Origin of the sequence: Pedobacter sp. KBW06 (genome assembly GCF_003852525.1) — a bacterium.
Taxonomy (GTDB): domain Bacteria; phylum Bacteroidota; class Bacteroidia; order Sphingobacteriales; family Sphingobacteriaceae; genus Pedobacter.
Genome location: NZ_QAJL01000009.1, coordinates 115,343 through 173,013, shown reverse-complemented (window position 1 = coordinate 173,013; position 57,671 = coordinate 115,343). Strand labels below are relative to the sequence as shown.

43 protein-coding genes (1 of these 43 cut by a window edge) are annotated in these 57,671 nt (G+C 40.4%); 25 read left to right on the top strand and 18 right to left on the bottom strand.

The window, feature by feature from the left end; genetic code table 11:
* Positions 1-3 precede the first annotated feature (3 nt).
* Both DBR43_RS32720 and DBR43_RS32715 read left to right on the top strand, forming a co-directional pair.
* Positions 4-1,443 (top strand): LptF/LptG family permease, encoded by a 1,440-nt coding sequence (locus tag DBR43_RS32720; RefSeq protein WP_124587561.1) that lies wholly within the window; start codon positions 4-6, stop codon positions 1,441-1,443.
* A gap of 157 nt (positions 1,444-1,600) precedes the next feature.
* Entirely contained in the window at positions 1,601-2,812 is a 1,212-nt protein-coding gene (locus DBR43_RS32715; RefSeq protein WP_124587560.1) for a bifunctional 3,4-dihydroxy-2-butanone-4-phosphate synthase/GTP cyclohydrolase II, read from the top strand.
* Between the two features lie 9 nt (positions 2,813-2,821).
* Here DBR43_RS32715 and DBR43_RS32710 read toward each other — a convergent pair whose 3' ends face one another.
* A complete protein-coding gene (locus DBR43_RS32710) occupies positions 2,822-7,204 on the bottom strand; it encodes a translocation/assembly module TamB domain-containing protein (protein ID WP_233603321.1) in 4,383 nt (1,460 codons plus the stop codon).
* 116 nt (positions 7,205-7,320) lie between these two features.
* On the opposite strand from DBR43_RS32710, the gene tsaD reads away from it, so the two are divergent.
* Complete coding sequence (gene tsaD / locus DBR43_RS32705; RefSeq protein WP_124587558.1) at positions 7,321-8,322, top strand: tRNA (adenosine(37)-N6)-threonylcarbamoyltransferase complex transferase subunit TsaD; 1,002 nt, start codon at positions 7,321-7,323, stop codon at positions 8,320-8,322.
* A gap of 17 nt (positions 8,323-8,339) precedes the next feature.
* Positions 8,340-8,519, top strand: coding sequence for a hypothetical protein (locus DBR43_RS32700; RefSeq protein ID WP_124587557.1), 180 nt, complete (start codon positions 8,340-8,342; stop codon positions 8,517-8,519).
* A 98-nt stretch (positions 8,520-8,617) separates the two neighbouring features.
* Here DBR43_RS32700 and recA read toward each other — a convergent pair whose 3' ends face one another.
* From recA to DBR43_RS32680, 4 genes are all read right to left on the bottom strand, one after another.
* The gene (gene recA / locus DBR43_RS32695; protein WP_074611988.1) at positions 8,618-9,631 is read right to left on the bottom strand and encodes a recombinase RecA; all 1,014 of its coding nucleotides are present in this window, start codon (positions 9,629-9,631) and stop codon (positions 8,618-8,620) included.
* 131 nt (positions 9,632-9,762) lie between these two features.
* Positions 9,763-10,431, bottom strand: a complete 669-nt coding sequence (gene nth / locus DBR43_RS32690; protein ID WP_124587556.1) for an endonuclease III — start codon at positions 10,429-10,431, stop codon at positions 9,763-9,765.
* A gap of 153 nt (positions 10,432-10,584) precedes the next feature.
* Positions 10,585-10,776 (bottom strand): hypothetical protein, encoded by a 192-nt coding sequence (locus tag DBR43_RS32685; RefSeq protein ID WP_074611986.1) that lies wholly within the window; start codon positions 10,774-10,776, stop codon positions 10,585-10,587.
* Positions 10,777-10,877: 101 nt separating this feature from the next.
* On the bottom strand, positions 10,878-11,453 hold the full coding sequence (locus tag DBR43_RS32680) for an RNA polymerase sigma factor (RefSeq protein ID WP_073229645.1): 576 nt from the start codon (positions 11,451-11,453) through the stop codon (positions 10,878-10,880).
* A 258-nt stretch (positions 11,454-11,711) separates the two neighbouring features.
* On the opposite strand from DBR43_RS32680, the gene uvrA reads away from it, so the two are divergent.
* Together uvrA and DBR43_RS32670 are read left to right on the top strand one after the other, a co-directional pair.
* Positions 11,712-14,513 carry an excinuclease ABC subunit UvrA gene (gene uvrA / locus DBR43_RS32675; RefSeq protein ID WP_124587555.1) on the top strand — a complete coding sequence of 934 codons (2,802 nt, stop codon included), beginning with the start codon at positions 11,712-11,714 and terminating at the stop codon, positions 14,511-14,513.
* Positions 14,514-14,566: 53 nt separating this feature from the next.
* The gene (locus tag DBR43_RS32670) at positions 14,567-15,148 is read left to right on the top strand and encodes a lysine transporter LysE (protein WP_233603319.1); all 582 of its coding nucleotides are present in this window, start codon (positions 14,567-14,569) and stop codon (positions 15,146-15,148) included.
* 5 nt (positions 15,149-15,153) lie between these two features.
* On the opposite strand, the gene DBR43_RS32665 is transcribed toward DBR43_RS32670, so the two are convergent.
* The 9 genes from DBR43_RS32665 to DBR43_RS32625 form a co-directional block, all read right to left on the bottom strand.
* Positions 15,154-16,191, bottom strand: a complete 1,038-nt coding sequence (locus DBR43_RS32665) for a DUF2157 domain-containing protein (RefSeq protein WP_124587553.1) — start codon at positions 16,189-16,191, stop codon at positions 15,154-15,156.
* A 110-nt stretch (positions 16,192-16,301) separates the two neighbouring features.
* Positions 16,302-18,527 (bottom strand): cation:proton antiporter, encoded by a 2,226-nt coding sequence (locus tag DBR43_RS32660; protein WP_124587552.1) that lies wholly within the window; start codon positions 18,525-18,527, stop codon positions 16,302-16,304.
* Between the two features lie 59 nt (positions 18,528-18,586).
* Positions 18,587-18,949 carry a hypothetical protein gene (locus tag DBR43_RS32655; RefSeq protein WP_124587551.1) on the bottom strand — a complete coding sequence of 121 codons (363 nt, stop codon included), beginning with the start codon at positions 18,947-18,949 and terminating at the stop codon, positions 18,587-18,589.
* A gap of 59 nt (positions 18,950-19,008) precedes the next feature.
* Positions 19,009-19,944: a bifunctional riboflavin kinase/FAD synthetase gene (locus DBR43_RS32650; protein WP_124587550.1), complete on the bottom strand. Its 936-nt coding sequence runs from the start codon at positions 19,942-19,944 to the stop codon at positions 19,009-19,011.
* A 110-nt stretch (positions 19,945-20,054) separates the two neighbouring features.
* A complete protein-coding gene (locus DBR43_RS32645; protein ID WP_124587549.1) occupies positions 20,055-20,921 on the bottom strand; it encodes a YitT family protein in 867 nt (288 codons plus the stop codon).
* A gap of 5 nt (positions 20,922-20,926) precedes the next feature.
* Positions 20,927-21,676: a tRNA pseudouridine(55) synthase TruB gene (gene truB / locus DBR43_RS32640; RefSeq protein ID WP_124587548.1), complete on the bottom strand. Its 750-nt coding sequence runs from the start codon at positions 21,674-21,676 to the stop codon at positions 20,927-20,929.
* A 72-nt stretch (positions 21,677-21,748) separates the two neighbouring features.
* Entirely contained in the window at positions 21,749-22,543 is a 795-nt protein-coding gene (locus DBR43_RS32635; RefSeq protein WP_124587547.1) for an undecaprenyl-diphosphate phosphatase, read from the bottom strand.
* A gap of 7 nt (positions 22,544-22,550) precedes the next feature.
* A complete protein-coding gene (locus DBR43_RS32630; RefSeq protein WP_124587546.1) occupies positions 22,551-22,775 on the bottom strand; it encodes a DUF3098 domain-containing protein in 225 nt (74 codons plus the stop codon).
* Positions 22,775-23,653: a cell division protein FtsX gene (locus tag DBR43_RS32625; protein WP_124587545.1), complete on the bottom strand. Its 879-nt coding sequence runs from the start codon at positions 23,651-23,653 to the stop codon at positions 22,775-22,777. The genes DBR43_RS32630 and DBR43_RS32625 overlap by 1 nt, the downstream gene beginning before the upstream one ends.
* A gap of 306 nt (positions 23,654-23,959) precedes the next feature.
* Here DBR43_RS32625 and DBR43_RS32620 point away from each other — a divergent pair, with 306 nt between their 5' ends.
* The 6 genes from DBR43_RS32620 (at position 23,960) to DBR43_RS32595 (ending at position 35,298) form a co-directional block, all read left to right on the top strand.
* Complete coding sequence (locus DBR43_RS32620) at positions 23,960-24,370, top strand: hypothetical protein (RefSeq protein ID WP_124587544.1); 411 nt, start codon at positions 23,960-23,962, stop codon at positions 24,368-24,370.
* A gap of 130 nt (positions 24,371-24,500) precedes the next feature.
* A complete protein-coding gene (locus DBR43_RS32615) occupies positions 24,501-25,748 on the top strand; it encodes a voltage-gated chloride channel family protein (RefSeq protein WP_233603317.1) in 1,248 nt (415 codons plus the stop codon).
* Positions 25,749-25,811: 63 nt separating this feature from the next.
* The gene (gene leuS, locus DBR43_RS32610; protein WP_124587542.1) at positions 25,812-28,619 is read left to right on the top strand and encodes a leucine--tRNA ligase; all 2,808 of its coding nucleotides are present in this window, start codon (positions 25,812-25,814) and stop codon (positions 28,617-28,619) included.
* Between the two features lie 262 nt (positions 28,620-28,881).
* The gene (locus DBR43_RS32605) at positions 28,882-30,312 is read left to right on the top strand and encodes an alpha-L-fucosidase (protein WP_124587541.1); all 1,431 of its coding nucleotides are present in this window, start codon (positions 28,882-28,884) and stop codon (positions 30,310-30,312) included.
* Positions 30,313-30,316: 4 nt separating this feature from the next.
* Positions 30,317-32,689, top strand: a complete 2,373-nt coding sequence (locus tag DBR43_RS32600) for a glycoside hydrolase family 3 N-terminal domain-containing protein (protein ID WP_124587540.1) — start codon at positions 30,317-30,319, stop codon at positions 32,687-32,689.
* A gap of 173 nt (positions 32,690-32,862) precedes the next feature.
* A complete protein-coding gene (locus tag DBR43_RS32595) occupies positions 32,863-35,298 on the top strand; it encodes a TonB-dependent receptor domain-containing protein (RefSeq protein WP_233603315.1) in 2,436 nt (811 codons plus the stop codon).
* A 33-nt stretch (positions 35,299-35,331) separates the two neighbouring features.
* Here the strand turns inward: DBR43_RS32595 and DBR43_RS32590 are convergent, their stop codons facing one another.
* Entirely contained in the window at positions 35,332-36,864 is a 1,533-nt protein-coding gene (locus DBR43_RS32590) for an ABC transporter substrate-binding protein (protein ID WP_317126016.1), read from the bottom strand.
* Between the two features lie 144 nt (positions 36,865-37,008).
* Between DBR43_RS32590 and DBR43_RS32585 the strand changes: the two genes are divergently transcribed.
* Positions 37,009-37,464 carry a hypothetical protein gene (locus DBR43_RS32585; RefSeq protein WP_124587537.1) on the top strand — a complete coding sequence of 152 codons (456 nt, stop codon included), beginning with the start codon at positions 37,009-37,011 and terminating at the stop codon, positions 37,462-37,464.
* A 6-nt stretch (positions 37,465-37,470) separates the two neighbouring features.
* Here DBR43_RS32585 and DBR43_RS32580 read toward each other — a convergent pair whose 3' ends face one another.
* The gene (locus DBR43_RS32580; RefSeq protein WP_124587536.1) at positions 37,471-37,992 is read right to left on the bottom strand and encodes an NADPH-dependent FMN reductase; all 522 of its coding nucleotides are present in this window, start codon (positions 37,990-37,992) and stop codon (positions 37,471-37,473) included.
* Between the two features lie 183 nt (positions 37,993-38,175).
* Between DBR43_RS32580 and DBR43_RS32575 the strand changes: the two genes are divergently transcribed.
* From DBR43_RS32575 to DBR43_RS32520, 12 genes are all read left to right on the top strand, one after another.
* Positions 38,176-38,979, top strand: coding sequence for a ParA family protein (locus DBR43_RS32575; RefSeq protein ID WP_124587535.1), 804 nt, complete (start codon positions 38,176-38,178; stop codon positions 38,977-38,979).
* A gap of 10 nt (positions 38,980-38,989) precedes the next feature.
* Positions 38,990-39,910: a ParB/RepB/Spo0J family partition protein gene (locus tag DBR43_RS32570; protein WP_124587534.1), complete on the top strand. Its 921-nt coding sequence runs from the start codon at positions 38,990-38,992 to the stop codon at positions 39,908-39,910.
* On the top strand, positions 39,910-40,539 hold the full coding sequence (locus tag DBR43_RS32565) for a DUF5683 domain-containing protein (RefSeq protein ID WP_124587533.1): 630 nt from the start codon (positions 39,910-39,912) through the stop codon (positions 40,537-40,539). Before DBR43_RS32570 ends, DBR43_RS32565 begins: the two co-directional genes overlap by 1 nt.
* Before the next feature lie 45 nt (positions 40,540-40,584).
* Complete coding sequence (gene dapB / locus DBR43_RS32560; RefSeq protein ID WP_124587532.1) at positions 40,585-41,325, top strand: 4-hydroxy-tetrahydrodipicolinate reductase; 741 nt, start codon at positions 40,585-40,587, stop codon at positions 41,323-41,325.
* A gap of 5 nt (positions 41,326-41,330) precedes the next feature.
* On the top strand, positions 41,331-42,527 hold the full coding sequence (lepB, locus tag DBR43_RS32555) for a signal peptidase I (protein ID WP_124587531.1): 1,197 nt from the start codon (positions 41,331-41,333) through the stop codon (positions 42,525-42,527).
* A 445-nt stretch (positions 42,528-42,972) separates the two neighbouring features.
* Positions 42,973-46,422: a SusC/RagA family TonB-linked outer membrane protein gene (locus tag DBR43_RS32550; RefSeq protein ID WP_124587530.1), complete on the top strand. Its 3,450-nt coding sequence runs from the start codon at positions 42,973-42,975 to the stop codon at positions 46,420-46,422.
* Between the two features lie 17 nt (positions 46,423-46,439).
* Positions 46,440-48,053 (top strand): SusD/RagB family nutrient-binding outer membrane lipoprotein, encoded by a 1,614-nt coding sequence (locus DBR43_RS32545; protein ID WP_124587529.1) that lies wholly within the window; start codon positions 46,440-46,442, stop codon positions 48,051-48,053.
* A gap of 151 nt (positions 48,054-48,204) precedes the next feature.
* Entirely contained in the window at positions 48,205-49,416 is a 1,212-nt protein-coding gene (locus DBR43_RS32540; protein ID WP_233603313.1) for an ROK family protein, read from the top strand.
* 101 nt (positions 49,417-49,517) lie between these two features.
* A complete protein-coding gene (locus tag DBR43_RS32535) occupies positions 49,518-52,832 on the top strand; it encodes a SusC/RagA family TonB-linked outer membrane protein (protein ID WP_199757187.1) in 3,315 nt (1,104 codons plus the stop codon).
* 38 nt (positions 52,833-52,870) lie between these two features.
* Positions 52,871-54,589, top strand: a complete 1,719-nt coding sequence (locus DBR43_RS32530) for a SusD/RagB family nutrient-binding outer membrane lipoprotein (protein WP_124587528.1) — start codon at positions 52,871-52,873, stop codon at positions 54,587-54,589.
* A gap of 65 nt (positions 54,590-54,654) precedes the next feature.
* A complete protein-coding gene (locus DBR43_RS32525) occupies positions 54,655-55,239 on the top strand; it encodes a redoxin domain-containing protein (protein WP_124587527.1) in 585 nt (194 codons plus the stop codon).
* A gap of 20 nt (positions 55,240-55,259) precedes the next feature.
* On the top strand, positions 55,260-56,573 hold the full coding sequence (locus DBR43_RS32520; protein WP_124587526.1) for a cytochrome c: 1,314 nt from the start codon (positions 55,260-55,262) through the stop codon (positions 56,571-56,573).
* Between the two features lie 3 nt (positions 56,574-56,576).
* Here the strand turns inward: DBR43_RS32520 and DBR43_RS32515 are convergent, their stop codons facing one another.
* Both DBR43_RS32515 and bshC read right to left on the bottom strand, forming a co-directional pair.
* Positions 56,577-57,659, bottom strand: coding sequence for an Ldh family oxidoreductase (locus tag DBR43_RS32515; RefSeq protein ID WP_124587525.1), 1,083 nt, complete (start codon positions 57,657-57,659; stop codon positions 56,577-56,579).
* A protein-coding gene (bshC, locus tag DBR43_RS32510; RefSeq protein ID WP_124587524.1) for a bacillithiol biosynthesis cysteine-adding enzyme BshC crosses the window boundary here: on the bottom strand, positions 57,659-57,671 show its final stretch. Its footprint extends 1,580 nt past the window's final position; the window shows 13 of its 1,593 coding nt (coding positions 1,581-1,593); the start codon falls outside the window, past its right edge; the stop codon is at positions 57,659-57,661. Before bshC ends, DBR43_RS32515 begins: the two co-directional genes overlap by 1 nt.

Below are 57,671 nucleotides of genomic sequence, written 5' to 3'. Positions count from 1 at the left end.
ATATTGAAAAAGCTTCATTTACTTCTGCTCAAAGCATTTATTAGGCCCTTCTTCGTCACATTTTTTATTGTGATGTTCATCTTGTTGATGTTTTTCCTGTTTAAATACGTGGATGATTTAATAGGAAAGGGCTTTGAATGGTATGTGATCCTGGAACTGATGTATTATGCATCGGCTGCAAATGTTTCCATGGCCCTTCCACTTTCTATTTTGCTGTCCTCCATTATGACCTTTGGGACATTAGGGGAAAACTATGAGCTCGTGGCCATAAAATCGGCTGGGGTATCGCTCCAAAAGGCGATGATGCCATTGCTGGTGCTGATCTGCTTCATTTCAATTGGTTCTTTTTTATTCTCGGATGTGATGTTGCCAAAGGCCAACCTAAAGTTCGGCTCTCTGCTCTGGGATATCAGAAATAAAAAACTGTCCTTTCTGATTAAAGAAGGGGTATTCAATAACAGTATTCCTGGATACTCGATCAGGGTGGATAAGAAAGGTTCAGACGGCGTATCCCTTGAAGGGGTTATGATCTATGACCATACCAGTAACAATGGAATTGCAAAGATCATTATTGCCAAAGAAGGCAAAATGGCCAGTGATGAGAAAAACCTTCTTTTGAAACTGAAGAATGGAGTCCGGTATGAAGAATCCAGCGGGCAGAATTCCTCTTATAACCCCAGACAGCAGTTCACGCGGATGAGGTTTAAGGAAACAGATCAAAAATTCGATATTTCCAGTTTCAAGATGAACAGGACGGATGAGCAGGGTTTTAGAAACAATACCCAAATGCTCAACCTTAAAGGGCTTGTTAAAAAGGAAGACTCTTTAAGTAAAGAGCTGGATAGTGTGAACAAATTCGCTGCCATGACGGTTTCAAGTTACTTTAAACAGAATAACTATGCGAAAGGTTATACTAAGATTAAAGTCGCAGAAAAAGTGATCAATAAGCCTGTACTGAGCCTTTTGCCTGTGAAACAAAAGATGAGCATCATCCAAAGCGCCTTAGATCAGGCAAATTCTATCAAGCAAACGACGTCGGGAAGAATGGCAGATTATGGCGACAGGGTAAGAAATATCATAAAGGTTCAGATCGAATACCAGAAAAAGTTTACACTCGCCGCATCTTGTCTTCTTTTATTTTTCATTGGGGCCCCATTGGGAGCCATCATTAGAAAAGGAGGGTTGGGCTTGCCCGTAGTCATGGCAATTGTTTTCTTTCTAATCTATCACATTATTGCTACTGTTGCGGAGAAATCAGCCATCACCGGGACGCTTGCGCCATTTTTCGGACCCTGGCTGGCGATCATTATCTTATCTCCCGTAGGGGCATTCCTTACTTATAAAGCTACGGTTGATTCCGCCTTATTTGATGTGAATAACCTGAAGCAAATGATGGTAAACCTATTTAAAAAGAAAAAAAAGAACCTGCCGTCAAAGCTTTAATCAGGTAAGAAGCAGGACTGATATAGACAATTATTCCTTACTTATTTATGATATTTGAACACATGGATTTGAATGGGAAGGTTGTAACTTTGTACTTAATCTTAATAGCTGAACAAGCAGCTGATCCTAGTGTTTGTTTATCGATATATTTCAAAAAATGGAAATCAAACTAAATGCAATAGAAGAAGCTATTGCTGAAATACAAGCTGGTAAAGTAGTTATTGTTGTTGATGATGAAGATAGAGAAAATGAAGGGGACTTCCTGACGGCTGCTGCAAATGCAACACCTGAAGTGATTAACTTTATGGCCACTTATGGCAGAGGGTTAATTTGTGCCGCTTTAACGGAACAGCGCTGTGATGAACTTGGGTTAGAGCTGATGGTAGGAAAGAATACTGCAGCTTATGAAACAAACTTTACCGTTTCTGTTGATTTAATCGGTTATGGATGTACTACCGGAATCTCTGCATCTGACAGGTCTAAAACTATTCAGGCATTGATTAATCCTAACATTGATCCTGCTGAATTGGGCAGACCCGGACATATTTTTCCGCTAAGGTCCAAAGATGGAGGGGTTTTAAGAAGATCCGGACATACGGAAGCTTCTGTAGACTTAGCCAGATTGGCTGGAATGGAACCTGCAGGGGTTTTAGTCGAAATCATGAAAGATGATGGAGAAATGGCGAGGTTGCCTGATTTGATTAAAATTGCAGCTCAGCATCAATTGAAAATTGTTTCTATAAAAGACCTCATTGCTTACAGGTTGAGCAAGGAAAGTCTGATAAAAGAAGAAGTAACCGTTAATCTTCCAACAGATTGGGGAGATTTTAAAATGACGGCTTATACACAGCTGGATACCGGAGCAACCCACCTGGCGATCAGCAAGGGGGAATGGCTTCCGGATGAACCGGTAATGGTCAGGGTACACAGCTCTTGTGTGACCGGTGATATTTTTGGCTCCTGCCGCTGTGATTGCGGACCGCAATTGCATAAAGCAATGGAGATGATCGATAAAGAAGGTAAAGGTCTTATTGTATATATGAACCAGGAAGGCAGAGGTATCGGACTGGTTAATAAGTTACGTTCTTATAATCTTCAGGATGCCGGTTTAGATACCGTTGAAGCCAATATTAAACTGGGCTTTAAAGGTGATGAGAGAGATTATGGAGTGGGTGCCCAGATTTTAAGGGCTCAGGGGATTTCTAAAATGAGATTGATGTCCAACAACCCGACAAAACGTGCCGGTCTGATCGGATACGGGTTGGAGATTTTAGAAAATATCTCTATCGAAATTGAAAGCAATGTTCACAATGAACAATACCTGAGAACCAAACGTGATAAAATGGGACATCAGATCATGAAGGGATAAGAAATAGCCCTATTTCTTAGGGTTATTTTTTTGCTGTTCGTTAAGAATGGCCTCTTTGTTAATTAACTGCCTGGTTTTGGGGATTTCTCCATGCTGGGCTTTTTTCTTTTGATCTCTTTTGTACTGCCCTGTTATTTTCCGGAGGAATTCCCTGAAGCTGTCGAACTGCTGGGTATAAACCAGTCCTAAAGAGGTTACATTGTTATTCTGATTGATGCCGGAAGTCGTAAAGATCGTTTGTTGTGTGGGTGGTTTATTGGATACTTTACCGATCAAAGTTCCATCCTTTTTAATCAATCCAAGAATCTCCACCTCACCTCCGACATTATTTCTTGTAAAGCCTGAAAGCGATAAATCATTCGTACTGCCTCTGTTTACAATTCCTGCATTCAGAATCACGCGGTCGTTAAACAGCCTGAATGAAGCATTGGCTTCCGTTAATGAACGAACATTGAAGTCTACAAAATCCAGGTTTAACGAAGAAAGAACATTATTCAGCTGATTAAATAACAGTTCCGTTGCGGTACTGGTTACGCCGTTGGTTAATTGTTTTCCTAAGTCCTCATTTCCTGTACCCGGCGCAAAGCTTCTTCTGATGATTAAACTCAATGCCTGCAAATTCAGGTTATTGGAATCGTTGAAGTAGGCCTGCATTTCTTCCTTGATTGCAGGATTCGATGGGAAGAAGATGTCCAGTTTAATATCAGGCTTTAACAATAGCCCTGAGAGTCCCATTTCCACTTCGGTTAGTACCCGCTCATCTTTACTGCTGCCTGGATCTCTATTGGCTGCAGTATAAAGATCTCTCAGACTCGTTCTAAGCGCGTATATCGCCTTTAATTGTATTTGGGCAGCAGTAGGGTTGCCTGTCCAGCGGATGGTGCCACCCTGTCTGATATTGAATTTCTTGTTGATTACCTCCTGTGCGGTGAAATCGAAACTGCCATTTTCAATGATGTAATCTCCCGACATGTCGAAATCGCCCAGGCTATTGATTTTTAAGGTGAGGTCAGTTGCATTTCCTCTTCCACTAAGGTTTCCTAAACTGGTGAAAATATTGGCCACGCTGTTAGCGTCTACATCCAGTTTCAGGTTCATGGTAAGTCCGTCGAAACTGGTTTGCTTTTTCACTGTTTTAGTCGTGTCTTTACTTACGAATGTGATGAAGTCCTTACTTGAGACCGTTTCAGAACTATTTAGCGGAAGGTTAAATACGGTTCCTTTCTCTGTTTTTGCATCAATATCAATGAACATACGGTTTGTAGGCCCTTTGAATATAAATGTTCCGGTTCCGTAGGCCTGCCCGTAGTAAACCGGGTTGTCCTTCTCGGTCGTGTTGAGTGCCATGAAATTTTTGGCCTTCACAATGACATCAATTGTTGGATTGTCAATATCATTCAGGTCAACAGTTCCGTTTGCCACTGCCTGGTTGTTGTCTACGTCAACTAACTTAAGGTCATGGATTCTAATGACACTATTGTCAATCACCACCTGATCATTGAGGGTATAAGCGGTCTGAAGGTAGTTGATGGTCATTTTACCTTTGTCAAATGCGACTTCTCCATTGATTTCCGGTTTTTCAAAAGGCCCCTTGACGGTCAGGTCTGCCGAGATATTTCCCTTTAATTTGGAGACAAGTTTTTTCACGAAAGGCTCCAGAACAGCCAGTTCTGTTTCATCCAGTTTCACGTGGACGTCTAATTCTTTTTTCTCCAGATCAAGGCTTCCTCTCGCTCTCAGTGTTTCCTTGTCATGCGCGACGATGGTGGTGTAGATGTTGGCCACATTGTTGGCTTTATGGTAGGAAGAGGTATCGGTTAAACTTCCAATGTAAGTGTTGTTGAAGCTGAGGGAATCTATCGTAATGTTATCAGAAATTCTGGGTGATTTTAGTACCTGATAAAGCTTTGTTTCTCCATTCAGGTGTCCGGATAATTTGACGCCAAGGCCTTTTACAAAAGGATTTAAGGTTTCCAGGTCAAATTTTTCAAAGCCAACAAGAATCAGGTCGTCCGGGTCTTTGGAAAGAATCCCATCGATCTTGAGGAGCTGATGGCCGTTACTCAGGTCGAAGTTGCTGATCTGTGTCTTGCCCTCATGAAAGCTAATGCTTACTTTTTCCTGAATTTTCCAGTCTTCATTATTGATTTTCAGAATGGATGGAAGGATGGTGATCCGTCCTACAGTGTCAGTAGCAAATTCAACAAGACCATTTAAATCGAGTGAGTTGGCATCATCAGAATTCGCAAGCTTAACGTTTAACGTCAGGCTGTCATTCCTTAGAATATTTGAAATGTTGACATTTTTGATATATAAACTATCATTGATGTCTACACGGTCTGAGGTGATGATGGCCTGAAGCTGGTTGAGGGAAGTGTTTTCATCGACAATAATGTTGTTGACTACAATTCCATCATACTTGAGTTTTTTTACAAAACCGTTTACAGTAGCCGTCTTCTTTTGGGAGTCAAAATTCCCAATGAAAATGGCCTGGTCTTCAATCTCCAGCCCTGGAACAAGGAGCTGGGCTACAGGCTCAAACTTTTTAATTTTTAAATTAAACTGGAAAATCTGCTCCTTATAGTTGATGATTTCCGCCTTTAGTGAAGGAATATAGGTCTTGGCGAGTGCCTTGAAGTAAGAAGGCAATGTATTCAGGTCATACTGGCCTTTTATACTGGCATCCAAGATGTCTGAATTGATCGTTAAACTTCTGTCTCTCCCGATGCCGCTGGCATTCAGCTGTATGGAATCAATATGGTAAATTCCTTTTACGTTGTTCAGTTGTACGTGTTGTACCAACAGGTTTCCCTGAATGTTATCCAGATTGGTTCCCGAGAAATTCGTACTGAACACGGCATCTACCTGAAGGGAATCTTTGTATAATTTAAGTGCCCTCAGTCTTGCTTTCTTTATGTCGGCCTTAAAGTTGAATTCGGGAAGCTTGCCATTTAGATTTACTCCGCCATCAAAGTTGAGCTTCAGATTTTTATCGTCTATTTTTAAACTCCCGTCAAAATACTTTTTTTCAAAAGTTCCATCAATGTTAACATTTGTATATCTGTAATTGTTGAAATCAATATAGTCAATATTACCATTTAGCTTTTCGTAAAGGCTTTTGATTTCTGTGCCACGGCCTTTCACATTTAAAGAGGCGGTAATTCTTCCGAGCGTTTTTTCGTCAATCAGGTTACCCAGGTTGAAGTCGTATGTCTTTACATTTCCGGAATAAGAAGGGACCCCTTTCTTATCGATTTTCATGTTTACATCGGAAACCACGCGCCCCAGCTGGGTTTTGAATTCTCCATAGGCAATAAAGTCATTTTGGAAGCCAGTAAAGGAGCCGTTAAAATTTACATTTCCAAATTTGGAAACAACCTCAGGTATGGTCTTTGCTTTTTTTCCGGTAATGCTTGTTAATAATTGGTCAAGGTCTTTCTTATTGGTTCCCGCCATCTCAATCTTGAGGTCCATGAAAGTTTCTTTTAAAACCGGCAGTCCTTTGAGGATGAAGTCTCCTTTGATATGGGTTGCTTTTCCAGCTTTTATGGCTAATTTTTTTGCCCTGAGGTTATTTACCAGACCAGTGATTTGTCCGTCAACATCCAGGTTCAAATTCATTTGATCCAGTTCGGATGTAAAGAATGAAACATCGCGGGAAGCGATATGGCTATCTTTAAAATTGGCCTTCATTCTTATTTTATTCACATAATCATTAAAATCCCTGAACTTATTGAAGCTCATTTTGAAATAATCCTTAAGCCTGCTATGGTTTGTTTCCAATAGCAATCTTTGAAGTTCAATTTTGTTGGTGTCGACGGTGGTAAAGGCGGTTAAGTTTTTAAGGTAAAAACCACTTTTTTCTTTAAAGGTCAGGTTCTTGATGTCTGCCTGAATGATGTGATCAGTAGTGTTGAGTTTCTCGAAGATTCCATTAAGATTACTCAGGTGAACGTCCTCAAAATTTACCCCCTTCATGACCGTGTCAATTTTAAGGTTTTTATATTTGAAATTGATATTGTTCAGAATGACGCGGTCAAAGGTAAGTTTATAAGGTTTTTTCTTCTTCTTTACCGTTGGTTTTCCTGAATCAAAGTAATCAATAATGAAATCGAGATTGGTTGATTCGTCTTTATAAGATTTTAGGAAAAAGGTTCCGTCGTTGAGCTGAACGGTATTCACGTCGATAATCCTCTTCTCCAGCGAGAGCTGATTGATGTCTACCAGAAGTTTGGGAGTATTTAAAAGCGTATCCTTCTGCTGGTCGAGGACGAGCAGATTTTCCAGAACCACAGATTTGAAAGGTTTGATGTATATTCCGGTTAAGGAGATGGTGGTATTGAGTTCTTTAGATAAATATGCTGCCGCTTTTTTTGCTACAAAAGTCTGCACAGGCTTGAATTGAAGCGCGAATAACAGGATCGCAACTAGTAATAACACTGATGCAACAAACCAAAGAAGTATTTTTAATAGTTTTTTAATAGTTTTGTAGCTTAATTATAATCATTGTGCCAGTAATACTCGCTATTGAATCTTCTTGTGATGAAACTTCGGTTGCTATCTGTAACAACGGCAAAATTACTGCCAATGTTATTGCAAACCAAACAATTCATGAAAATTATGGTGGTGTAATTCCTGAACTAGCTTCAAGGGTACATCAACAAAATATAGTGCCTGTTATACAGCAGGCCTTAATAGACGCTAATGTAGACAAAAAGGAGCTAAATGCAGTTGCTTTTACCCGGGGACCGGGCTTATTAGGTTCTTTGTTGGTTGGGGTCTCCTTTGCAAAATCTTTTGCCCTGGCACTGGATCTGCCATTGATATCTGTAAATCATATGCACGCGCATATTTTGGCTCATTTTATTGATGAACCGAAGCCTGCTTTCCCTTTTTTATGCCTGACAGTTTCCGGTGGTCATACGCAGATTGTCCTGGTCAGGGATTACTTTGATATGGAGATCGTTGGAGAAACACTGGATGATGCAGCGGGAGAGGCTTTCGACAAAACGGCCAAAATCCTCAATCTTCCTTATCCGGGTGGTCCGTTGATCGATAAACATGCGAAACTGGGAAATCCATTGGCATTTAAATTTCCGGAACCTCAGATCAAAGATTTGAATTATAGTTTTAGCGGATTAAAGACTTCAATACTGTATTTCATCAGAAAGCAAGAAAAGGAAAATCCTGACTTTATATCGGAACATTTGAATGATATTTGTGCCTCTGTTCAATATAGTATTGTGCATATTCTGCTCAATAAGTTGAGAAAGGCGGCAAAAGCCTACGGAATTAAGGAGATTGCCATTGCCGGTGGAGTTTCGGCCAATAGTGGCCTGAGAGCGGCATTGCAGGAAAGGGCAGAGGAATCTGGCTGGAATGTATATATCCCTGCTTTTGAATACTGTACGGATAATGCAGCAATGATTGCCATTGCGGGATATCAGAAGTATTTAAACGGAGATTTTGTAGAACAGGATGTTGCTCCGATATCCAGGATGAATTTTTAATATAATAACAGCGAATTATGAGTGCAACGAGTTTTATTTTTTTCGGTTTAATGCTGATTCCTTTTATCGTTTTTATCGTTTGGTTGATCAAACAGGATAAGAAACGAAATTATCTTGGGTTAGCAGTATTGCTTGCTGCGATTATCGTTGCAGTTATTGTGGCTATCTATGTAGATGCAAAATATATGAAGATGTAATCGCACAAAATTTAAGCATGTCAACTATTTATTAGCCCGCTGTTTTTAGGACATGACAATATAAGGAAAAGGCCTTTTCCTTATATTAAGAATAAGAATTAAGCTCTTTCTTCTAATTTTTCGCCGGTTACTTCAGCTCTGATTTTAGCTTCAATTTCTTCAGAAAGTTCCGGGTTATCCAATAACAATTGTTTAACGGCATCTCTTCCCTGACCAAGTTTGGTCTCTCCATAAGAGAACCACGAACCTGCTTTTTTGATGATATTGAAATCTACACCTAAATCGATGATCTCTCCGGTTTTAGAAATACCTTCACCAAACATGATGTCGAATTCTGCAATTCGGAATGGAGGGGCAACTTTATTCTTTACGATTTTTACTTTTACTCTGTTTCCTGAAACTTCATCAGAATCTTTAATCTGAGAGGTTCTACGGATATCTAAACGTACGGAAGCATAGAATTTCAAAGCATTTCCACCGGTAGTTGTTTCAGGGTTTCCAAACATCACACCAATCTTTTCACGTAACTGGTTGATGAAGATACAGCAGCATCCTGTTTTAGCAATGGTTCCTGTTAATTTACGAAGGGCTTGTGACATTAAGCGGGCTTGTAATCCCATTTTGGAATCGCCCATCTCACCTTCAATCTCTGCTTTAGGAACAAGTGCGGCAACGGAGTCAATAACAATCACGTCTATCGCTCCCGATCTGATCAGGTTATCTGCAATTTCCAGTGCCTGTTCTCCATTATCTGGTTGAGAGATTAATAAGTTATCTACATCAACACCCAGTTTTTTTGCATAATTTTTATCGAAAGCATGCTCCGCATCTATGAATGCTGCAATTCCACCCTGTTTTTGTGCTTCTGCAATAATATGAGTGGCTAAAGTCGTTTTACCGGAGGATTCAGGACCGTAGATCTCTATCACCCTTCCTTTTGGAACACCACCAATGCCTAAGGCAATATCTAAACTAATTGATCCTGTAGAAATCGATTCAATAGGCTCTACAGCATTGTCACCTAATTTCATTACGGTACCTTTACCATACGATTTCTCTAACTTATCTAAAGTAAGTTGTAATGCTTTTAATTTGTCTGCGTTTACGCTCATATTATTAAATTCTGGGAGTAAGATAAAATATTACCGTTGGAAGAATCAATAACTTCTACTTACATGCTAATTATATTAGCAAATATAACTAATGTTTATTCTAATGCAAGAAATAAAAGTATTTTTTTTGACTAGCCCTGTTTTTCGCTAATTATTTTAGTTATTTTGTTGTTTTGTTGAAAATATTTACAAATATTGGTTATTTCACAAATGTTGCATTTTGGCGATCTGGCCAGGCACACATAGCGGCCGTGAAGGATCAGCCAATGGTGTGCCACATGAATCGTCTCTTCCGGAAGGTTCTTTACCAATTCTTTCTCGACTGCCAAAGGTGTCTTTCCGGAGGATAAACCAATTCTTCTGGAGACCCGGAACACATGGGTATCCACTGCCATTGCCGGAGCATTGTAAATCACTGATGCGATCACATTTGCTGTCTTTCGTCCAACACCTGGCATCTTTTGCAGCTGGTCAATATCGGAAGGCACCTCGTTGTTGAAGTCGTTCAATAACATCTTCGCCATTCCAACCAGGTGCTTCGCTTTATTATTGGGATAGCTTACGCTTTTGATATAATCAAAAACAATATCGGGCGTAACATCAGCCAGTGCTTTTGCATTTGGAAAACGTTGAAACAAGGCCGGAGTGACCTGGTTAATGCGCTTGTCCGTGCACTGTGCGGACAGGATCACTGCGACCAGTAATTGATATGGATTATTATAATGTAATTCTGTTTCAGCGTCAGGCTGTTTTGCAGAAAAGTGGGCAACAAAAAGTTTGTATCTGTCTTTTTTGAGCATAGGCAAATATAAAGAGAAGAACTAACACAAGGTTAAAAAAAACGGCAGGAAAAAAAGAAAAGAAGTGCTAAAGTTCAAATGATCAGAAGTTAACCGGAAAAAAAGGGCATAAAAAAGCTGCCCTTTGGGGGCAGCTTCAATTCGTTTTTTAAATTACTTCGCTCTGGAGTAAGCTAAAATTTTCTCGATGGTTTCATCGGAAGGATTTCTTGTTAAGCGGTCCAGTTGCGGCCTGATGTGGTCATAGAACATCATATCGAGTTCTATAACTGCATCAACTGCAGGTTTTTCCTGCTTTGGCTGTGTGCAATTTAGTCTGTTAAGTGAAGTAGAGGTTTCCATCATAAGCAATAAAAAAGTATATGTTTACTAATGTAAACGTTATTGTTATAAATTTATTTTAACCTAAACTACAATTTTTTGTGGACATTTTATCCAACTAAAAATCAGGAGATTTCCTTCACTTTCATCATCTTACGAAGATTACTTAAGGCGTAACGCATTCTTCCCAATGCCGTGTTTATACTCACATCGGTCAGGTCTGCGATTTCTTTAAAACTGAGGTCCGCATAATGACGCATGATTAAAACTTCCTTCTGGTCGTCGGGCAATAAATGAATCATTGCACGAAGGTCAAAATGCGTTTGTTCTCTCAGCATTTTTTCTTCTGCACTTTCTTCATGGATCTGAAGGAGGTTAAAGATGTCTGTTCCGTCAGCACTGGTAATGACCGGGGCCCGTTTCTCACGTCTGAAATAATCGATTACAAGATTGTGCGCAATCCGCATCACCCAGGGTAAAAATTTACCTTCTTCATTGTAGCGCCCAGACCTGAGCGTATTGATGACTTTTATAAATGCATCCTGGAAAATATCCTCTGCGAGGTATTGATCCTTTACTAATAAATAGATAGATGTGTATATTTTCGACTTATGTCTTCTCAAAAGTTCTTCCAAAACCGATTCATCACCGGTAAGATATAACTTCACCAAGTCTTGGTCACTATATAATTCTAATTTCATAGGAGTATCCGTACTAAAAAGTTCCCTGCTAATTGCTATAAAATACTTAGTAGATGTTTTTTTCGATATATTTCTCCTGTTAGTTAGTGGTTTAGTTTGTCTGTTGAATCTCCAAAAGAAGCATTTTTTTATTACAATACAATATAAAAAGTGTTAAAAAAAATTAAAACTGCGCTGAGAGCCTTATTTTTGCATCCTCCCAAAAACGGTAATATTGCATTTTTTGGGTTATATTAGCACTATTCTATCCAGAAGTCAATGAATAACGAAATCAATAAAGATCCACATAGACATATAATCATAAAAGGTGCCAGAGTCCATAATCTGAAGAATATAGATGTCGCAATTCCGAAAAATAAACTGGTAGTCATTACCGGAATGTCTGGATCCGGCAAATCTTCTTTAGCTTTTGATACTTTATATGCAGAAGGTCAGCGACGCTATGTAGAGAGTTTGTCGTCCTATGCGAGACAGTTTATGGGAAGAATGAATAAACCGGATGTAGATTATATCAAAGGAATTGCACCGGCGATTGCCATAGAACAAAAAGTAATTACCTCTAATCCGAGATCTACCGTAGGAACCTCTACCGAGATTTATGATTATCTGAAGCTTCTATTCTCCAGAATAGGAAAAACCTATTCTCCTGTATCCGGAAAGATTGTTAAGAAGGATACGGTAAGTACTGTGGTGGATTTCATTTCGGAACTTGAACCAGAGAGTGTGGTAACGATATTCTGTCCTTTATTTCCTCATAACAACAGGTCTATCAAAGAAGAACTGGCGGTTTTACTTCAGAAAGGATTTCTTCGGATTTTCTATAAGGAAGAAATTCTGAAAATTGAAAATATTCTGGAAGATGAGTCCTTTGTTGACTTTGAACTGGCCGATTCGGATACCGTAAGGATTTTAATCGACAGAATTGTAGTGAACAATGAGGAGGAAACACTGAGCCGCATTGCGGATTCTGTACAAACGGCATTTTTTGAGGGTAAGGGTGACCTCTATGTTGAACAGGAAGGGAAATCAACTCATTTCTGTGATCGTTTTGAATTGGATGACATCCGATTTGATGAACCTACTCCAAACTTTTTCAGCTTTAATAATCCTTATGGAGCATGTAAAAGATGCGAAGGATATGGAAATGTGATTGGAATAGATGAAGATCTTGTCGTTCCTGATAAGAGTAAAAGCTTATATGATAACGCCATCGCGCCATGGCGTGGGGAAAAAATGCGGGAATGGTTAAATAAGCTCATCAAAAATGCAGATAAGTTTAATTTCCCTATTCACCGGCCATATAACGAACTGACAGAGAAAGAACAAAGACTGATCTGGACAGGGAATAAATATTTCGAAGGCTTAGATGCTTTTTTCAAAGAATTGGAAGAGCAGACCTTCAAGATTCAATATCGGGTGATGTTGTCCAGGTACAGAGGAAAAACCATTTGTCCGGATTGTAAAGGCTCCAGACTTCGCAAAGATGCTTCTTATGTGAAGATCAATGACAAATCAATTATAGATGTGGTATTGATGCCACTGGCGACAATCCTGGATTTCTTTGAGCACCTGAAACTTTCTCCAAATGATGAAAAGATTGCGAAAAGATTGCTTGCGGAGATTGTCAACCGGGTGCTGTACCTTAATAATGTAGGATTGGGATACCTGACGTTAAACAGGCTTTCTAATACTTTATCCGGTGGGGAATCACAGAGAATTAATCTGGCAACTTCATTAGGAAGCAGTCTTGTAGGTTCTGTATATGTACTGGATGAGCCGAGTATTGGTTTACACCCAAGGGATACCAATAAACTGATCGAGGTATTGCTTTCGCTTCGTAATGTAGGAAATACTGTGCTTGTCGTGGAGCATGAAGAAGAGATGATGAAGGCTGCTGATCATATTATTGATATTGGTCCGGAGGCTGGAACACATGGGGGTAACCTGGTATTCAGTGGTACTTATGATCAGATCATAAAAGACAAAAAAAGCCTTACCGGCCGTTATCTTTCCGGATCGGAAAAGATAGCGATACCAACCAAAAGAAGGGGATGGAAAGACCATGTACTCATCAAAGGGGCAAGGGAGAATAACCTTAAAAATATTGACGTGAAATTCCCTTTGGGTGTATTCACTGTGGTAAGTGGTGTTTCAGGAAGTGGAAAAACCAGTTTAATCAAGAAGATTCTTTATCCCGCTTTGCAAAAGGCGATAGGAAACTATGCCGGAGAACAAACCGGGGCTTACGACGGAATTTATGGGAACTACGATTTGGTAAGCCAGGTAGAGATGGTAGATCAAAATCCGATAGGACGGTCGTCGAGGTCTAATCCTGTGACTTATGTGAAGGCCTGGGATGATGTGAGGGCGCTCTTCTCGGCTTTGCCAAGTGCAAAGGCTGCCGGACTAAAGCCAGCTGCATTTTCGTTCAACGTAGAAGGCGGACGATGCGATGTTTGTCAGGGTGAGGGAGAAGTGAAAATCGAAATGCAGTTTATGGCGGACATTTACCTGCCATGTGAAGCATGCGGAGGCCGAAGATTTAAGCAGCAGGTACTTGATATCACCTATCAGGATAAGAATGTAGCCGATATTTTGGATTTAACCATCGATGAGGCGGTTGAGTTCTTTAAGGGCGAGCCTAAAATTATGGCTAAGCTTCAGCCATTGGTAGATGTTGGTCTGGGCTATGTACATCTTGGCCAGTCTTCCAATACTTTGTCGGGCGGAGAAGCACAACGGATCAAGCTGGCTTCGTTTCTGATTAAGGGGAATAATGCCAATAAAACGATGTTCATTTTTGATGAGCCTACTACAGGTTTACATTTCCACGATATCAAAAAGTTACTAATAGCGCTGAATACGCTGATTGAGCAAGGAAATACGATTCTGGTGATTGAGCACAATATGGACATGATAAAATCTGCCGACTGGATCATCGATATCGGTCCCGAAGGTGGAGATAAAGGCGGTAATGTCGTTTTTGAAGGAACACCGGAAGACCTGGTTTCCTCAAATTCTTCTTATACTGCGAAGTATTTAACTGCACACATGAAATAATTGTATCTTCGCAAATGCTTTTTTTAACACTCTTTTTAGGGGTAATACTAAATATGGTGGGATATATCCCTCCGGGAAATATTAACCTTACTGTGGTTCAGATTACCATCACCAGGGGAATCAGGCAGGCGCTATATTTTATAGGCGCCTTCTCGGCAATTGAGATACTTTTCACTTTTGGCGTGATGCGCTTTGTGCAATGGCTTTCCAGTGAGATCAAATTGGGAGACATCATTGATGTGATCATGGTACTGATGTTTGGGGTTTTAGGTTTCATCACCTGGAGGTCCAGGAAAGAAATGCCAAAAGCAGATTATTCTAAAAAGGACAGCATCAGATATGGAATGCTTTTGGGGGTAATTAATCCCATGCAAATCCCTTACTGGTTATTTGTAGGTACTTATCTGATTTCTCATGAGTGGATAGATATCGGCTACCTTTCCCTGACGATTTTTAGTATAGGTTCAGGTATCGGGGCAGCGGTTGCATTATACGGTTTTGCGCGTTTTGCACAGTATATACAGGAAAAATTTGCGCTGAGCAGTTATCTGGTGAATAAAGGGATTGCACTCTTGTTTTTTGCTTTGTCAGGCTATCACATCTGTAAAATCGTTTACATCCATTTTATTAAGTAGGCGGGTTATTTCTTTAGGAACTCTATATTCCAGATCTTTTCTGCCCTTCGTCCGATAATCCAGAAGGAGGCTGCAAGGACGCAGAAGAAAAGTGCTTTATGCCAGTTGTCCCAGAAATACTCGAAATAACGGGTGTAAAGGTTGATGAAAAGAAAAGTGATCCCGAACTCCCGTGCAATGTCGTCCCTGTATTTTAAGCCGGCAAAGATGCTGATGATGCAGGCCAGTGCAGAGATAATAGCCCAGTAGAACAAACTGATTTGTCTTACGCCGTACCATGCTTCCAAGGTGCCGAAATTCCCAAATACCGAAAGCAGCCAGAGCGATACAAATAAATACGCCATTCCACTGATATAGGTTACGGGGAAAAAGTGATCCACCTTTTTATGTCTTTTCATAAAGAAAGACAATCCGGTGAGGACTGCTCCAAAGCAGACAAAGCGTAAAGGATAATTCATCCCTGCGAAATACCAGTTCCATCTCGACAGATAGCCCGTTTCTGTTCCAAACCAGGCACCCAGCGAAATTAAAGCGAAGACCCAAATCAGCCTTGACTTGAAGGCATAAGCCAGAATTCCGTAGATGACGACAGCGAGGAGCAGGAGCAAAGAAAAATGACCAGTACTGGTGCCGATAGCCTTACCCAGATAAGCGATGGCGTTTGCGGTGAGCATCACTGCTGTAAAGATCAATGCTTCATTACTGAAGACCTGATGTGATTTGGTTTGCTTTCTTTTAAAGCTCAGGTAAAAGAGGTAAGTTGCTGCAGACATCGAAAGAATGCTGATCACTCCGTCGGAAGTATCATAAAGACGTTCCAGGTATTTTAGAATGGTATCATCTATGAGTAAGGCGCCAAGAGAAATTACACCACAGGCCATGGCGATCCAGAAAGAGTATTGAGCCAACCTTCGCCAGTCGAAATTTTTAGTCTCATAGCTCCCGCGTAAACGTTGAACATCTGCTTCGGTAAGCAATTTTTCTTCCTGCCAATGCTCGAGCATTTCGTCTAAAAATTCACTTTTTTCCGAATCTATCTTCATTTTTCTTTGGCTGGTGGCGTTTGGTATATGTTTGTTTGGAGATAAAACCCTGCCAACAAGCTTGTCGGCAGGGTTCAGTTACAATGCTAAGATTAGATATTTTTCTGGAATTATTTCAATAGATCAGGTACTTTTTTACTATTGCCCACGATCCATACCACATCTTCGTTCTCAAAAATGAGGTTGGAGTCTGGATTCAGGATGCGTTCTCCCCTTCGTTCAATCCCTACTACGAGACCCTGAGTTTTTTCCCGGATTCCGGAACTGCGGATGCTTTGTAAATAAACCGGAGAACTGCTGTTGATGACGATTTTTTGAAGTGTCATGTCTTTTTTAGGGAAGTTGGATTCTTCGGGAATTTCCTCCTTGGCACCTTCAAATAACTCCTTAATTGCAGCCAGCTGATTGTCTGTACCGATCACCAATACCTTGTCGTTCGGATACAGTCTTTCATCCCTGCCCGGAGTAGGAATCATGATTTTTCCACGTTCAATCAGGGCAATATTTACGCCATACTTTTCTCTTACCGAGAGCTCAATCAGTGTTTTTCCAACAAGGGAAGATTCCGGTGCGACTACCAGTTCAGCAAGGTGAGTGTCCCATGGAAGTATTTCCGGCTGGGCATTCTGAGCTTCACGGGCGTTAAGGTTAAGCAGGAAGCGGCTTTCCATCTTGTTATAAAAACCCTGAAGTTTTCTGGAGAAGATGAACATTCCCACAATCATCAGGACAATGGCGATGACAACTGCTATCCAGTTACTGTAAAATTGATAAATGAGGAAGCCAACAAAGAAAAGTGCCAGGGAAATTCTTAAAACTTCCAGCGCAACCAATGGTCCACGGGTATATTTCTTATTTAACCATAAATGAGAATACGCCTTCTTTTCTATTTTTCTAATGGCCAATGCCCATAAGAAAGGAGTCATGAAAATCAGGGTCAGAATTAAGCTGATGATAATTCCATTATTCCCGTTGATGATATTTTTCGTCATAAAGGGCTGCAGGTATCTGGAACCCAGAAAAACAATAGCAATAATGATCACTGAGTGGATGATCGTATTGAAGGTATAGGATTTCAATAGAATCTTCCAGTCGCTAAGCGTTGTAATGCCCGCTGTACTGGAACTGTATCTGTTGATGGCCTCAACCCATCGTTTTGGTAAAGTACGCTCCAGGAAGAGGTAAAAGGGCTCTGAGGCCTTAATCAAATATGGAGTGGTAAAGGTGGTGATGGCAGATACGGCTACCGCAATCGGGTAGAGGAAATCGCTGGTTACTTTTAGCGTTAAACCGAGTGTTGCAATGATAAAAGAAAACTCTCCGATTTGTGCCAGACTTAAACCTGTCTGAACAGATGTTTTTAAGGGCTGTCCAGACAATAATGCACCCATTCCGGAACTTAGGAATTTACCTAAGACGGTTGCGATGGTGATGACCAGGATAGGAATGGCATAATCGATTAAAATGCTCGGATTGATCATCATTCCGACTGAAACAAAGAAGATGGCTGCAAAGAGGTCCTTGACAGATTTGGTCAGATGCTCGATCCGTTCAGCCTGAGTAGTCTCCGCCAGGATGGAACCCATGATAAAGGCGCCTAAAGCCGGGGAAAATCCAACTTTTACAGCCAGCAATACCATTAGCAGGCATAAAGCGATGGATACGATCAGCATGGTCTCATCATTCATGAGTTTTTTTGTCGCCTTTAAGAAGGTTGGTACCAGAAATATTCCCCCAATGAACCATAAAACGAGAAAGAAACAAAGCTTAAGAATGGAAATCAGCATATCGGCACCCGCAAACTGCTGGCTCACCGCGAGGGTGGAAAGCAATACCAGCAATAAGATGGCTACGAGATCTTCAACGATGAGTACGCCGAAAACCAGTCCGGCAAACTTTTTATGCTTTACACCAAGCTCTTCAAAGGCTCTGATGATAATCGTTGTGGAGGAAACGGAGAGGATTCCGCCCAGGAAAATACTATCCATTGTAGACCAGCCCATGGCTAAACCGGCAACAAAGCCGATAATGAGCATAAATACGACCTCTACAATTGCGGTGATGGAGGCTGAGCCTCCTACTTTAACAAGTTTTTTGAAACTGAATTCCAGACCCAGGCTGAACAGTAAGAAGATTACGCCAATTTCTGCCCAGATATGGATACTGGCATTGTCTGTTACCGTTGGGAGAAATTTAATATGAGGACCAACAAGTAGCCCGGCAAGGATATAGCCTAAAACTAATGGTTGTTTTATTTTTTTAAATAGTAATGTGGTGATTGCCCCGGCGGCAAGTATTAAACCTAAATCAGTGATTAATACGGGTAAATGTATCATAGAAAATGCGTTTTTTTAAAGTTATAAAATTGTATTCATCGGATTTCGATTATTTATAACTACCAGAAAACGTGTTTTGGATACAGGAAGTCGAATATATAGGCATATCCGAAGTTTTCGAATATCTGATAATATCGGATCAGTAGAAGTGGAACGTATGGTGCTCTTTCGGGGCCACGCAGAAAGAACCAGGGGTTACTCCCCTGTTTGTTCGTCGCATGACTGATGAAAGTCAGGTCTTCTAAAAAGGCTTTTTTTAAAGAAGTGCGGTCTTTCGAAGGAGGATTGAAATAAAGCTTTTTAGTATTGAAATTGGATTTACTGACATAGGGGCTAACCGTATCTGCCACCTTTCCCTGTACATTTTGTAAGGAAATTACCTGACTGAAAAAGAAAAGAATAGCAGATAATAGAAACCTCATTGAGGTAAATATAACAAAAAAATGCCTTTTTTTAGAGAAAAAAGGCATTTAAATGTGGTTTAGCCTATTTTGCTGAAATAGCTGAGGGTATCCTCTTTGTCTTTTTGCAGCTGAATTTTCAGTGCTTCCAATCCGGTAAATTTAACGTCATGCCGTAGAAATTCAAGGAAGGTCATGGTGATGTACTGACCATAGATTTCTTTATTGAAATCAAAGATGTTGACCTCAATATTTCTGGTCATGCCATTGATTGTTGGCCTTTGTCCGATATAAGCCATCCCCTTGTACGATTCTGTTCCCATATCCACCGTAACGGCATAGATACCATCTGAAGGAATCAGCTTATAGGTTTCCTCTAAAAAGATATTTGCGGTAGGAAATCCAATCGTTCTTCCGATTTTATCTCCTTTGATCACTCTCCCGTGTAAAGAAAAATGATAGCCCAGATAGCTGGCCGCTAAAGCAACTTCTCCATTGAGTAATGCTTTCCGGATTTTGGTGGAGCTGACAGCCACATCATCGACATCCTGTTTGGCGATTTCCTCGATTTGGTAGTCAAACTGTTTGGCATACATTTCCAGTTCCTGCATTCCTCCTTTGCGGTCTTTCCCAAAGCGGTGGTCGTACCCAACGATCAGTTGTTTAATGCCGATTGTGTCTACCAGGATATTTTTTATATATTCAGCGGGGCTGAGGTTAGAAAAATCCCTGGTAAATGGGGTAATAATCAAATGATCGACGCCCAGTTCCGCCAGAATTTCTATTTTCTCTGCAATGGTATTGATCAGTTTCAGGTCTTGGTTCTCAGGATCGATGATCATCCTTGGATGGGGAAAAAAAGTGAGGATCACACTTTCTCCTCCGGTCGATTTTGCTAACTCACAAAGCCTTTTAATGATCTTCTGATGTCCGAAATGAACCCCGTCAAAGGTTCCTATGGTAGCAACGGCATTGTCTAGTTTTTTAAACTCAGAAAAATGGTGATATGTTTTCATTAGAAAATCAATATTTCGTAAATATACCCAGACCATTTCCCCATTTAGATGAGCAATTGATTTGAGCTGTTAATTCTTTTAGCGTTAACCTTATCAGTTTTAAAATTTGACTAATGCAAGGACTGGCGTTTTAATACCACCCCACCTTTTATGTCTGCAATTTGTTGCTGGACTACAAAAGCATCAGGATCAATATTTCTGATCTCAGTTTGTAGTTTCCCCATTTCCAGCTTGGTCAATACTGTATATAAAATGTCAATATCTTTCTTTACCCCATAACCACCTTCTCCCTTGTAAATGGTGACACCGCGTTTCATCGTTTCGATGATGTATTCCTTTATTTCTGCGTTCTTGTCAGATATGATCGTTACCCCGGTGTATTGCTCCAGTCCATTCACCACAAAATCTATGGTATTGGAAGCGGATAGATAGGTTAGAATCGCATACATCGCAGTTTCTACTCCAAGAAAAATGGCAGCAAAAGAGAAGATAATGATATTTAATATCAGGATGATATTCCCTACTGTAAGCATGCTTTTTCTACTGATATACAGCGCAAGTACTTCCGTTCCGTCAATAACACAGCCGCCACGCATGGCCAGGCCAATGCCTCCGCCAAGGAAAAAACCACCAAAAAAGGCAATCAATAAGGGAACGTCGGTAACCGGTTTGAAAGGCAATACGATTAAGAATACAGCAAGCGCTAAAATAGCAATGGCGGTCTTAATGGCAAAACCTTTACCAATCTGTCTAAAGCCAAGTATAATAAACGGAATATTGATCAGGATGATCAAATAGGATAGTTTTAATCCGGTCAGACTACTGATCAGTAGTGAAATGCCCGTAACGCCCCCATCTATAAAATGATTTGGAATTAAAAAGCTTTTCAAACCAAAACAGGCCGAAACAATGCCACATGTAATCAAAAGGAAGTCTTTTACCGACCTTGCATTTTTGCTTTTGAAGTGGCTTTGCATATGAATTAAGATTGAGGGTCCGTCGGGTTTGCCAGTTCTCTTTTATTGCGAAGATAGCTGACTAAGTCTGTTACTTCAAATGCATTTTCAAGAAGAAAACTTCCACTTCGGGTACGGGTTAATTTCGACAGGTATGCGCCATTGTTTAAGTGTTTTCCAAAGTCTGAAATTAGGGACCTGATATAAGTTCCTTTGCTGCAAACGATCCTGAAATCTACTTCAGGAAGTGCAATTCTGGTAATTTCAAAGCAGGGCACTGATACAAACCTTAAGCGTAGTTCTGTTTCTTCTCCACGACGCGCTTTAACATATAAACGCTCTCCGTTTACTTTTACTGCAGAATGTGCTGGTGGATATTGCTGGATGTCACCTGTAAAAGGTGCAGTAGCCGCGTAGATGGCTTCTTCTGTAATACCATCCAGAGGATATTCCTGATCAACAACAGTTTCCATATCGAAGGAAGGGGTTGAAGCACCGAGGATCATGGTTCCTGTATATTCTTTTTCTTCTGCCTGAAAAGTGTCAATTTGCTTGGTCAGCTTACCTGTGCAGAGGATCAGAAGGCCGGTAGCCAAAGGATCTAAAGTCCCCGCATGTCCCACTTTAAGTTTCAGTGGTTTTAGGGAGTTTCTAATTTTTCCTACTACATCAAAACTGGTCCATTTATAGGGCTTATTGATGAGTAATAATTCGCCTTCAGCAAAATTAAAGTCCGGAAAGGTTTTCGTATTTAATATGTTTTCACTCTCTGTCATTTCAGTACACGCTTTTTAATACGTTTTCTTTGTAAGATTTAATGGGAACCGGGGAAATTAATGGTTTTTGTGCTAGGATACGTGCAGCGGAATATTTGAAAAATATAAAGCAAGGATCACCACACCTATAATGATTCTATACCAGCCAAAAACACGAAAGCCATGCTTGGATAAGAATCCGATAAATGATTTGATCGCAATAATTGCAACGATAAAGGCAATCAGGTTACCGAAAAGAAGGAGTTTCACATTCTCTGCATTTAGTAAATGATATCCTTTAAGCAACTTATACCCTGTTGCTGCACACATTGTAGGTACAGCGAGAAAGAAAGAGAATTCAGCAGCAGCATGTCTGCTTAACTTCTGCTGCATCCCTCCGATAATCGTAGCGGCACTTCTGCTTAATCCTGGAAATACAACTGCCAGAACCTGGAAACAGCCAATCTTGAAAGCAGACATATTGCTGATTTCTGCTTCATGATGAACTTCGGGCTTCGTGAATACTTTATCAATAAATAGTAGAATAATACCTCCCACTAATAAAATAACAGCTATAAATATGGGATTGCCCAATTTTTCATCAATGAAATCATTTAACAATTTTCCGAAAACGAGGGCTGGAATTACTGCAATAATCAATTTTACATAAAATTGCCATTTACTGAAGTCGAAAAACTTTTTCCAGTAAAGGACAACAACCGCAAGGATTGCACCTAGCTGAATTGCGATTTCAAACAATTTAACGAACTCATCTTTTCCAATCCCCATGATCGCACTTGCAATAACCATATGGCCGGTTGATGAAACCGGTAGAAATTCAGTTATTCCCTCAATTATAGCGAGAATAAAGGCTTGTAAATAATTCATTAAAGCTTTATTTTTTTAGAATAGCATAAACACCAAATCCGAATCCAAAGAGAACGGTCATTGGTGCCAATAAGGTTTTTCTGAAATCGTAAATGTCTGTTGTACCCATCATCAGGATAAAACCAAGTACGACGATCGCAATGCTAATCAATAGCAATTGATAGTTCTTTTTAGTAAATACTAATTCCGATTTGCTTTCCTGATTTACAGGAGTGTTTTTTTTCTCTATCATTATCTGTAAAGGTCGTAAATTTTTAGACGTAAATATTTGCTGACAGCAAAGGAGGTACTGATGGCTGTAATAAAGATTCCTACACCTACCAAACCCAGTAAAACGATGCCAAATTCAGTGTAATTTCTTAAGATGACGATTTCAGGAATCTCTCTTTGTGCATAGTATAAGATCGCCAAAAGGATTAAGATGGCAATAAAGGCAGCGATCAGGCCATGTAATGCTGCAAGCAAAATGAAAGGCTTGCGGATAAAGTTCCGGGTAGCACCTACCAGCTGCATGCTCTTGATTAGGAAGCGTTGCGAGTAAATAGCGAGGCGGATAGTGTTGTTAATCAGTGCAATAGAAATGATCAATAAAATTGCTGCAAAAGCTAAAATGATCAGGCCAATGGTATTAATGTTCTTATTCACCATGTCGATTAAAGAACTCTGATAAATGACTTCTTTTACTACCGGGTTTTTACTGATATTGGCTTTAAGGGCGTCTATACTTTTATTATTGGCGTAATCCGCTTTTAGATAAACATCGATGGTTGAAAGTAAGGGGTTATAACCTAAGAAGTTTACGAAATCCTCACCGAGGTCTGTCGTCAGGTTTCTCGCCGCCATTTCCTTGTTCACATATTGTGTGGTCTTGATGGAAGGGGTGGCATTCAGCTCTTTTTGAAAAGCCAACACATCTGCTTCCTTCGCGCCTTCATCTACAATAATGTTTAACACAATATTTTCTTTAACATAGTTAGAAAGATTTTTAGCGTGTACTAATATCAGGCCCAACATGCCCAACATCAGTAGTACCAATGCTATGCTGAAAATAGTAGAAATATAAATGGTTTTTGTCTTCTTAGAAGCATCGCTAACTTCAAATTCTTCCATGTATTTGTTTTTATGTTTTGCGAAAATAAAAAAATATAAGCAACTAATTTAAAATTATAGCCCTTTATCCTTTTTTAATCTTTAAAGCTACAACGCATTATCGTTAAAAATAGTTTGTTGGAGATGTTTTAAGGCTAATTTATCAGGCTGGATAGTCTTGTTTTTGTAAGTGTTGTGTAACATTTTTGTACCAAAAGGAGATTTTGGGCGTTATTTTTGAATGAAAGCGCAGGTGTTCAGGGGGGAGGTATAGTGAGTTTTGGGAACGGGCGCGCACAAAAACCTAATAAAAAACAAAATTCACCTATGAAAAAACAAGTTACTTTAGTTGCGATGGTCTTATTAATCATCGCAGGAACCGGATGTAAGAAAGAAACAGGAGCAGCAAGACCATTAAAAAAGAAAATAGAAGGAAAATGGCAGGTAGCAAGAGAAGAAGTGACCATTGCAGGCAGTGCTATGGTTCCTTATACAGGCGTTGCAGAAGATTTTTTTGAATTTAGAAATGATGAAAATGATCAGTTAGATGTGAGCCTGAGAGGAAAGCGTACTTTGGGGACCTATGGTGTGTTGGCCACCGACGATTTCAATATTTCTTTATCAGGAGAAGTATTGAATTGTACCACGAATACCATTACTGATAATAAATTTGAATTTACAGCAACAGTAAACGGCGCTAACCCAAAGCAAACCAGGAAATATTTTCTGACTAGATAATCCATCTAAAAAGGCTGTTCAAATGTTTCCATAACATTATGGACAGCCTTTTTTATATTTGCCTTCAGCCTGTGCGGCTTTAATCGTTTCAGGCTTTTTTATGGGAGAAAAAGATCTTAATTCTAATTTTTTGACGACTATACCTGCGTTTCTCAACAGAAATTCAATATGGCATTATCTCCTGAAATGGACGATTCTTAGTCTATTGGTTGGCTTAGCTGCAGGTACATTATCTGCACTGTTCCTGACTTTATTGAACCTGGCCACAGATTTTAGGGAGACTCATTCTTACCTGCTTTATTTTCTTCCACTTGCCGGACTGCTGGTTGGTTTACTGTACCACCATCGCGGAAAAGATGTGGAACGGGGAAATAACCTCATATTCGATACGATTCATAACCCCAAAGATATTGTTCCCTTTAAAATGACTCCCTTTGTTTTATTAGGCACCATCATTACCCACTTATTTGGGGGATCGGCTGGCAGAGAGGGAACGGCTTTACAAATGGCTGCATCAACGGCCGATCAATTGTATAAACCTTTTCAGCTGAGCCCTGATGACCGTAGCATTTTACTAATTGCAGGGCTGAGTGCAGGCTTTGCGTCTGTTTTTGGAACACCATGGGCAGGGGCAGTGTTTGGAATTGAGGTGTTGTTGCTCGGTAAAATTCCTCAGAAGGCCTTATTTCCGGCGCTCTCAGCAGCCTTTATGGGTGCCTATGTAACGGAAATATGGGGAGTAGGGCATACACATTATCAAATTAACAGTATACCTTCAGTTTCATTGATGGATGTGGTCTATAGCATCTTGTCGGGGCTTGCTTTTAGCATTGCTGCGATTTTATTTGTCAGACTTACACATTTGTTTTCTGCCATCTTCAAGAAACTAAAATACCCGCCCTTACGCCCGTTTATCGGCGGCTTAATCGTACTTTTTCTTGTGCTTTTATTGGGAACACACCAATATATCGGATTAGGGATTCCGGTAATTGTCGATGCTTTCAGTCAGGCCTCCGGGACAGAGGATTTTGCTTTGAAAATTTTATTTACAGCAATTACCCTGGGAGCGGGCTTTAAAGGAGGAGAAGTGACGCCATTGTTTTTTATTGGTGCAACATTGGGAAGTGCATTGTCTGTTTTTCTGCCTTTGCCGATAGGTTTACTTGCGGGAATGGGTTTTGTTGCGGTATTTGCCGGAGCAGCAAAAACACCTCTCGCCTGTTGCATAATGGCTTTTGAGTTGTTCGGTATTTCCTGCTGGGTTTACGTAAGCATTGCCTGTGTGGTTGCTTTCCTGATCTCCGGTCATCATAGCATTTATAATGCCCCTGAAAACAAATCGCCACGCCATTTTTTGTTCGGTAAATTAGGTATTTAAGAAAGGGTTTCTGATCCAACCTTTATTTCCTTATTTTCGCGCTATATATAAGGCATAGCTGTAATGGATTATCAATTTAAAGAAATAGAACAAAAGTGGCAAGAGTTTTGGGCTCAAAATCAAACGTTTAAAGCAGAAGAACAATCTTCTAAACCTAAGTTTTACGTACTGGATATGTTTCCTTACCCATCTGGAGCAGGTTTACATGTTGGTCACCCACTAGGTTATATTGCTTCCGATATATTTACCAGATATAAAAGATTAAAAGGATATAATGTATTGCATCCAATGGGATACGACTCATTTGGTTTGCCTGCAGAGCAATATGCGATACAAACAGGACAACATCCGGCCCTTACTACAGAGGTAAACATCAATACTTACAGAAGACAATTAGATCAGATCGGTTTCTCATTCGACTGGTCTAAGGAAGTAAGAACCAGTGATCCTGAATATTATAAATGGACACAATGGATCTTTATGCAGCTTTTCAATTCCTGGTATAATTTGGAAACGGATCGTGCAGAAGACATCACCAGCTTGTTGGAAAAGTTTAATGCTTCCGGAAGTGCGGATGTAAAAGCCGTTTGTGATGAAGATACCAAATCTTTCCTGCCGACCGACTGGGCAACAATGACCCAGGAAGAAAAACAGGAAGAGTTATTAAAATACCGCTTAACCTATTTAAGAGAAAGTACCGTCAACTGGTGCCCTGCATTGGGAACAGTATTGGCGAACGATGAGGTGAAAGATGGCTACTCGGAACGTGGTGGTCATCCGGTAGAGCAAAAGAAAATGATGCAATGGAGCATGCGGATTTCTGCTTATGCAGAACGACTGTTGCAGGGCTTAAATACCATAGACTGGCCAGAGCCGGTAAAAGAAATGCAGCGCAACTGGATCGGCAAAAGTGTTGGCGCCAGCGTTCGTTTCAAGATTGAGCCTTCTGAAAAGATAGCTTCGCTTAGTCAGGATTATATTGAAGTTTTCACCACCCGTGTGGATACGATATTCGGCGTTTCTTACCTCGTGCTTGCTCCTGAACATGAGCTGGTAATCGGTTTGACTACTCCTGAACAATTGGATGAAGTGAATCATTACATTGCTCAAACAAAGAAGAAATCTGAACTCGACCGCATGGCGGATGTGAAAGCTGTTTCTGGTGCTTTCACTGGAAGTTATGTGATTAATCCGGTGAGTGGAGAACGAATTCAATTGTGGATCGCTGATTATGTATTGGCAGGGTATGGAACTGGTGCAGTAATGGGAGTTCCTAGCGGTGATCAGCGCGACTGGTTATTTGCAACTAATTTTAAATTACCGATCGTACAGATCCTGGATAGTCAAAAAGACATCGATACCCAGGCGGATTCAACGAAAGAGGGTAAATACATTAATTCCGGGTTCATTAACGGAATGAACTACGCCGAAGCAACACAGACTTTAAATGCCTGGCTGGAAGAACAGGAAGTAGGCAAGGCGAAAGTGAATTACCGCATGCGGGATGCTATTTTTGGACGCCAGCGTTATTGGGGAGAGCCAATTCCGGTTTATTTTAAAGACGGGTTGCCATACCTGATCAACGAAGAGGAATTGCCTTTAATGCTTCCTGAAATTGATAAATACCTGCCTACCGAAAGTGGCGAACCACCATTGGGAAGAGCTGAAGACTGGAGCTATGATGATCAATATGAGTATGAATTGAGTACTATGCCGGGTTGGGCAGGATCGAGCTGGTATTGGTATCGTTATATGGATGCAAAAAACAAATCCGCTTTCGCTTCCAAAGAGGCTATTGAGTACTGGAAAGATGTTGATTTATATATCGGTGGGGCAGAGCATGCTACCGGCCATTTATTGTATAGCCGTTTCTGGAATAAATTCCTGAAAGACCTTGGTCATGTAACTGAGGAAGAACCTTTCAAAAAGCTGATCAATCAGGGAATGATCCAGGGCAGAAGTAATTTTGTATACCGCGTGGTAGACGAAGAAGGAAGAGGAACAAATACTTTGGTGTCTTATGGGCTTAGGAAAGAATATAAAACATCTGCACTGCATGTAGACGTAAACATTGTGGAGAATGAAATTTTAAATATTGAAAAATTTAAAGTTTTCAGACCTGAATTTACAGATGCGGAATTTATCCTGGAAAATGGGAAATACATTTGCGGAGTAGAAGTAGAGAAGATGTCAAAATCCAAGTTCAATGTAGTGAACCCGGATGTGTTGATCTCTAGCTATGGCGCAGATACCTTAAGAATGTATGAAATGTTCCTGGGGCCGCTTGAGCAAAGTAAGCCTTGGAATACCAATGGAATCGAAGGTGTATTTAAGTTCCTTCGTAAATTCTGGCGTTTGTTCCATAATGAAGAATGGGTCTTTAATGTGAGTGATTCTGTACCTTCAAAAGCCGAATTGAAAGCCCTACATAAGATCATTAAAAAGGTACAGGATGATGTGGAAAGGTTCTCTTTTAATACTTCTGTTTCCAGCTTTATGATTGCTGTAAATGAGCTGACTGAACTGAAATGTAAGAACCGTCAGGTATTGGAAGACCTTGTAATTGTGTTGTCACCTTATGCTCCTCACATTTGTGAAGAACTTTGGGAGAACCTGGGACATGAAGCGGGTAGTTTATCCTACATCAAATACCCTGAATTCAACCCAGCTTATATGGTCGAAGATGAATTTAGTTATCCGGTATCTGTGAACGGTAAAACGCGTTTAAATCTGAACTTAAGTTTGACCTTAGAGCCCAAAGAAATTGAAGAAACAGTTTTGGCTGATGAACAGGTTCAAAAATACCTGGAAGGAAAAACACCTAAAAAAGTAATCGTGGTGAAAGGCCGTATTGTAAACATTGTGATCTAGCCTTAAAAACGGATCATTTTGATATAGAGAAAAGCTTCGGACAATTTGTTCGGAGCTTTTCTTTTATCTGGACAAATTTATCCTTTCAGAACTGCTGTTTTGATTGTTCAGATGTATAATAAATTTACATATCTTAGGACTTTTGTTTCCCGGACAGCTTAGTAATGGACGACTAAAAGGGTTTATCTCAATGCTATATCGCAATCGTTATGAAGCCGAATTTTTCCGGTAATCAATCTTAAACCAGATACAACCACACAAAATGAATAAACCTATCTTACTTATTGCAATCATTTTTTTATTAAAAATGACTGCTTTTGGCCAACCTAATGTACATGGCCAATCCAGCACCTATGAATGGCCTTCGGATCCTTTGGTCAAGAAAAAACTTGAAAAATGGCAGGACCAGAAGTTTGGAATGATCATCCATTGGGGATTATATGCCGTACCCGGAATCATGGAGTCATGGAATCTGTGTTCAGAAGATTGGATCTCCAGAGATAGTACCATTGCTTATGAAGATTATAAGAAATGGTACTGGGGCTTAAGTGAGAAATTTAATCCGGTCAATTTTAATCCTGATCAATGGGCAAAAGCAGGTAAATCTGCAGGTATGAAATATCTCGTGTTTACTACAAAACACCATGATGGTTTCAATATGTTTGATACAAAAGAGAGTGATTTCAAAATTTCCAATGGTCCTTTTAAAGGAAATCCAAAAGCTGACGCCGCAAAATTTGTTTTTGATGCCTTCAGAAAGCAGGACTTTATGATCGGCGCTTATTTCTCTAAACCAGACTGGCATTCCCAATACTATTGGTGGTCTAAATATGCGACCGCAGATCGTAATAATAATTACGATATTAAAAAGAACCCATGGAGATGGAATAAATTCAAAACACAAACCTTTAATCAGATTTCTGAATTGATGAACAATTATGGTTCAGTTGATATCTTATGGCTTGATGGGGGATGGGTGCGTCCATTAGAAACCGTAAATGATGAAGTGCGGGCCTGGGGAGCTGCAATTCCAGCCTGGAGTCAGGACATCGACATGCCGAAGATCGCAGAAATGGGGCGTAAGGCACAACCTGGATTGTTGATCGTAGACCGGACTGTTCATGGTCCTTATGAAAACTATCAGACTCCCGAGCAGCGGATTCCGGAACAACAGCTGGATCATCCATGGGAAAGTTGTATGACGCTGGGAGGTGCCTGGGGATTTGTTGCAAATGATCAGTACAAGTCTGTAGCAACGGTCATTCATTCCCTGATTGAAATTACTGCCAAAGGAGGAAGTCTGTTGCTTGGTGTAGGGCCGAAACCAGATGGTACGATGCCCGATGAGGTGGTTAACCGTTTGGGAGAAATCGGAAACTGGGTCAGCAAAAATGGCAAGGCAATTTATGAAACGAGAATCACTAAAGATTATCACAATGACAATACCTGGTTTACACAGAGCAAGGATGCTAAAACAAAATACGCATTGGTTTGCATAAAGGAAGGCGAATCTTTGCCCTCCACTGTTTCCTGGACTGGTAATGAACCTGTAAAAGGAAGTAAGGTTAAATTTTTACAAACGGGTGAAAATGTGAAATGGGTAAAAGAGAATGCGACAATAAGAGTATTCCTACCGAAAGGTATTCCTGCGGGATTACCGGCGCTTGCCTTTTCTTTTTCCAGCAAACCTTAGACACATGAACAAGTTTTCCAGAATAGGACTGCTGTCTGTAGTCCTGATAATAACCTGTTATGAATCCGGTATTGCTCAAAAAAAGCCAGTCTATAAGGACGCAGCAGTTCCGACGGCATTAAGAATTAAAGACCTTCTAGGTAGGATGAGTCTTGAAGAGAAGGTAGGCCAGATATCGGTATTGCTTGGCTGGGATATGTACAGTAAGACCGGAAATACCGTAACAGTGAGTGACGAGTTTAAAAAAGCATTAGCGGTGCAGCATACCGGAATGCTATGGGCGACATTACGGGCTGACCCATGGACGAAAAAGACGCTGCTAACTGGATTAAATCCCGGATTGGCAGCGAAAGCAACCAATGCTATTCAGAAATATACGATAGAAAACAGTCGGCTAAATATTCCGATGCTGCTAGCTGAAGAATGTCCACATGGACATATGGCCATCGGGACTACTGTTTTCCCTACTTCTATAGGTCAAAGCAGTACCTGGAATCCTGATTTGATTCAGGAAATGGCTGCTGCCATAGCATTAGAAGCACGTCTTCAGGGCGCTCATATTGGCTATGGTCCAGTTCTGGACCTGGCCCGCGAACCACGCTGGTCAAGAGTAGAAGAGACCTATGGAGAAGATCCTGTGCTCAATAGCCGAATGGGAGAAGCAATGGTGAAGGGCTTTCAGGGTAATGATTTGAAGAGTGGAATCAATATCGCTGCTACACTGAAGCATTTTACAGCTTATGGCGTTCCTGAAGGAGGTCATAATGGTGGCAGTGTAGCAGTAGGTACAAGAGAACTGTTTCAGTCTTATTTACCGCCATTTAGGGCTGCGGTTAAGGCAGGTGCACAGTCAGTGATGACAGCCTACAACTCTATAGATGGAATTCCTTGTTCTGCAAATCATTTTCTCCTTACCGATGTTTTGAGGAAACAATGGGGCTTTAATGGTTTTGTCGTTTCCGATTTAGGAAGTATATCTGGCTTGGTGAGCAGTCATCACGTCGCTGCAAATGCAACAGAAGGAGCGGCTATGGCGATTAATGCCGGATTGGATGCTGATCTGAGTGGCTATGGCTATGGGCCGGCATTAATAGACGCCTTGCGTAAAGGACAGGTTCCAGAAAGCGTTTTGGACACTGCAGTAGCTCGGGTACTTCGCATTAAATTTGAGATGGGGCTTTTCGAAAATCCTTATGTGAATGTTCAGAAGGCAGCAAAAATAGTGAGAAGTGAGGCACATGTGGCATTAGCAAGAAATGTTGCAAGTGCATCTCTGGTCTTACTCAAAAACAAGAATAATATCCTTCCATTGAGCCATAAGCTGAAGAGGATTGCGGTAATCGGGCCTAATGCCGATAATATATATAACCAGTTGGGCGATTACACTGCTCCTCAGGATGAAAATGCAGTAGTCACCGTTCTGGAAGGTATCAAATCGCAGGCAGGAAAGGGAGTAAAAGTCGATTATGCTAAAGGTTGTGCAATTAGAGATACAACATCAGCTGGTATGGCCGAAGCAATTGAACTGGCGAAGAATGCGGAGGTTGCGGTTGTCGTTTTGGGTGGATCAAGTGCGAGAGATTTTAAAACAGAATACCTGAATACGGGTGCGGCACAGGTAAAGGCTGCCGATACAGGGGTAAGTGACATGGAAAGCGGAGAAGGATTCGACCGATCTACCCTGGATCTTATGGGGAGGCAAATGGAACTGCTTCAACGCATTGTAAAGACCGGAACTCCTGTAGTACTGGTACTGATCAAAGGCAGGCCTTTAAACCTGAATTGGGCTGCCGATCATGTGGATGCCATTGTTGATGCCTGGTATCCCGGGCAGGAAGGCGGAAATGCCATTGCTGATGTTTTGTTCGGCGCTTATAATCCTTCCGGAAGATTGCCCCTTTCTATCCCAAAATCTGTGGGACAGCTTCCGGTATATTATAATCTTAAGAAGCCTGCAAGTCATAGCTATGTAGAAGTGAATAACCGACCTTTATACCCTTTTGGATATGGGTTAAGCTATACCACTTTTGAATACAGCAATTTGAATATTTTGGTTTCCGGAGCACAGGATAACTTGTCGGTTAAAGTAAAACTGAATGTTAAGAATACCGGAGAAAGAGATGGGGATGAGGTGACTCAGCTATATCTGGTAGATAAAGTGAGTTCTGTCGTGACTCCAGTGAAACAGCTGAAGAAATTCAAGCGGTTCTTCTTAAAATCTGGTGCCCAAAAAGAGCTGGAATTTGAATTAAATGCAGAAGACTTAAAGCTGTTTAACCAGCAGATGAATTGGGTGCTTGAGCCCGGGGATTTCAGCTTAATGTTGGGTAGCTCATCTGATGACGTTCGGTTGAAAGGCGATTTTACGGTTCGGTAAAATCAAAGATGCCCAAGACTTGTATCGATTTTTTTACGAAAAGGTCCGCAACTCCTTTCACCGATCAAAAAGAGCAGTTCGCCGTTAAATAATTGGACGAAGCCCAAAATCTATAGTCTAAACGTGTAACAAAATTTACCTTGCGTAGACTAATTGAAGAAATGAAAACTATTATGAAAAAATCTATACTATTATTTGCCGGTATTATCTTGATGCTCGGGGCGAAAGCACAGTTTCCCATGGGAGGACCGGCAAAAAAGATGGTTACAGGGAGGATTACCGCAATAATCCTGGATTCGGCGAGCAAAAAACCAATCGATTATGCAACAGTGTCCTTAATCAAATCTAAAGATAATAAGTCTGTAAATGGAGCCGTAACTGATGAACGTGGAAAGGTGACATTAGCTAATGTAAGTCCTGAAGAATATAAATTGTCGATTGGTTTTATGGGCTATAAAACGAAAGTGATGGTCGTAAAAACTACTCCTGAAAAACCTGATTTAAATGCAGGAACCATTTACCTGAGCGCAACAGCAGGTAATCTGAAAGAAGTTGAAATCAGCGGACAAAAAGCGTTGATAGAAAATAAAGTAGATAAATTGGTCTATAATGCAGAACAGGACATTACCAATGCAGGTGGTGATGCTACTGATGTGATGCGTAAGGTGCCAATGTTGTCTGTTGACGTAAATGGCAATCTTCAAATGAGAGGAAGTTCTGTACGGGTTTTGATCAATGGAAAGCCTTCAGGAACGATGGCCAATAGTGTTGCCGATGCGCTTAAAATGATTCCTGCAGAACAGATTAAGAGTGTGGAGGTGATTACGAGTCCTTCGGCAAAATACGATGCAGAAGGCTCAGGTGGGATTGTCAATATCATTACTAAAAAGAAATCTGCTGAAGGTACCAGTGGCAGTGTAAATACTTCAGTTGGAACGCGTTCAAATAACGGTGCTTTTAACTTAAATGCCAAAACTGGACGTTTGTCTTTAACGGGTAGTCTGGGTGTAAATCACGCTTATCCTCAAAATTCAAAAGTAGTCTCTTCAAATATGGTTGCCTTACAGACAGGAGGGGGGACAAGTTTGGAGCAGAATGGATTTTCTGACTGGTCAAGAGTGGGCTATAATGGTAGTACTGGAATAGATTATGATTTTAATAACTATCATAATATCAGTACCAATTTGAAAATCAATAGATTCTCTAATGGAGGTCCGGGGACTACCACCAGCAAGGTGAACGGAAATCTGGGTTCTGTTATCACCAGAGATATGGATATGGGATTTAATAATCTGGACTGGAGTGTGGATTATAGAAAAACCAGCAAAAAGGAGGGAGAGGAGTTTAGTATCTCTGCTCAGTTATCTACAGGAAGAAACACCAGTGATTATTCAAATAAAACTGTTATTCAGGAGCTTCCGGTTGAGGTGTTTGATTCAAATACAGGAAAGAACAATGAATATACTGTACAAACGGATTATGTGTATCCATTCAGCAAGACAACCACACTTGAAACAGGTGTAAAAGGGATCTTCAGAAATATCATTAGTACCTATAGTGATGTCAATCAGGATTTTGATTATGATCAAAATGTGGGTGCTGCTTATGGGGTATTAGGTTTTAAATTGACTAAGAAAATTACGGCCAAAGCAGGGCTAAGGGCGGAGTATACGAAGATCAACTGGTTGTCTAGTACAAAAGTGCCGTTCGGGAACGACTATTTTAACTTATTTCCAAGTTTGATCCTTTCTCAATCTTTAAAAGGGGCTAGTACCATTAAAGTCAGCTATAACAGAAGGATTCAGCGTCCAAGTTTGTTCTACTTAAATCCATTTGAAAATAAAAGCGATCAGTTTAGCATCCTGAAAGGTAATCCTGGTTTAAATCCTGAATTAAGTGATAACATTGAAATGGGATACTCTACTTTTATCAAAGGATCGGTTATCAATGCATCAGTATTCTATCGTTCAACTAAAGATGTGATTGAGAGCATCATTACCCCTCTTCCTGTTGCTCCGGGAGCGCCACAGGCATTTCTAACCAGTTATACCAATGTTGGAAGAAGTGAGTCTTATGGGATGAACATTTTTGGAAGTTATAATCCAAAGCCAAAATGGACTTTAATGGCAAATATTGGTTTAAATACCTATAATGTAAATAATAACAGTTCAACCAATGCCGTAAATACAGGTACATTCCTGAACTATACCGCATTTGCGCGTTCTGCCTATGCGTTCCCAGGTGGTTGGAATACTGAGATCTGGGGAGTCATCAATTCTCCACGCCGTACATTCCAGGGGAAAACGGATGCAATGTATTTTTACGGAGGAGCATTGAAGAAAGAAATCTGGAAGAAAAAAGCTACAATTGGTTTGAACGTGTTGAATCCATTCAGCCGTGACCTGGTGATCAATACTGTAAATAAAGGAAAGAACGCCCAGGGAGATACTTACGAGCAAAAAACAAACATCCATTACCCATTACGTTCTTTCGGAATCAACCTGAGCTATAACTTTGGTAAATTGAAATTCACACAGCCTAAGAAAGGTGTTAAGAACGACGATTTGAAAAAAGAAGATCAAGGTGGAATGGGAGGTGTTCAGAACTAAAGAATAACCTGTCTGAAATAATAAAGGCCTTTATTATTTCTTCTTTACCGTTTTCAGAATCATCAGATTTAATGGATTTAGCGGATATCCGCTGATGTTGTTTTGGGTCATGACAATCGACTGATCGTATAGTATAGGAACAATATTCGCATATTCGATCACCATTCTGTCCATTTTCTGATTCAAAAGGAAGCGCTTCTTTGGATCATTTTCATAATAACTGCTTTCAAACAAGCGGTCAAAATCTTTGTTGAAATATCCCGTATAGTTAGGGCCATCCGGAACCTTATTCTTGGAGTAAAACATTGCAAGGTAGTTCTCTGCATCACCATAATCTGCAATCCAGGAACCCCTGAAGAAGTTTACTGCATTTTTAGACATCATATCTCTTAAACTCGCATTAGGGCTCACATCGACTTTTACTTTTATTCCAATCGCGTTCAGTTCTCCCTGAATAAACTCCATGAGGTCTTTATAAGTTGTAGAAGTACTCAGGGTGATCTGCGGCATTCCTTTTCCATTTGGAAATCCAGCCTCAGTCAATAATCTTGCTGCCTTTTCTGGCTCGTAGTGATATCCTTTTACTGCGGTGCTGTCAAAACCAGGCATCCCCTGAGGGATAAAACCTGAAGTCGCAGGAATTCCGATGCTGTTTCTAAGGTATTTAATCAACTTAGGTTTGTCGATGGCATAATTAATCGCGTGTCGTATTTTTTTATATTTTAACGGCGAATTCTTAGCGATAGATTTAGATGTATCTACCAGGAATCCAGCGTATTCGGTGCAGAGGTAAGCGCCCTTCCGGAGCTTGAATTTCCCCTTGTATTTGCTGGTCATATTCCCGCTTTTGGTTAAAATGTCGTCACGGTAACTGCCGTCAACTTTGTCAAAGAAATCAAGTTCTTTTTTGATGAAATTCATGAATGCACTTTGCTTATCGCTGATGAAAGTGACTTTCACTGCATCCAGAAAGGGTAAAGTCTGACCTGCTTCTTTCTCCCAGTACTTTTCATTTTTTACCATTACCAGGACCTCATCTTCTTTCCAGTACCTGAATTTGAAAGGACCGGTACCTATTGGATGGCTGCGGAAATCCTTTCCATAATGACTTACCACCTCTTCCGGGACTACCGAGCAGTATTGCGCCGTCAGTAAACTGAGAAATGGGGGAAAAGGTTTAATTAGTTTAATGCGAAAGGTCGTATCGTCTATGGCGATAAAGTTATGAATGTCTTTTACCTTATCACTAAAGATCCAGCTTCCTGAAGAGGCAACTTTAGGGTCTATCAGCCGGTTAAAACTGTATACAAAATCCGAAGCGATTACTTTTCTTCCCTTTCCACCGGGAAAAGTAGGGTCATCGTGGAAATAAACATCAGTCCTGAGGTTAAAGGTGTAGTCCATACCATCATCAGATATTTTCCAGCTTTTTGCAATACAGGGAAGCGTATTTAAATTACTGTCTATCTGTACCAATCCATTGAAAATCTGGTTGACCATCCAGAGCGCGTTCTGATTCCTTGCAAATGCCGGATCAAGAGAAGTAAGGTTTTGATCAAGATTCATGTTAAACACCTTTTTCTCTTTGTCAGAGCCGCTGTTTGTACAAGATATAATGCCCAGAAGTAATAATCCGCAAAAAATATGTGTTATAATACGATGCATCAGTGTAGGAATACTAATTTTGCACAAAGTAATAAATAAATCAATATGTCTTTTTTAAATGCGGTTATAAATAAGGTGGAGAATGAAGTGTTGAGTGAAGAACTTCAGGAGCGTGTGGATCTTATTCAGCATAAAATAAAATTTATGGAACCAGTAACCGTTGCTTGCCTGGATACGGAGAACCATTTAAACCGCGAATTTGAAGGAATCATTAATGATGCAGGAGGTATTTTACAGGAGGATGTTAATCAGGCAAGAGTTTTGATTTACGCAGAAAAGGATGCCAGTATGCTGGAAATGATGGGACTTTTACCTTCTCTATTGAGTAAAGAATGGCCTGCGGTAGAATACAACAGGGTATATATTTTGGATGATCAGGCCGTTGCAGCTAAAAACCCTCAGGAAATGGTCTCCTTACTGGAAGATATCGCAGAGATGTTATATCCGGGATATTTTGTTTTTGGAAATGAAGGTAAAAACTGGAGCAGCTTTGGGGTTTAGCGCATTTTAGAATGCGATAAATTTATCCATTTGCTGATTCGTGAACTTTAAGGTGTCTTCCTTGAAAAAGTCTTCCAGTTCGTTCAGCTCCATTTTAATGGCGGAAACATGAATTCTTAGCGGCAAAACATTCAAATGTAGATAGCTGCAGACTCCACCAAAATGGTCAATTCCTCTTATATTGCCGTATTTTCCGGAAGAAATGCCTACCAAAGCAGCCTTTTTATCGTAAAAACTCTCCGGAAACTGACAGGCATCAATAAAAGTTTTAAGTACTCCGGGGAAACTCCCGTTGTATTCTGGAATGATGAATAAAAATTTACTTGTTTTGGTCATTAATTCCTGAATCGGCTCGAATTCCTGGCTTCTTTTTCCATACAAATCTGAAGAAATCAAGGTCTCAGGTAACTGCTCCAGACTAAATATATTTGCTTGCAATCCTTTTTCTGACAGTACTTTCTGATAATATTTTGCTACTTTAAGCGTATTACTTCCAGGTCTGTTTGTTCCTGAGATGATAGTTACCATGTATAAATTGTTAATAAGATGTGTAAAACACTTATGACCTATATGCCGTATGTGTCAAATTGTTTGTATCTTAGCTAATCATTAAAATGTGCCTGAATCAATACAAAAATAGCATTTTTTATAGACTTAAATCAAGTAAACAGCAAGCCTTCAGTAAATAATTGGTAATTATTAAAAAGATAAATGAGTAAAATTATTGCATTGGCAAATCAAAAAGGTGGTGTGGGTAAAACTACTTCATCTATAAACTTAGCCGCAAGTTTAGCCGTACTGGAATACAGAACTTTATTGGTTGACGCAGATCCTCAGGCAAACTCTACCTCTGGTATTGGCTTTGATCCAAGAAGTATAAAAAACAGCATCTACGAGTGTATCATTAATGATATCGAGCCGATGGATGCCATACAGAAAACCGAAACTCCCAATTTAGATCTTTTGCCTGCTCACATCGACCTGGTCGGTGCAGAGATTGAGATGATCAATCTGAACAACAGGGAATATAAAATGAAGGCCGTTCTGGAGAAAATTAAAGATCAGTATGATTTTATCATCATTGATTGCTCACCCTCTCTGGGTTTAATCACCATCAATGCGCTTACTGCGGCAGATTCAGTGATTATCCCTGTTCAGTGTGAATACTTCGCTCTTGAAGGACTGGGGAAATTATTGAATACAATTAAAATTGTTCAAAACCGTTTAAATACTGCATTGGAAATCGAAGGTATTTTACTGACGATGTATGACGTTCGTTTACGTTTGTCAAATCAGGTAGTAGAGGAAGTAAGAACCCATTTTCAAGACCTGGTATTTGAAACGATCATCCAAAGAAATACCCGTCTGAGTGAAGCGCCTAGTTATGGGATTTCTGTAATTATGCACGATGCAAATTGTAAAGGGGCGATTAACTATCTGAACCTGGCACGGGAAATCGTCCGTAAAAACGGATTGGTAAAAGAAGTGCAGGATGTAAATACAGCAATTATATAAAATTATCTTAATGACATCTTTTCAGCGAAAAACAGGTTTAGGTAAAGGGTTGAGTGCGCTTTTAGATGACAGCGACTCGGTTAATCCACCAAAAAATGGAGTTAACCCTGTAAGCGAAACCAGGCAGGAAACCGGCAATAATAGTGCTATTGGGAATATCAAAATCTCTGATATTGATACCAACCCTTTCCAGCCGCGCACGGAGTTTGATCAGGTTGCTTTAATTGAACTTTCAGAATCCATCAAAATTCAGGGACTGATCCAGCCGATTACCGTGCGGAAACAGACTGGAAACAGATACCAGCTGATCTCAGGTGAACGAAGATTACGCGCTTCCAAATTGGCTGGGTTGACTGAAATTCCCGCCTATGTACGGAGTGCCAATGACCAGCAAATGCTGGAGATGGCGCTTATCGAAAATATCCAGCGTGAAAACCTGAATGCCATTGAGGTAGCACTGAGTTTTCAAAGAATGCTGGAGGAGTGTAATTTGAAACAGGAGCAATTAGGAGAACGTGTAGGTAAAAACCGAACTACGGTAACCAATTACCTTCGCCTGCTGAAACTGCCACCAGTAATTCAGATCTCGATCCGCGATCAAAAGATCTCCATGGGACATGCCCGTGCATTGATCAATGTTGAAGAAGTCGATAAACAACTTTTTATCCATCAGGAAATTATTGATAAAGGGCTTTCCGTTAGAAAGGTTGAAGAATTGGTAAGAAGCATCAACAGTGTTGAAGTCAAATCTAAGTTTCAACGACAACCTAAAGGGGTGTCTTTCGAATATCAGAAATTACAGAAGGATCTGGCATCTAAATTTGCAACTAAAGTGAAACTCAAAGTAGGAGAGAATGGTAAGGGAGCAATTGAAATTCCTTTTATGTCTGAGGATGACCTGAGCAGAATTTTAGAATTATTGGATTGGTAATGTCAAAGATTTTCCTGTTGTCGGTGTTATTGATGCTTACTTCTTTTGCGGTTAAATCGCAGGAAGTATTGGTCAATAAGAAAGACAGCACGGCCTTAAAGCCGGTCGAAAAAAAGGTAGACACCTTAAAACCAAAATATATAAATCCTGGTAAAATAGCCGGTCGCCGGGCAATGCTCCGTTCTGCAATGCTCCCGGGGCTTGGGCAGATCAGAAATGGATTCACCTTCTATAGAGGATTAAAAGTAGCCGGAATCTATACTGGTGCAACATTACTCACCATTTCTTTTATCGATAATAATAAGAGTTATCATGAGGTCCTCGATGAGCTGAATTACCGTTTGGAAAATAAAGGCCTGCGTCAGAATCAACTCTATAGATCAGTCGAGGAACAAGGCCTGGTGAATGCCAAAGATCTTTACAAGAGAAACAAGCAAATCATTATCTTCTCTTTTGTTGGCCTGTACCTTCTGAATGTGGTAGAGGCATATATTGATGCAAGATTAAAATATTTTGATGTGGGGGATGTAGCGGTTAAATTTTCACCAACGGTGATCAATATGAATACCAATACGATGTATGGCTTAAATACAGCGGCACCCGGATTCAAGGTTACGCTCAGTTTTTAAAACAGATTTTATTAAATAAAGACGAAAATACAAATAGAAGCAACGATGAAAGTAGCATTATTGGGTTATGGTAAAATGGGGCAAATTATTGAACGTTTTGCACTGGAAAGAGGTCATGAAGTCGTTTTAAAAATTAGCGCAGATAACCTCGATGATCTGAATAAGGCTAATCTCTCTAAGGCTGATGTCGCGATTGACTTTAGTGCTCCCGATGCGGCTATAGGTAATATTTATGCCTGTTTTGAGGCTAACCTTCCAATTGTTGTGGGAACTACAGGTTGGTATGGACAACTACAGGAGGTGAAAAATGAATGTTTGAGCAGTAACAATACCTTGTTATATGGATCAAACTTTAGCATAGGAGTGAATATCTTCTTTCATGTGAATAAAGTCTTGGCAAAACTGATGAGTAACTTCCCTGCTTATGATGTGCAGGTGGAAGAAATTCACCATACCCAAAAACTGGACTCTCCCAGTGGGACTGCAATGACAATTGCTGAAGGAATCATTGAAGAGCTGGATGGCAAGACAGAATGGGTGAACGAATTGGTCGGAAGTCCTTTTGAAGATGTCATCAAAAAAGAACAGGTGCTGATAGAATCACATCGAATTGAAAATGTGCCGGGAACACATACCGTCGTGTATAGTTCTGAGGTGGATGATATTGAATTGAAACATACCGCACATAGTCGTGCAGGTTTTGCTTTGGGTGCTATAGTTGCAGCGGAGTGGTTGCAAAATAAACAAGGCTTTTATAATATAGCCGATATATTTAATTTTAAATAAAGATTATGAATTGGAAATTCTGGCAAAAGAACAATGATGCCAAGCCAAGAAAGAAAAAAACTAAAAGCCGGGAATGGTTTGATGCCATCTTATTTGCGGTAATAGCAGCGACGATCATCAGGGTGTTTTTTATTGAAGCCTATACCATACCAACGGCTTCTATGGAGCGGTCATTGTTGGTGGGCGACTTTTTGTTTGTCAGTAAAGTGAATTACGGAGCGAGAATTCCTATGACTCCGGTTGCTTTTCCTTTTGCACACCATACCATGCCGATCACCGGTACAAAAGCTTACTGGGATGGCGTAGAATGGAAATACCGTAGATTACCAGGACTATCTGATATTAAAAGAAATGATGTTGTCGTGTTTAACTACCCTCAGGGAGATACCGTAGCACTGGAATATCAGGACCAGGATTATTACCAAATGGTTAGATCATTGGGCTGGAAACAGGTTAACAGTCAGTTTACGATTGTTAGTCGCCCGGTAGATAAAAGAGAGAATTATATTAAACGATGCATCGGAATAGCAGGTGACACGGTAAGTATGAAAAACGGATTGGTGTACCTGAATGGAAAACCGGAGAAGTTAAAAAATACCGGGCAAATCGGATACGAAGTCGTGTTTAAAACTCAGGATGTTAATTTTAGCGTTTTTGAGGATATGGGCTTTAATGTTTCTGAAGAGATCTCTCCAATGAGCCAGAATTCTTACCAGTTTACCGGTACAGAACCGATGATGGAAAAAGTTCGCAAACTGGACTTTGTCCAATCAGTAAAAGAATTGACAGAAGTTGATCAGAAAAGAGATGGAGATATTTTTCCTTATGATCCGAACAGAAATTGGAATGTAGATAATTTTGGTCCGATCATTCTTCCTAAGAGAGGTTGGACGGTGAAACTGGATAGTGCGACAATGCCTCTTTATGAAAGAAGTATCCGTATTTACGAAGGAAATAAGGTAGAGAAATCAGGTAAAGGCTGGTTGATTAACGGCGTTGCTGCCGATAGCTATACTTTTAAAATGAATTACTATTGGATGATGGGAGATAATCGCCATAAATCTGCAGATTCGCGCTATTGGGGCTTTGTTCCTGAAGATCATATTGTTGGAAAAGCGTTATTTATCTGGATGAGTTATGATACTAATGGATCTTTCTTCAGTAAAATCAGGTGGAACAGATTACTTAAAGGAATACATTAACCTCTAATTATCAGGTTAAAAGCGGATGATGCAGTAGCATCATCCGCTTTTTTTTTTGATAAAAATTTCAGCAAATAACCTCGTTATCGCTATATAAAATGGCTATTATTTGATTTTTTAAAATAAAAGTTGGTGTAACTTAAAAATAAAATTAAAAAGTTCTATTTTTTTTGAAAAAATAAAATTAAGTTTATATAACCAAATATTACAATCGTGTTACAATGTTAGGATGAGAACAGGGAATCTCATCTTTTTCGGGGGAAGGTAGGGCGCTGACACTTACCACATTGAACAGATTAAGGGAACTACAAGCATTAATGTGTGGAGTTTGAAAAAAATGTTGCCGACAGGTCGGTATGCTTGTATTTAGGAAATTGTGAATTCAATTAATAAACATAGAGTATCAACTATTTAAAACGCAGTCTTTCAACTAACCTAAACCATTATGAAACAATTGTACTTAAAATGCTTTAGCATTTTGTTGTGTTGCCTCATGGCAGCGACAACTTATGCCCAGACTAAGATTACCGGTAAGGTAATTGATCAGCAGGGCCAGCCCTTACCAGGGGTAACAGTTACTGTCAAAGGAACCCAAATCAGAACTTCTACAGATGGAGGTGGTAATTTTGCGATTACTGCCACTGCCGGAGAGGTTTTAAGTTTCAGTTCAATCGGACTGGTGACGAAACAAATCACGGTAGGTAACTCGGGAACGGTGACCGTAACACTTGCAAATGACGAAACTACGTTGACAGAAGTTACCATTACGACCGCATTAGGGCTAAAAAAAGATAAAAAATCTCTGGGCTATTCTGCACAGAGTGTAAAGGGCAAAGATCTGAATGTCGCTCAGGCACCAACTATAGCGCAGGGTTTAATGGGTAAAGTAGCTGGTCTAAATATTAGCCAGGCTTCAGGTGGAGTTGAAGGTGGTTCCTCAAGAATTGTTGTTCGTGGAAACACCTCCCTTACAGGAGAAAACCGTGCTTTAATTATCGTAGATGGAGTTGCAATTAATAATGATCCGCTGAACAGTGGTCCAAATAATGGAGGCGGTGGCGCTTCAGGAACGAAGCAGGGGGCCGATGTCGCTGCTTATAACGACTGGGGCACAGGAATGAATTTTATTAATCCTGAAGATATCGAAGACATTACTGTATTGAAAGGACCGGCAGCGGCGGCACTTTACGGCGCGCGGGGTGCCAATGGTGTGATTCTGATCACCAGGAAAAAAGGGGAAAAAAGAGATGGACTCGGAGTAGATTATTCTTATGCTGTAAGGTCAACTAAAGCCTACGAATTCCTGAATTTTCAAAACGAATATGGTTCTGGTCTTGTGGGTTCATTGTGGACTGCCGATCAGGGAAAGCAGTTTCCAACCAACGGGGCAGGACAGCGCTACCAGATTGGAACCTATACCGGAACCTATGCAGCGGGAGATTATAAAACAGGTGCATATGGCATGTTGCCATACAACAACAGTGTTCAGGCCTGGGACCTGTTTTCGTTTCCCAGCGGATTATCCTGGGGACCAAAATTTGATAACCAGCCGGTTTTGTGGTACGATGGTGTGCTAAGGCCATACTCTGCGCAACCAGACAATTGGAAACCTTATTTTCCAGACGGAAACGTGTCTCAGCATAACGTGGCAATCTCAGGCGGCGGGGATTTTGGAACAGCGCGGTTCTCCTATACCCGCGATTATACCAAAGCAAATACCCTCAATAGTAATTTTGGATCGAATACCTTCAATATTGGTTCAACCATCAAAGTGAGTAAAAAAGTCTCCGCAGAAGTTACCGGAAGCTATGTGAATTTTGAACGCTTAAATACGCCGCCGATTGGCTCAGGTAATTACCTTGCTGGATTTTCCTATGCTGCTACCCGTGATTTCAGATCAGATGTAGAAGAAATGAATGACTTCGCTTTAAATGGCTCTCAAAGAGATGTGAATTCCAAGGCTAATTTTCCCGGAAGTACCGTTCAGTACCCTTATTATTCTTATATGGCCAATTCCTTCTGGAACATTTATAAGAACAATACCAATTTTAATAGAAATCAGTTAATAGGCGGAATGAAAATAACAGCTGATCTTACTGATTGGCTTAACCTTACTGCTCAGGGTGGTGTGGATAACTCCAATGATGTGACTGAAATCAGAGAATACCCTAAGAATATTCAGGGTACGGTTGGTGCATATAAAGAATCACTTGCCAAGAGTCTGAACAGGAATTTAAGTGCGCTTTTCAGATTGCATAAGGAAAACTTATTCGACAAGTCTATCAATGGAAGTTTAACCGGAGGAGTTGAATCTTACTATAGAAACGATTATATGGTCAGCAGCCGTACCAATGGGGATTTTATTAAACCTTTTGTTTTTGCCATTAACAATGGATCTAAAATAGAATCCTTTGATAATTATGTTCCTGAAGTGAGATATAGAAGAAAAATAAATTCCGCATTTGGCTTCCTTGACCTGTCTTACAAAGATTATCTTTTCTTACAGGTAACAGGACGTAATGACTGGTCTTCTACACTCCAGGATGGCTCGAATTCTTATTTTTATCCTTCCGCAAATTTAAGTTATGTCTTTTCAGAGGGTATTAAAGGTTTGGATACCGCTGCACCTTGGTTGAGTCTGGGTAAAATTACCTTTTCTTATGCAGAGACTGGCAGTGATACTGATCCTTATTCCATTCATAACATTATCACGACTGAAGCCTATAACGGACAGGCTGCACAGACCTATCCATTGAAATTAAAAGCGAATAATATAGAGCCTCAACGCTCCAGGGCATACGAATTGGGCTTAAATTTAGGCTTTTTAAAGAACCGGATTAATGTAGAGCTTTCTGCTTACAGCATGAAAACGTTTAATCAGATCTTAACCAATGCCTTACCTATTTCCTCGGGTTTTAATGAAGTTCAGATCAACAGAGGCTCATTGGGGAATAAAGGACTGGAATTCATCATTAATGCAAGGCCTATAGCGAACAGAGATTTCTCCTGGAGCGTAGCCGTGAATGGTGCGCATTCAAGTACTAAGGTACTTGCGCTGGATCCCGGGAATGACAACCTCCAACTGGGTACATTTTTTGAAGGAAACGGGATTTCTCAAAGAGTGAATGTGGGAGACAATTATGGAACACTCTATGGCAAAGACTTTACCTATCTGAATGGACAGAAAGTGGTGAAGGATGCAATAGGGGCAAATGGACAAAAGCTGACTTACACAGTTAATGGTGTCGAAAGAGTGGCGGGAACACAATGGGTCCTGACCCCAGATCAGGTTCCGATTGGTAATTCTCAGGCATTTTTAACAGGTGGAATCAGTAATACTTTTCGTTATAAGAACCTTTCATTATATGCAATGATTGATGCAAAAATTGGCGGAGATACCTTTTTTGGAACTTATGCTGCAGCAATGGGGAATGGATTGCTCGAAGAAACAGTAAAAGAGCGTAATGGCGGAGGTTTGCCGTTGACATATCCGGATGGCACAACCGCGAACACAGGAATTAGCTTTGGAGGGGTATATGCTGACGGAACACCAAATACAAATGTAGTGAATCCGGCATGGTATTATCTGGGAACTTATGCCTCATGGAACCATATTGGGGTGCCGCGTTCAGCTTCAGTTTTCGAAAATACCTGGGTTAAATTGAGAGAGGTAGCCCTGACTTATCAGGTGCCGAAAACAGTGATCCAAAAAACAAAGTTTATTCAGAACCTGAGCGTGTCATTAATTGGTCGCGATTTGTTTTACATCTATACCAGCATCCCTAAAGGATTAAATCCGGAAGGCGTAAATGGGATTGGTAATATGCAGGGAATTGAGTTCTCATCTATTCCACGCGTGAGGTCATTTGGATTATCTGTTAAATCATCATTCTAGTCTTAAACTTATTCAAAATGAAACTTAATCAAAAAATAATATATGGTATGCTGGTTTTCTGGACGATTACTGGTAGCCTGGCCTGTAAAAAAGGATTTGAAGAAATCAACAGGCCATATAATGAAGCAGGTGTCGAAACCCAAACTGTAGCGGGACTATTTAATGGATTAGCGAAATCTGTGACAGATGAGGACAATACGCTTTACATCAGCCTGTTTTACTCCTCTACGAATCAACAGGCAGTGCAAAATAAGATTACACCATATTTAAATTATAGTTCCAGCTTCTGGAATAAATATTATCCAAGTTTAAAAAATTATCGCTCTTTGCTAAAGCGAATCACACAAGAGGCCAATCCGGCAGAATTTGATAATGTGAAACACATGGCTACGATTCTGATCGCTTCGAAGACTTTACATATGCTCGACTATTATGGAAGTATTCCTTATACTCAAGCAGGTTTAGGAGATACCGGTATAGAATTCTATCGTCCTGTTTACGACAAAGAAGCTGACATTTATAAGAGTGTCCTGGCAGATCTGAAGACTGCAGTGAACGGAATTAACAGCGCTGGGGGCCAAACGAGTATTGGCGCTTCTGAATCTTTTTTAAATAGTGATTTTGATGCCTGGAAGAAATTTGGAAATTCATTGAGATTGCGCTACGCTGTCCGTTTGTATAATAAAGAGCAAGCTCTGGCTTCAGAGATTATCAATGATATTATAGGAGGAAATCAGCTTTTACCCAACAATCAGGATGTTGCTAAACTGGAAAAAAGTAATTTTGGTTTCTGGCCAGGTTCTGTTTCTCCTGGAATTTCAACAGAACGCCAGTGGTACACTTTCAGAGAGACCTCTGTTTCCAATATCCGGATGAGCAAAAATGTTTGGAATAAGATGTCAAGTTCTGATGCACCCTCCGGAGCGGGTATTTATGATCCAAGATGTTTTATTTTCTTTCAAACCAATAATGCTGATCAGTGGGTTCCACAGCTTCAGAATGGTTCGGAAAGTGAAGGTGGTGAACCTTATAAAAATGACGGAAGTCCGAGCCGAAGGCCAATTGGATCGGATCCCGGGAACAAATTTGCCAGCTTTAATTTCTTTACGATCTATGATCAGATTTACTTTCCTTACCTGATCATTACAGAGGCTGATGTTCATTTCCTGAAAGCAGAAATCTATCAAAGAGGAATGGGGGTGGGCAAAAATACGAGTTTAGCTAAAACAGAGTATGAAGCAGGGATTACTTCCTCCGTTAATTTCTGGTATGCTTATGCAAATAATTCTAAAGCATGGTTGATCAAACCAATACCACCAACAGCTTTACAAATGACCGCTCTTTTAAGTAATCCTGCAGTACTCTATAACGGTGGGAATGATAATGATGCATTGACTAAGATTGCAACCCAGGCCTGGCTGGCTACCATGTTCCAGCCTGCAGAGGCCTGGTCAATTGTAAGACGGACAGGGCTAACACCAAAAGATCCTTCTTTTAATCCTACTTACAGGGTCAATAAACTTCCATATCCAAATGAAGAAAGTGTGAACAACAATGCAAATTGGAAAAATGCAACTGGTGGGGCAGATCAAAATGCCCAGGCGCTAAATAAGGTATACTGGATGCCTTAGCCTTATCTTAAAAGCCCTGGATCTGAATAGACGATCCGGGGTTTTTAATCCTCTTTTAGGTATGCTTCGATTTTTATTATTTAATGTTTCTTTGGTGTACTTAAAAAAAAATTAATAAGTTACTCGCATTTGTCATAAAAATATTTTAAGTTTGATCAACAAACCTAATCATGTGACCGCCACAAAGAAAAAATACCATCAACTCCGTAGAGAGGTGATTAAGCATCTGTATTATAATGATATGCTCACCTTAATGGAGTTAAGTAAGCTCACTCATAAGAGCTTGCCTTTAGTGACGACGACCGTAAATGACCTGATGGCTGAAGGCTATGTCCTTGAGCATGGTCTTGCCCCTTCCACAGGAGGTCGAAGGGCGCTTACCTTCCTTTTAAATCAACAAAAACAAAGATACATAATTGCAGTCGCAATGGACCAGCTGGTTACTCAGGTGGTGATCTATGACTTACTGAATCAGGTGAAAACTGAACCAGAAATTCGACGATTATCACTTAAGGATGACCAGGAAAGTACGAAAGCGCTGGTAGAATTCTTGAAGGAGTATATCTTAAGTTCAGGGATTTCAAACGAGGAAATTTTAGGCGTCGGTATAGGAATGCCTGGATTCGTCAACGCTGAACATGGAATAAACCATACTTTTTTTAAGATAAAAGGAGATGGCAACCTGAAAAACCACCTGACCAAAGAACTTGGCCTTCCGGTATTCATTGACAATGATTCCAGTATCATCGCCTTAGCCGAGTTGAAATTCGGTGCTGGAAAAGGACTTAAAGACGTAATGGTAGTCAATATCGGCTGGGGAATCGGACTTGGAATGGTGATCAATGGTAGTTTGTTCAGAGGACATAGTGGATATGCTGGTGAATTCAGCCATATACCGCTTTCTCAAAGTAACAAATTGTGTTCATGTGGTAAAAGAGGCTGTTTGGAGGTAGATACTTCCTTGTTGATTTTGGTCGAAAGGGCAAAATCGCAAATTGCTTCAGGAGTAAGCTCAAGTCTCGAGCATCTGTTCCTTGATGAAACAAGGTTGCCAGGTGATCATTTTCTGGAAGCAGCAAAAGCGGGGGATCCTTTAGCAGTTTCAATTCTTGCGGATGCCGCTTTTTTGATTGGAAAAGGACTGGCGACGCTGATCCATATTATTAATCCAAAACTGATTGTTTTGAGTGGCAGGGGGGCTACTGCAGGGAAGATATTAATGGCTCCTATTCAGCAGGCAATCAATGAGTTTTGTATTCCAAGACTGGCAGAATACACCGATATTCAGGTTTCGGAGATATCTACAGAATCAGGGCTGTTAGGGGCAGCAACACTGGTTGTCGAGAATTGTAATTTTAATTAAAATATAGCAAAGTGTTTTAGTTTAGGGATATGCTAAAACCTTTTAAAGAATACACGCAAACCAATCAATTAACTTAAATTCTAACAATTAAATCAAAAAAGATGAAACAATTTTACCTGAAGTGTTTTTGGATGCTGTTGCTGACTTGTTCTGCAATAGGGTCTTACGCTCAAAAATCTTTTACGGGGACAGTGAAAGATAATCGGGGACAGGCATTGCCAGGGGTCTCTGTGAATGAAAAAGGTACCAAAAATGGAACCGCAACTAACGAAATCGGAAATTTCTCTATTGCTGTGGGACCTGCAAGTGTTTTGAGAATATCACTGATTGGTTATGTTACTCAGGAAATTACCGTAGGGGATAAGAAGAGTATCAATGTTACTTTGGAAGAAGACAACCAAACCTTAAATGAAGTGGTGGTAACAACGGGTTTTGGTGTTAGAAAACAAACAAGAAAACTAAGTTATTCAATTCAGGAAGTTAAAGGTGATGACCTTACCCGTGCAAATGAGCCGAATTTGGTGAATGCACTAAATGGTAAAGTTGCGGGTGTGGTGATTAACATGGGTGCCGGTGGACCTCAGTCTTCTTCAAGAATCAGGATCAGAGGAAATGCTTCTCTAAGCCAGAATACACAACCATTGGTTGTGATTGACGGAGTATTGATTCAGCCAGGTGTAACTGGTGCAGACTCTTATGGAAACAGTCCTCAGGATTTTGGTAACATTATGAAAAACTTAAATGCGGATGATTATGAAAGCATTACCGTATTAAAAGGTGCTGCGGCAAGTTCACTATATGGTTCTAGAGCTCAGAACGGTGTGCTTTTAATTACTTCAAAGAAAGGTAAATCAGGACAAGGTCTGGGAATTTCATTTTCTCATACACAAACTGTGGAAGAAGTTTACCGTACTTTCGATCTTCAAAATGAATTCGGAGGTGGTATAACCCCAACTTTTACCAAGGATGCAAGTGGAATGCAGCAAGTGGATAAAGCCAATTATTTCTGGAGCTTTGGTCCAAAATATGACGGCTCAGAGGTTAAAGATATTGATGGACGTATCATCAAATGGAATGCTCAGCCGAATAATATTTTAGATGCTTATAATAACGGAATCTATAGCAATTCAAATTTGGCATTTCAAGGTGCCAATGAAGATGGAAACTTTAGATTGTCTTATACCAAGATGGCTAACAAAGGAATCTTACCTAATAATAAGTTTGACCGTGATGCGGTAGATTTTAGAGGGTCAAGAAAAATCGGTAAAATCTTTACTATTGATGCAGGTGTAAACTATACCGTTAGTAATGTTTTGAATCCAATTAACCAGTCTAACAATAGCAGTCCTTTATTTGCTTTAACTTATGCGAATCCAAGAAGCTATGATACAAAATACTGGATGAACCATTACAGAGATGAAGTAAATGGCGGCCGCTTAAGAGATGCTGCGGATCCTTATGGATTGTCGTCTTTCTGGTATGATTTATATACTAAAAAGAACAGACAAAAAGAGAACAATTTCAGGGGGAATGTGGAAGTTACGGCTAACATCACACCTTGGTTGAACGCGATGGTTAGGGGAACACTTAATCAGGTGAATACCATAAGAGAAGTGAAAAATATCGGTGATGGAGTAGGATTCACAGGCGGCGAATATGGATCGGGGCAATCTGATCAGAGAAGCACCAGATTACAGTTTTTGCTGAATGCAAGTCGTAAGATCAATGACAATTTTGATTTTAACCTTAGCTTGGGTGGAGAAACCACAAGTGATTTTGGAAAGAATACAACCTATACCAGAACCGATGGCGGTTTAAAAGATCCAGGTAAATTCTTCTTGGGTAATTCTGTAAAGACACTAATCACCGAGAACTCACTTGACGGTAGTCAGCGTACTGACGCGGTATATGCTTATGGTGATATTTCCTATAAAAACATGTTGACATTGAATGTAAGTCTTCGTAACGATTGGTCTTCAACGTTAACCTATCCAAATGGTACAGGTAGCTATGGTTACCTTTATCCTTCAGTAGGTTTGGCTTATATTTTCTCCGAGTCATTGAAAAATGTACCGGGATTAGGATTCCTTTCTTATGGAAAGCTGAGAGCCAACTATGGTCATACCGGCCTTGGAACCAATCCTTATGAAACGAGCAGAGGCTTATATAAATTCATCGGTACTTATAAAGATGCGAAGGATATTGAAATGCCACGCTATGGCTACAGTGAATTTGTTAAAGGAAATCCTAACCTTAAGAATGAGCTGACCAAAGAATTTGAAATTGGTACAGAAATGCGTTTCCTGAATGACCGTATTGGTATTGACGCATCATTTTACAGAAAAAACACATTCAATCAAGTCCTTGCGCTACAGGTTCCTGGAGAAAGTGGTGTAGACAAACAGTTGATTAATGCCGGAAATATACAGAATCAAGGTATCGAGATTTTGATCAATGGTTCACCTATTAAGACGAAAGATTTTGAGTGGAACAGTACATTAAATTTTGCCCGCAACAGAAATAAGGTCATTAAACTTGCACCAGGTGTAACAAGTGTAACATTAGCGAATGCTTTTGGTGCTGATATGTCTTCTGTGGCCATCGAAGGAGAAGAATACGGAACCATTTATACAGGATACGGTTTTGCTTCTTATCAGGCTAAAGATGCACAAGGTAATAATATCGATGATCCACGTAATGGACAAAAGATGTTAAAAGCCAATGGTAGCTACTGGAGAAGTGGTGACGCAGGTCAGGGAAATAAAAAATTAGGTAGTATGATGGAGAAATTTACTGCAAGTTCCATCAACAGTTTCAGATATAAAGACTTTAACCTTGGTTTCCAGATTGATGCAAAAGTAGGTGGTATGATGGCTTCAGGAACTCACCAGTATGGCTCTAACTTTGGAGTATTCCAAAGCACGCTACCTGGCCGTTCTGCAGATCATGGAGGCGTACTAAGAAAAGATGCTGCTGGAAATTCATTTAATGATGGTATCATTCCTGAAGGTATTTTTGCTGACGGAACAATCATCAATAATGTAAATGTAGGTGGTACTACCTTTGCTGACGCAGTTGGAAAAGGATTAATTCAACCAGTTAGTGCACGTGTTCACTATGCAAGATTAACGCAGTGGGCTACAGGAATCAGGGAATACTCTACGTTCGAGAACAACTGGGTGGCATTAAGAGAAGTTTCAGTAGGCTATACCTTGCCAAAAAGATTTACAGATAAAATGAAATTCAACAGAGTGAATCTAAGCTTTATCGCAAGAAACCTGACTTATATTTATAACAGTCTTCCAGATCATATCAATCCGGAATCGTTATTCTCAAATAGCCCGGGTGCATTTGCTGAATATGGAGGTGCTCCGTATACCCGCACATTTGCGCTTTCAATTAAAGCAAGTCTATAGAACCTGAGTTTGTAAAATATTTTTTAAAAGAAATTAAGATGAAAACAAAATATAAAGCATGGATAGGGATAGTAGCCTTTGCATGCATCTCAATATCATCCTGTAAAAAGGAGAAATTTGTGGAACTGAATACAGATCCTTCATTGCTTGACAAGATTACTCCTGAACAACAATTCATGAATGCTTCCATCCGGATGAACAATGAACGTTCAGAATGGTATTATGATAACGTGCGTGGAATTATGCCATGGATGCAGATGGCAACGCCGCTAACAGGAAATGGTGTCTCATTTGTGACGGAGTCAGGTAACCTGAAGAACACAAGGTACAACATGTTCTATCCTGGAATAGGCGCTTCTTTCACCGACGTATTGCATATCATTTCACAAATGTCGGCTGAAGAACAGGCAAAACGTGTACATCAGGTGGCAATTGCATCTATTGTCAAAGCATATTACGCATTTTATGTTTCTGATATCAATGGTAGTATTGCTTATAATGAGGCTTTTCAAGGTAAATATGGAGGTACATTTACCCCTAAGTATGATACCCAGGAAGTGTTATTTGATGTATTGGATACACAGCTAAAAGATGCAATTCTGAAATTAACCAGTACTCCTGAAGCTGGTCAGACCTCTCTTGGAGCTCAGGACTTGTTCTTCAAAGGATCGAGCAGTAAATGGGTAAAAACGGCAAATGCAATCCGTTTGAGAATGGCGATGCGTTTAATGAAAAGAAACCCAACAAAAATGACAACAAGGGTTCAGGAAGTTTTAGCTACCCCTGCTAACCTTATGGTTGACAATACAGACAGCTGGACATTTGAAGCTAATTCAAATATCGCTGATGGTGGTGACTGGTCAGTATTGAGCATCAGGGCCCCAAGACCGGTAGTAGATTTTATGTATACCAATGCAGATCCAAGGATCAGGTTTTTCTATCAGCCTAACTACTTTTCTCAAGCCAATTTTGACGCTGCTAAAGCACAAGGAAAAATCGCTTCAAATGCGGTATATGACGCTAAACGTTATTATGGTGTAGCAACCAGCCCTGACGCTTCTGCTGCCCCTGATTTTGCGAAATTTTTCAATAGCGTAACGATTAACGTTACGCAGGCAAACGGTCTTCCGGGAACTCTTGTTTTAGATACATTGTCTAATCTTCAGCCTAAATTGTTCGCTGCAGGTGAAAATAGCGGTACAGGTGTTAACTTTTTCCCAATGGTTACTTATGCTGACTTTTGTTTCATGAGAGCTGAACTTGCTGCACGTGCAATCACCGGTGAATCGGCAAAAGATTGGTACGATAAAGGAGTTACGGCTTCCATCATGATGTATGATGATATGGCAAACAGAGCTAAGATTGTAGATAGAGAAAACAAAAGTAACTATGTAGCGGCTACGCCTTCAGAAATTACAGCCTATCTGGCAAAGCCTTCAGTAGTTTACAACCCTGCTAAAGGAATCGATCAGATTGCTTGTCAGGCCTACCTGCACTTCTTTAAGCAACCAAGTGAAGCTTGGGCATTGTATAAAAGAACAGGTTATCCAAATGCCACAAGTGTACTTCCTTTAGAAAAATTAATTGCTCAGGGTACAGAGCAGGTAATTCCAAGAAGAGCTGCTTTACCTTTCCCTACAGTTTCAAACCTGAATTATCAAAACATCATTGATGCTTATAACGACATGAAAAAAGATCCTGACTTCGGACAGGGCCCAAGTGACATCTTCGGCCGTGTATGGTGGGATAAAAAATAACATTATAATAATTATATTAAGGGTGCCCATTGTGGCACCCTTATTTATTAAAGACCGATACGGAAATGAAATCATCTGATTTAAAAATACTAAGCCTGATGCTCCTGCTGCTGTTTACCAGCTCCGTAAAGGGACAGTTAAAAGCTGTTTCCTGGAAAAAAATAAGTGGCATCACTTTGCAAAATAAGAATGGGAAAAATCAAAATATAGCTCCTACAGGACTAACTGTACTCGTATTTCTATCTCCTGAATGCCCCCTTTGCCGAAACTATATTCCGGTACTCAATGCCCTTCAAAAAAAATACACAGAGGTACGGATCTTCGGAATATTTCCCGGTGCTGCATATACTGCAAAACAGATTAGCGATTTCCAAAACGAGTATAAGGTCAGTTTTAACATGCTGATCGACCGCAAAAAAGAACTTACACATCATTTGAAAGCCACCACAACACCGGAATGCATTTTAATATCTAAACTGGGTGCGATACCCTATAGAGGGCTGATCGACAACTGGGCAAGTGGCCTGGGACAAAAAAGAAAGGTAACCACTGAGAAGTTTCTTGAAAATGCCATTGATGATGTTTTAAATCAAAGAATACCCGCCACTTCACAAACCAAGCCTGTAGGCTGTTTGATAAACGATATATAATTCCTACATTTCTTATAGCTATGAGAATCCTGATTTTTACTTTTCTTTCCTTCTTTTTTTGCAATCAAATCATCGCTCAAAAAGTTACCTTTTCGACGCATATTGCGCCCATTATTCAACAAAAATGTGCGCCTTGTCACCGACCTGGAGAAGCAGCGCCTTTCTCCCTGCTCACCTATCAGGATGTGGCTAAAAGAGGAACCTTTATTAAGGATGTCGTACAATCTGGTTATATGCCACCGTGGAAACCGGACAACAATTACCGCACATTTCATAATGACCGCTCGCTGAGTAAAGCCGAAAAAGAGCTCATTGTGAAATGGGTCGACAGTAAAATGCCTGAAGGTTTAGCAAAGAAATCAACGACAGAGCGCTCAACCGCATTTGTCAAAGGGACCCAATATCATAGAAAGCCGGATACCGTGCTGAAAGTGACTAAGCCCTTTTTTATTAAGGGCGATAATGAAGAAAGGTTCCTGGTCTTTAAAATTCCTTTTGACCTGGCTAAAGCGCAAAATGTAGAAGCCGTAGAATTTGTTTCCAGTAATAAAAAGGTGATTCACCATGCAAACTTTGCTGTTCATCCGGTGGAGAGCGATGTGGACATCCTTCAGGGAGCAGATTATGTTGACCTTAGTGGTTCAGACCGGAGCAGCTATGATCAATACCTGCCCTTCAAAAAGAAAATGGACTATTATGGAGGCTGGATTCCAGGAACCTCATTTGAATCCTATCCCAAGGATTTTGGTTGGATAATGCCAAAACGTGGCGTAATTTTAGTCACTATCCACTATGCCCCTACAGGTAAAGATGAGGAAGAAATGTCTGGAATCAACTTTTTCTTCACCAAATCTCCGGTGAAAAGAAAAGTAGACGTGATTAGCCTGGGCTCAGCAGGAGTTGGAGAAAGTTCCATTGAACCTTATTTTATGATTCCTGCAGACACGACCAAAGCCTTCAACCTTAAAATTGTAACACCTCAGGATCAATCCCTGTTATATGTATGGCCACACATGCATTTGCTGGGTAAGACTTTTAAAGCATATGCAGTAACTCCGCAGGGCGATACCATTAAATTGGTTTCTATTCCTTCATGGGATTTCAAATGGCAGGAAATTTACAGGTATAAAAAACTGATTAAGGTTCCAAAAGGATCAATTTTAACGATCGAAGCACTCTACGACAATACCAAAGAGAATCCAAACAATCCCAATCATCCTCCAAAAATGGTCTTCTCTGCCAACGATATGAAAACAACAGATGAGATGATGACCATGCTCATGGTCTTCCTTAAATATGAAGAAGGGGATGAAAATCTCGAACTGGACAAGTAAGAACTAAAGTCCTTCGATCCCAAGTTTTACAGCGAGTTCATTCAGGTCATTCACTACGACATCAATCAAAGGAATGCCCTGAATTTTCCGTTCCTGCTCAAACGCATATTCCGGCTCTCCGGGAATGATCACCTTTTTATCCGGGTCAACCGTCCCGGCAGATTTAAACCGTTCAATCCAGTTGTCCAGGTGTTGTTTAAAATCATCAGCCGGACGGAAACCATCTATTCGCATGGCACCAAAGAAATGGCCGATACCTGCGCCAACAGGATTTGCTGAAGGTTCCAGAAAAGCAACAAATGGCGGTACCCAGGGCCCATAATTGGCACCGGAAAGCACTGCAGACAAAATATCCACCGTAGCACTCAGGCCATAACCCTTATGACTTCCATGGTCTTTATCACTACCTAAGGGCAGGAGGGAACCCCCATCTTTTAGCTGATGTGCGCTCGTAGAAGGATTTCCATCTTTGTCCTGCACCCAACCCTCAGGAATTGGTTGGTTTGCCCTTTGGGCGATTTCCAGTTTCCCGTTTGCAGCCGCTGCGGTAGCCATATCCACCACTAAAGGAGGATACTTTCCTGCAGGAAAAGCATAACACATCGGATTGGTTCCCAATAACCTTTCATTGGCATAAGTAGGAGCTACAAGCGGACTTGCATTGGTCATGCTGATCCCAATCATATCCTGTTCTACCGCCATTAGGGCATGGTATCCGGCAATCCCGAAATGATTGGAATTTTTAACGGCCACCCATCCGCTTCCATAAATTTTAGCTTTTTCAATCGCCACTTTCATCGCAAAGGGAGCAACGACTAAGCCCAGACCTGCATCTCCGTCTACGGTAGCAGTAGTAGCTGTTTCATGGACGATCCTGACCTCTGGTGTCGCATTGATCCGTTCTTTTTCCCATAACCTCACATAGCCGCTCAGACGGGCTACCCCATGGGAATCTATTCCCCTCAGGTCAGATTTTAACAAGACATCTGCAGCCAGTTGTGCGTCAGGAACAGGGCATCCCATTTTAAGGAATACGTTTTCTGTAAACTGACGTAGTTTTTGTTCGGTAAAAGTGTGAAAAATCATTATGATGAAGCA

Coding starts and splice junctions, on each gene's coding strand:
- DBR43_RS32670 (WP_233603319.1), top strand. CDS start 14,567: ATGGTGGGATATATCCCTCCGGGAAATATTAACCTTACTGTGGTTCAG.
- DBR43_RS32620 (WP_124587544.1), top strand. CDS start 23,960: ATGAAAAAACAAGTTACTTTAGTTGCGATGGTCTTATTAATCATCGCA.
- DBR43_RS32535 (WP_199757187.1), top strand. CDS start 49,518: ATGAAACAATTTTACCTGAAGTGTTTTTGGATGCTGTTGCTGACTTGT.
- DBR43_RS32645 (WP_124587549.1), bottom strand. CDS start 20,921: ATGCAAAGCCACTTCAAAAGCAAAAATGCAAGGTCGGTAAAAGACTTC.
- lepB (WP_124587531.1), top strand. CDS start 41,331: ATGAATTGGAAATTCTGGCAAAAGAACAATGATGCCAAGCCAAGAAAG.
- DBR43_RS32590 (WP_317126016.1), bottom strand. CDS start 36,864: ATGAATCTTGATCAAAACCTTACTTCTCTTGATCCGGCATTTGCAAGG.
- DBR43_RS32580 (WP_124587536.1), bottom strand. CDS start 37,992: ATGGTAACTATCATCTCAGGAACAAACAGACCTGGAAGTAATACGCTT.
- DBR43_RS32630 (WP_124587546.1), bottom strand. CDS start 22,775: ATGATAGAGAAAAAAAACACTCCTGTAAATCAGGAAAGCAAATCGGAA.
- DBR43_RS32625 (WP_124587545.1), bottom strand. CDS start 23,653: ATGGAAGAATTTGAAGTTAGCGATGCTTCTAAGAAGACAAAAACCATT.
- DBR43_RS32665 (WP_124587553.1), bottom strand. CDS start 16,191: ATGAAGATAGATTCGGAAAAAAGTGAATTTTTAGACGAAATGCTCGAG.
- truB (WP_124587548.1), bottom strand. CDS start 21,676: ATGACAGAGAGTGAAAACATATTAAATACGAAAACCTTTCCGGACTTT.
- DBR43_RS32530 (WP_124587528.1), top strand. CDS start 52,871: ATGAAAACAAAATATAAAGCATGGATAGGGATAGTAGCCTTTGCATGC.
- nth (WP_124587556.1), bottom strand. CDS start 10,431: ATGCTCAAAAAAGACAGATACAAACTTTTTGTTGCCCACTTTTCTGCA.
- DBR43_RS32575 (WP_124587535.1), top strand. CDS start 38,176: ATGAGTAAAATTATTGCATTGGCAAATCAAAAAGGTGGTGTGGGTAAA.
- DBR43_RS32520 (WP_124587526.1), top strand. CDS start 55,260: ATGAGAATCCTGATTTTTACTTTTCTTTCCTTCTTTTTTTGCAATCAA.
- DBR43_RS32525 (WP_124587527.1), top strand. CDS start 54,655: ATGAAATCATCTGATTTAAAAATACTAAGCCTGATGCTCCTGCTGCTG.
- DBR43_RS32650 (WP_124587550.1), bottom strand. CDS start 19,944: ATGAAAACATATCACCATTTTTCTGAGTTTAAAAAACTAGACAATGCC.
- DBR43_RS32595 (WP_233603315.1), top strand. CDS start 32,863: ATGAAAAAATCTATACTATTATTTGCCGGTATTATCTTGATGCTCGGG.
- DBR43_RS32685 (WP_074611986.1), bottom strand. CDS start 10,776: ATGATGGAAACCTCTACTTCACTTAACAGACTAAATTGCACACAGCCA.
- leuS (WP_124587542.1), top strand. CDS start 25,812: ATGGATTATCAATTTAAAGAAATAGAACAAAAGTGGCAAGAGTTTTGG.
- DBR43_RS32570 (WP_124587534.1), top strand. CDS start 38,990: ATGACATCTTTTCAGCGAAAAACAGGTTTAGGTAAAGGGTTGAGTGCG.
- DBR43_RS32565 (WP_124587533.1), top strand. CDS start 39,910: ATGTCAAAGATTTTCCTGTTGTCGGTGTTATTGATGCTTACTTCTTTT.
- DBR43_RS32515 (WP_124587525.1), bottom strand. CDS start 57,659: ATGATTTTTCACACTTTTACCGAACAAAAACTACGTCAGTTTACAGAA.
- DBR43_RS32585 (WP_124587537.1), top strand. CDS start 37,009: ATGTCTTTTTTAAATGCGGTTATAAATAAGGTGGAGAATGAAGTGTTG.
- DBR43_RS32635 (WP_124587547.1), bottom strand. CDS start 22,543: ATGAATTATTTACAAGCCTTTATTCTCGCTATAATTGAGGGAATAACT.
- uvrA (WP_124587555.1), top strand. CDS start 11,712: ATGAATAACGAAATCAATAAAGATCCACATAGACATATAATCATAAAA.
- DBR43_RS32715 (WP_124587560.1), top strand. CDS start 1,601: ATGGAAATCAAACTAAATGCAATAGAAGAAGCTATTGCTGAAATACAA.
- DBR43_RS32700 (WP_124587557.1), top strand. CDS start 8,340: ATGAGTGCAACGAGTTTTATTTTTTTCGGTTTAATGCTGATTCCTTTT.
- DBR43_RS32545 (WP_124587529.1), top strand. CDS start 46,440: ATGAAACTTAATCAAAAAATAATATATGGTATGCTGGTTTTCTGGACG.
- DBR43_RS32660 (WP_124587552.1), bottom strand. CDS start 18,527: ATGATACATTTACCCGTATTAATCACTGATTTAGGTTTAATACTTGCC.
- recA (WP_074611988.1), bottom strand. CDS start 9,631: ATGAGCGTAAACGCAGACAAATTAAAAGCATTACAACTTACTTTAGAT.
- DBR43_RS32550 (WP_124587530.1), top strand. CDS start 42,973: ATGAAACAATTGTACTTAAAATGCTTTAGCATTTTGTTGTGTTGCCTC.
- DBR43_RS32600 (WP_124587540.1), top strand. CDS start 30,317: ATGAACAAGTTTTCCAGAATAGGACTGCTGTCTGTAGTCCTGATAATA.
- DBR43_RS32680 (WP_073229645.1), bottom strand. CDS start 11,453: ATGAAATTAGAATTATATAGTGACCAAGACTTGGTGAAGTTATATCTT.
- dapB (WP_124587532.1), top strand. CDS start 40,585: ATGAAAGTAGCATTATTGGGTTATGGTAAAATGGGGCAAATTATTGAA.
- DBR43_RS32655 (WP_124587551.1), bottom strand. CDS start 18,949: ATGAGGTTTCTATTATCTGCTATTCTTTTCTTTTTCAGTCAGGTAATT.
- DBR43_RS32605 (WP_124587541.1), top strand. CDS start 28,882: ATGAATAAACCTATCTTACTTATTGCAATCATTTTTTTATTAAAAATG.